Here is a 57,671-nt window from a genome sequence, read left to right as displayed (position 1 = left end):
CAGTTTTGTTGAGGCCAATTGCGTCGGCTGCTCTTTGACAGACAAAGAGGCGTAATTGCGTAGACGCCTAGAGGACTGCTTCTCTTCAGATATCGTTTCACTAACATTAGCCGCATCAGCTGACACCGCTAAATGGGCGCTTTCCACTCGACCAATGAGATTTTCTAGCTCTTGCTGGAGGGCGATCGCTTGATTGTTGTCAATCGGCTCGTTGGAGTTGGGTGCAACATCTAAACGCACCGCTTCTTCCAATTGATCAATAGCTTCCTGAGAACTTCGGGGTTTGACAATAGGTAACGCTCTAGGTATTGGAGCAGTGGCAGTTTTAGGAGGAGTCAATGAGCGAGATGAGGAAGATGAACTACCCCTCTGCCCCTCCGCTCCCCTGCCCCCCTGCCCCCCTGCCCCTCTGCCCCCCTGCGCTGAAGGCGCAGCCGCCACAGTTGTAGAGCAGTTTTGAGAACCTCCTGCTATTTTTTTCATGCGATTTGATGGGGCTGGCGCTGTCAAATAGTTATTGACAGTAGCTTTTAACCAGGCATTATCTAACTCGGCGGCTGAGGCTGTATCTGTTCCCCAGCGCCAGCCCAAAAAGGTGGAACGCTCAGTTGTCACTACTGCGGCAGGATTATCTTTGGAATTCCAAACAGCAGGTGATTCAGTGCCCATATCGTTAGGAATCACAACGCCACCGCGCACTTTGCCAAAGAGGCTAGTTTGATTTGCCCATTGTGGGATCTTGGTTTTTGCGGGTTTAATCTGTTCTGTTTCACTGAGGCTGAATCCCCAATAACCTCCCAAGAGCGATCGCAATAACTGCCGGACTCCTGGCGATGACAGACTACCTACAGGCCCACTAGCAATCAAACGCCCTCCCTTACTCATCCATTCTTCGAGGGCGATCGCTTGGGTTGGCGTTAATGTCTCGACGTTTGGCAAAAATAATACCCGGCGATCGCCCCAATCTGCCATACTCTTCACGTCAGTTAGGGGAATTACACAATATTTCACCCCTATTGCCTGTAGGCGATCGTTTATCCCTGTCCATTGATTTGCATTCTCTTGCCCATACACTACGCTCAATACAGGTTCTTCGGTTGCTGCCGTTACTGGCAAAATACTCAAACAGTTTAAAATTACAATTTCACAACTTAAAATAAATAATCTTCTAGCTTCTTTAATTTTTAAACTTATATCTTTTTCTTTTTGCTTTTCCTGATGCTTCACCAGTGACTCCTCACTTTATTATTAATTAATTTAGTTATTAGTCAGAATTCATTAGTACATAATAGAACTTTAGCTTGATTCCTGGTAAGTCTACTGAGACTATAAGCTTAATTACGTAAACCTACTATTACTCTGGCTTTTCCAAAATCAAATAAGATTCCTAGAGACTTTTTGTAGAAGTACTTAGTGAATTACCTTCATCAATCTAGCCTATCAAAATCAATAAAAAATGCCAAGATTGATACTCAAATTGTCACAGGCGATTCTACATATATTGTTGGCTCTTGCATCGTGAATTTAATTCCATTCGTGACTAGCTTTTTAGAAAATTTTTCATTTGCCAATTCCAATAGACGTTTGCGTAATTGCAGAGAGTTGTCACTGGAACCCAAAATAAAAAACGTCACTCTTGTTCGAGTTATTTGTTTTTCTGCATTGTTGTGAGTTAAAAAACTAATACTGGTGCTGCCGGGATCGATACCAAATAGCGAATTAGTACTCTCGACAATTACCTGTTGAACCAGAGCTTGTTCTCGGTCTTGCAGCAAGTCTAAAAAATCGAGGTAAAGTATAACCATAACTTTCTTGCCTCGAGTAATATTTTCAATTTCTAAGTTTGCCAATATTGAATTGGGAATAATAAATAACGTACTTTTAGCAGCAGCGCGAATTTTGGTTGAACGGATACCAATTGACTCAACTCGCCCAAATAAACCTTCAGGGATTTGTTGGGATTTCTGTAAACGAATATATTCTCCAGGAACAAAGGGGCGATCTAAATACAACACAATTGTTCCCAACAACTGCTCTAGGGTTTTTTGAGCAGCAAAAGCTACGGCTAATCCACCAATTCCTAATCCAGTTATTAACCCAACTAAATTAAATTGTTGACTTTGGGCAAAAGCCAGAACAGCAATAAATCCGATCATTACATTTGCAAATGTTTCAAATACTAAAAGTAATTCATCTACCTCTCGACCAAATTTACGTAATATTTCAATTCCATACACTCGAATAAACTGTCGGAATAAACGGGAGCATAGCCAAGAGATACTGACAATAACAGCTAAATCAACGATGGGAGAAATAAATCTATAGATAGATTCATATTCCACAATCCACGCTAAAGACAATGAAATGAGAATTAAACTACCTGTGATTCTAAATAAGTTTCTAATAGGGTCAATTAAATTGTTATAAATACTGGCTACTTGCTGTGGTGCAAAACGTCGAATAAGAATTCGCAAGAATGTAGGAGTAGATCGTCCTACCAGCAAAGACAGCAGAATAAAAACTAAAAAGACTCCAAATCTAGATAAGGCTGATATTGTGCTATCACGTTGAAGAAATTCTAGAATAATCCGTGAAATATTCGTCATTATCTCTAAATTGTAATTGGTGAATCAACATAAATTGTTGGTTCTTCTATATCAAAAGCAATACCATATTCTTTTAAACACTGAGTCATGCTTTCAGTTGCCATATTTAGCAGTTGACGACGCAATTCCATCGATACATCTCCAGAACCTAAGATAAAGAAAGTAACTTGTGCTTGAGTTTTATCTGGATCTATGGAATTATTGATACTCTTAAAATTCACTTCTGTATTCCGCGAATCAATCCCAAAAATACCATTCGTACTGTCTAGAATTACTTGGCGAATTAAGGCTCGATCTTCACTACTGAGCGCTCGATAGAAGGTCAAATAAAGAATGGACATGACTTTCTTCGCACCGGTGAAATTTTCAATATTTACTTGAGTCAGGGAACTGTTGGGAACTATCATCACAGTTCCCTTACCGGATGTTCTAATTCGGGTGGATCTCAATCCTATAGATTCAACTCGTCCAAAAGTCCCATCGGGAAGACCAATATAATCATCAATCACGAAGGGGCGATCAAGATAAAGAACAATGCCCCCTAAAATTTGTTCTAGGGTTTTTTGAGCAGCAAAGGCTACTGCTAAACCACCAATTCCTAAACTAGCTAGCAATCCCAAAAGATTAATTTGATGTGTTTGAGCATATGTAAGAATTGCTAAAAAGATAATGATGAGATTCGCAACCCATTTGAAGAGGATGAGTAGCTCACTGCTGATTTTCTGCCCGGTTTTGAAAGCAGCATTTAATAAATAGAAGTCAAAGAACTTTTGGAATAATTTAGAGGCTAACCAACTGACTGCGATCGCCAGAGTTAAACTCACAATAATTTCTAATGAGGTTGTCCACTTATTTCTAGGTAAAGAGGATGTAACAACTTCAAAAACACCAATTACAGCTACCACAATTAATAAGTCTTCATTTGGCTTAATTAACCTTTGGTAGATATCAGTAATTTGGAGAAAACTCAAACGTTTCCAGAGTAAGTTTGTCAATAAAACCATGAAACCACCAACGATGAAAATAAAAAATCCAATTACCAGCCCTACTAAGCCAATTTGTATTTCTCTGTTTGTAAAAATTTCTAACAAAAAAATAACCATTTCTGAAATTAATGTACAAGTTTCTATCAGAAGCATCCCAAATTGATAAATCTACTTTCAATCTCTCTAGCTGCAAAGGATATTTTGCGATCAGTTGCTAAGTTCACACAGATTCAGAAAGCACAATCATTAGGATTGATGACCGCTGACCGTTGAAAGTCAACAGTGAACAAGCTACCTGATTAAATATGCAATCTTTTATGGATAACAGCTTACAAGTTTGGTAACATGAGCAACCCACTGACTCTTAAAGTTTGAGACTCAGCTTTTTATGATAGACATGCTACGCAAGCTTTAAGAATAGGAGTACAGGACTGGACTCACTACACAAGTTTCTTCCTCTGCGCGAGATCAAAAATATTGATGGTGGAGATTTATTCGTGTTTTTGCAAAATTGGGATGCTCCATTGCTATCTGGCTGAACTCCTGGTATTAGTTTCCTCTGGCTACCTTTTTATGAGATATCCGCCTATTTATTGACAGATTAGGTTACAAAATGATATGATAGCTGACGGACTCAAAGACAAACCTATCATTCAAATTGTGCCAGCTACTAAAATTTTCTTTGGAGTAAGTATTTTAGCAGTTAGCTCAATCATTTGAATTCTTAGAAAAAGCTATCCAAAAATAGACGCTAGTTAGATATGCTACCGCTAGAATGCAGGTAGTTCTAATGAAGTTAAAATCAGTCATGACATTTAATTAAGCGTAAGAGTGAGCAAGAAGCTTACAAATTAAAATCTGTAAACTTTGGATGTAACATCCAAATGTCTGGATGCCAAAAAGTTTTAGCCCAAAGACTTGGACTAGGCAAAATTAATTGGGTCGCTGAATCGACGAAACTTCGTATTTAGACTATGCCCTAAAGTATGACTAGCCTTAGAAGCTGTTTATCTAAAAATTGACCACACAAACACGTGCAGTTTGTGAATTGCCCTCAATTCTATTGGGGCAAGTGGCTAAAAGTGGTAAGGATTTAAATTTACCTTATTTTTGACCAGCTTTTTACCAGAGCTATTTTTATGTCGCTAACCTTAAACTGCTGTACATACCAGTAGCAATGACCAGGTAGCTAGCGTTGGTTAGCTGATTAGCTTAATTGCCTGCACGCTATTTGCTACATTTACCTACTGATTTTCAGTCTACACTATAAGGGATCAAAAAACTAGGTTCAAAATTCGTTCTTCAAAGCAGTAAACAAGAAGGTCTTGCAGAACGTAGTTAAATTGTCTAGACTAAAGAGTTAACAAAAACAGCTTAAACAATACAGGTATTGATTAAATCTTCAACTCCTGCTACTGGTAAGATTTTTGTATCTAATTTGCAGGCTAATTCTTCAATACTCATATCATCTAAAAATACCAATTCACCATGTTTGAGCATTACATTTGGCAATAAAATTCCTTCTCCCAAATCTTGCCCTTGTAAGTTCAACAACAAATCATGACCTGTTAGTAACCCCGTGACAGTGATACTTTGTCCCCAATAATCACTGGATAAAGCACGCATATTTACTTCTAAACCTTCAACAGAATTTAACCGTTTTAAGATCGGTTGAAATGCGTTTTCTACAGCATTGCCTACTACCCAAGTAAATTTTCTCTGAGGATAAATTTTTGGCGGTAGTAACTCTGTTGCGGCATCTGTAAATTGCTTAATAAACAACTTAATTGAACCAACACCGTTATCAATTTGGGGATACTCTTCGTATTCAGATTCGCTTGGTAATTCCTCACCTGCAATTAAAAACCACTCATCAGCTAACCAAGCAACGCTGGAACCGAATTTTTGGTGAAATTGTCGCGAGAGTATTTTGACTTGAGAAATTACTTCTTTGGCTTTTTCTCTGGTTACAGGTGTGAGTTCGTCTTCTTGGGGACGAAATCGTGTCAACCCGACTGGTACAACTGCTACTGATGCCACCGCAGGCACTTCACCAGTATGAAAAGATGCTAAATCTTTTAGGGTTTGCTCCAGGTGTTCGCCATCATTTATACCAGGGCAAACAACCACTTGAGCATGAATTTGTAGTCGCCTTTCTTGAAACCACTTGAGTTGTTGCAAGATTTGTCCTGCACGCGGATTTTTCAGCAGTCTAATTCTAACTTCGGGTTCTGTGGCATGAACAGAAACATACAACGGAGACAAGCGCATTTGTTCAATCCGCTGCCATTCTCTTTCTGGCAAATTAGTCAGGGTAAGATAAGAGCCGTACAAAAAGCTTAGACGGTAATCGTCGTCTTTAAAGTACAAGCTGGTACGCTTACCTGGTGGTTGTTGGTCGATAAAGCAAAATGGGCAGCGGTTATTGCACTGAATTAAGCCATCAAATAGGGCAGTTTCAAATTCTAGCCCCAAGTCTTGGTCGTAATCTTTTTCGATTTCCAGGCTATGAGTTTTACCAGCAGCGTCTAAAACTTCTAGTTCCAAGACTTCATCAGCACACAAAAACTGATAATCAATTAAATCGCGGGGACGTGTACCATTGATTGCAACGATCGCATCCCCAGCCTCAAAGCCAATCTCCGCGGCTATTGAGTCTGGAAGAACCTTGGTAATTCGGGCAGGATGAATGTTAATCATGGGTAATGGGGCATTGGGCATGGGGTATTGGGCATTAGTCATTTGCTTTGGACTAATGACTAATGACTAATAACTAATAACTATTATCCTTTCCAACCTGCTGCGATCGCCAGTAAGATAGCACTACCGAATGCTAATCTATACCAAACAAAAACCAAAGTGTTTTTGGTTGCTAAGTATTTGATCAAAAATGCAATTGATAGGTAGGAAAAAATAAAGGTTGAAATAATTCCTACAATTAACAGTCCAACAATGTTATCTGGCAACTGGTGCGCTTGAAATAACTTGAATATTTTCAGGCTTTTATACAGAGTAGCAATGGTAAGAGTTGGAAACCCTAACAAAAATGAGAATTTCGCTGCTGTAGCGCGTTCTAATCCTAAAAATAAGGCGGTCGTCAACGTCGAGCCAGAACGAGAAACGCCAGGAATCAAAGCAAGTGTTTGTCCTAATCCAACTAAAATACCATCCCGAATCTGCAATGAATCGAAACCTCGCTTGCGAGTACCAATTTTTTCTGCCAAACCTAGTAAGAGCGCCATAATAATTGACATGATGGCAATAATTAATGCGCTCTCCGGTAAAATATCTTTCAAAAGAAAGCCGAAAATTAAAGCAGGCATTGTTCCTACTACAATACCGACAAGAATTTTCCATTCCTCACGTTGCCAGTCTTTCTCTTTTAGGGCTTCGATCCCACCTTTTACAATACTAGAAATCAGCGACCAAAAATACCCAACAATTGCTAAAACGCTGCCAAATTGAATTGCATCAACAAAATCTTTAGAACCTAGTTCTTTCCAACCAAATACCTTTGTCACAATCAGAAGATGTGCAGTGCTGCTGATTGGCAAAAACTCTGTAATACCTTGAACAATACCCAAAATAAAAGCTTGAATAAACTCCATATGCAATTAATACCTTTTTCCTGTTCTAGACATTATTATTTAACTGATGATGTTGCTTTATATACTCTCTATTGCACCCAATCTTGTAGAAAACTCAATTTTCCCGATCAATAACATCATCGAAGACGCTGACCATGTTCTTACACCCATCTCAATAAGTCAACGCAATTTCGGAAATTCATCAAACTTTAATATTTAGTGGACTGATGACAGTTCACTTTTTAACTTTCAAATTTTATCTCTCACCTCTCAGTAGTCGCTCATTTACAAGAGACCAAAAGAGGACAAGGGAATGGGGAGACAGAGGGACGTTGTATACCCATCACCAAGTGTTGCACCAGCGCCCAGAGTTTTATACCCCTACCAAATCTTATTTGTTGGCTATGTATCAGGTGGGGTCTGAATCCCCATCTAATTTCTCCCCTTGTCTCTTTCTTCAATACAGAGGAGTTGTGTACATAGTGCAACTTTAATGGATTAGTCTGGCGCAGAATGTTTTGTTTGGTTTGCACCAAGGCTCCCCGAAATTTCAGTATAATTACAATGCCCCTGGGGGGGATTTTAAAGTGTGATATCTTAAATAAGATAAAGTTTAGTAACAAATATTAAAAACTTTGATTAATAATACACTGTCCTCCTACACCGCTTCTACCCCTTCTATTGATACCGAGTTGGATTTAGCTGATACTGGGCAGAACGGTATCAAGCAATTGGAATCTACACTCTCCTTTTCTCCCTCTTTACCCTTATCTACTTCTGCCCGGCAAACTTGGTTAGTGTTTGCGGCGGCGGTTTTTTTGGTATCAGTGCCAGTATTTATAGAAGCGCCAATAGTGCGATCGCTACCAAGTCTGAGTTTAGCGCTGACAGCATTTTGGGTGTGGCTAAGTTTTACCTTGATGTCACGTCCTGCAACTTACGTCTGGGGGGATTTGCTCTTAGGGTTTAGCTGGAGTTGGTTAGCAGGAGCGATTTACTGGGGCTGGTTACGTTGGGAACCTTTATGGCATTTGCCAGTAGAGTCTATAGGCATACCATTTGCTTGCTGGTGTTTGGTGAAGAATTGGGGCAAGGTGGGTAACTGGTTTTATTTTGGCTCTTTGCTCGGTACAGCTTTAACAGATGTATATTTTTATCTAGTAGATTTGATGCCCTATTGGCGGCAAATCATGACAGTAGATGCAGATGGCGCACCGCAAATCTTACAAAATGCGCTGATGCAAGTACAAGCACCTTGGGGACAAAGTTGGGCCATAATTCTCGCCCTAATGCTATTAACAGTCGGCATTTTACCTTTAGGTCAAAAGCAAAAACACTGGTATGCCTTTGGTGGTGCAGTTTTGAGCACAATTTTGGTAGATAGTCTATTTCTGTTAGCTGCGATCGCAGCCTAAATATTAAAAAATTGTGTAATATTAAAGCCAAAACTTTCCCTAGCCCAATCTACGGCACATCAAGAATGATGCTGTAGATGATTAATTAGTTAAGAAATATTACATAACAATCCGTCAGCATCAAGTCTTCTTTGGTAGGTTTAGGGTATTAGACATCGCACGGTTTCGTGTCTGCTTGGGAGGTAGAATCAGCCACCCCGAAAAGCTTTCATCTACCTGGGAATGTTACCAGGATCATGGATACAACGCTATTGCAGCGATGTGGGCACTCTTACCACTATGAAAATTTTTGGCAAAAGTACAGTCAAACCCAGTAACGGCAAATATTGTGGATATTAATACGCTGTATATTAGTTTCTGATGACTGCTGTGTTGACTAAGCTATCAGGTTTTGTCCCTTGTCTTTTGTCTTTGGCGCTCTGACTAATGACTAATGACTGCTGACGGCTGTTAGCTTAAAACTTTTATTTCTGTTTGATGGAAAGAGGTAGAAAAATCGTGAAAGGATTGGCGCGTTTATTAACAGTGTTTAGTTTGTTACTTAGTTGCTGGGGATGGTTGGGAACAACTCAGATAGCCCAAGCTGCTAGTTTCAACAGTTTTGCTTTTCCCCAAGTCCCAGTTCTGGCAATTGAGCGGCAGAATCGGGCAGACGCTAAACTAGGAACGGAATTTGGTAAAAAAATTGATTTGAATAATACCAACGTCCGAGCTTTTCAACAGTATCCAGGGCTTTATCCCACCCTGGCTAAGAAAATCATCACGAATGCTCCCTACCAAAAGGTAGAGGATGTATTGGATCTTCCAGGATTGAGCGATCGCCAAAAACAAACCCTGCAAGCCAACCTAGATAAATTCACCGTGACAGAACTAGAGCCTGCCTTCAACGAGGGAGACGATCGCTTTAACAATGGCATCTACAGATAACTGCACGTGCAGTTTTTAATGTAGCAAATAGCACCCCACTCCTAATTCTAGGGAGTGGGATTATTCTATTAGAGATAAGGGGGAATAAGGAGAATAAGAGAGACAGGGAGGACAAGAGAGACAAAATAAAATTTTTCCTTGTCTTCCCCTGCTCCCCCTGCTTCCCCTCCCCCCTGCTTCCCCTGCTCCCCCTCCCCAATTACCTTGCCCCAGATAGATATTCCTAGTCAATTTGATGTCTTAGTAGTCGGCGCTGGTGCCGCCGGACTATACACAACGCTGTGTCTGCCAGAATCCTTGCGAGTCGGCTTGATTACCAAAGAAACCGTTGCTTTGTCCGCCAGTGATTGGGCACAAGGTGGCATTGCCGCAGCTGTAGCCCCAGAAGATTCTCCCACGCTGCACATTGAAGATACGATTCAGGCAGGTGCGGGTTTATGCGATCGCACTGCTGTAGAATTTCTCGCCCAAAATGCCCCTAGTTGCATTCAATCCCTAGTTAACTTAGGGGTAGCTTTTGACCGTCATGGTCAAGCTTTGGCTTTAACTTTGGAAGCCGCCCATTCTCGCCGCCGTGTTCTCCATGCTGCGGACACCACAGGAAGGGAAGTTACCACCACCCTCACCGCCCAAGTATTACGTCGCCAGAATATTCAAGTCATTCAGCAAGCTTTGGCTTTGAGTTTGTGGATTGAACCCGAAACTGGTCGTTGTCAGGGAATTAGCCTGTTTTATCAAGGTAAAATCACATGGGTAAGAGCTGGTGCTGTGGTATTGGCAACCGGCGGCGGCGGTCAGGTATTTGCCCAAACCACGAATCCGGCTGTGAGTACTGGTGATGGAGTAGCGATCGCAGCTCGTGCTGGCGCTATCCTCCGCGATTTAGAATTTGTCCAATTTCACCCTACTGCCCTCACTAAACCTGGTGCCGATCGCTTCCTCATCAGCGAAGCTGTACGCGGGGAGGGGGCACATCTTGTTGATAACGAAGGGCGGCGTTTTGCCTTTGACTACCATCCTGCGGGTGAACTCGCACCTAGAGATGTGGTCAGTAGAGCAATTTTCAGCCATTTACAACGTACCGCCCTTGATTTGGCGACTGCCCATGTTTGGTTGGATATGCGCCCTATCCCCGCCGACAAGATTCGTCAGCGCTTTCCCAACATCATCAAAGTTTGTCAGCATTGGGGCGTTGATGTTTTCCATGAACCAATTCCTGTAGCGCCAGCGGCCCATTACTGGATGGGTGGAATTGTCGCGGATCTGATGAATCGCACGAATATCCCCGGTTTGTACGCGGTGGGTGAAACCGCTAGTACCGGGGTGCATGGGGCAAATCGCCTTGCCAGTAATTCCCTGTTGGAATGTATTGTGTTTGGGGCCCAGATGGCTAATATTGAGTTGGAAAATATTGGGCTGCCATCAGAAACATCAGTGCTGCCATTACGGACATTTAGCCCTGATGCTAGTGAGTGGCACATCCAGCAAGCACAGCTAGAAGTACTCAGAGAGAAGTTACCACGTCTAGTGTGGGAAAATGCTGGTATTTGTCGGGAACAATCAGGGTTGGAAACTGCGATCGCTACTATTAAATCTTGGCAGAAAGATTTTGCTGCCTTGCCTTTAAGTCAATTCTTGCTTGCTTTACGTCCAGCAGAACCAGCTAGTTTTGACTTACCAGATGTTGAACGGCAACTGGCACTTTGGGCAGAAACCCGCAATTTATTAGATGTAGCTGATTTAATTCTCAAAAGTGCTGCTTTTAGAACCGAAAGCCGAGGCGGACACTACCGTTTAGATTATCCTCAACCAGACCCAAATTGGCAAGTCCACACACTTGTACAAACATATCATTGGTGGAAATCTCCACTATTATCTTGATTTAAGTTTGCAGAACATGATGGTAGTAAACCTGAGCCTTTCCCTTTGGGAAAAGGGGAGAGGCTAGTCCCAAGGGCGATAGGATATCTCCAAGTAAAGGATCTGGTGTCCAAGATAGTAGGTGCCTGATCGCACTGATTTCCCAAAATCTAAAATTGCCGTCAGCGAGTGCCGCTACCATGATAACTGTCGGGGCCACCATAATTTGGTGGAATATATGTGTCTTTTAAATTTTGAGAATTGACTTTGCGAGCGATTAAGGTGTTACTGCTAGTAGCGCCAAAAGTATTAGCACTTGCAGTACTAAACATACCCGTGCAAGTGGCAATTTTCGGTATTAATATGTAAGCACCTATGCACAATATTATAAACTTTGTGATTCTGAAGTTAGTTTTCATCGTTTTCAGTAAATTTACTAATTTTTAATTTCAAAACGTATTTTTTGCTGTCCAACGTATATTTACTGTGCTCTCTAAAAAGAGATTTTAACTTTATTAAATTATTGCTGTTACTGTACAAGTAATTGTGATGTTTGCTTGTAGATTAAGCTTAATCTGCTGCTAATAAATAGTTTTCATACTTAAGTGGTATTCTTAATAGGTCGTTTTTACATCAGTCTAAAGTTAGATATGTTGATGACTCACTGTGGGCATTTTGCTCAATTCACTATTTATTAATAATATCTTAATACTTTTAAGTATAAACACTATGTTCGTTGATTGACAGCTTTAGAAAAATATTAAATAATACTTATTTTATTGTATAGTTTTGATTTCAAAAATGTAAAGATATATAAAAACAAAACTATATAATTTCCATATTGTAAGGTTTTGCAAACTAGGGAACTATGTAATAAAAGTGAAAACCGAGACAGTATAAGTATATTTTTTTAGGTAAAAATAAATACAAAATATATTTATTTTTATAATTATCTCTGATAGATAATTCCTTTCTTACCTATGTTCTTAGGTTTAGTCTTCAGGTAAAAAAGCCTTACTAGGTCTCTATCTTGCCTAAAAAACGACTTCGCAGTATGTACACAATATTTTTTCAAGATAGTGCCTTGGACGTGTTTCCAGTCCACATTCCTAATTTGAAGGTAAAAATTATGACTTAATTTAAAAAATCTGGGCGCTTGACTATTGACTAATTAAGCAAACTCGTAGCGATTTTTACCCAAGCGCTTGGCACGGTACATTGCTGTATCAGCTTGTTTCATCAAAGTTTCACTGTCTTGACTGTTGTATGGGTAAACACTAATGCCAATACTGGCAGAAACGCGGATTGCATACCCATCTAAAACAATTGGCTTGCTAATACTACTTAAAATTTTTTCGGCGACTTTAGCAGCTATTTGGACATTAGGAATTGCCCGTAAAATCACAGTAAATTCATCGCCACCCAAACGAGAAACTGTATCACTAGCGCGTAAAGAGTTGCTGAGTCTTCCAGCAATGGTCATTAGCAAGCGATCGCCCATCTCGTGTCCCAGAGTATCATTGACTTGCTTAAAGCCATCTAGATCGATAAATAGCAGTCCCAGCAACAAGTTGTTGTGTTGCGCCCAATGTAATGACTCGTAAAGTTGTTCGGCAAAAAACTTGCGATTGGATAAACCGGTGAGGGGGTCGTGATACGCTAAATAACGCAAGTGGTCTTCTTTGAGTTTTAATTCATTGTTAGAGCGGAATAGTTCAGCAGCAGTACGCTTAAGCTTTTCTTCCATCAACTTGCGCTGAGTAATATCTCGGATGACCCCAACTAAAAAGAAATTGCCAGCTGAGTCTTTGTGGAGCGATCGCTTAGTGGCAATTTGATAAGTCTGTCCATCTGAATTTGTAAATTCTTCTTCATGTTCCTGGGGTTGCTGAGTCCGAAAAACAAGATCATCCTGTTGTCGAAACACATCAGCTTCATGTTTAGGGAAAAAGTCATAGTCTGACTTTTCAATTAACAACTTATTCGGATAACCGATAAATCGACAATACGCCTCATTTAAAACAATCCACTGGTGCTGTTCATTTTTCACAAAAATTGGATCGGGAATGGTGTTGATGACGTGATGCAAAAATTCTTTGGAACGTTTCCACTCTTCCTGCATGTGAGCAATACGACTGGTCATCCAAATAGCTGAACTGCCAAAGCTAAACAGTGAAGGAATAATTGGTATCCACCAACCGTACAAGAAAGCAAAGTATGCACTCAGGGTCAATACAAAGCAAGAAACTAGGATACCGAGGAGGCTCCTAGTTGCGTTTCGTATCCGCCATGTTGTCACGGCTCCCAAATAAGACCAGACAAAAACCCACAAGTATTCCACCAAGTCAGTCCAGACTTTGAGTAATGGTCTTCCATCAAGAGCGGCTGAAATTAACTCACTAATAAAATAAGCTTGCAGTTGAATACCAGGTACAGGCTTTGCCGTACCCATTACACTACTGGAGTAGGGAATGAACACAAAATCCTGGAGACTGGGTGCGGTGGAGCCAATGAGTATAATCCGATCTTTGATTAAGTTTTCTTTGACTTTATCTGCTAGTACATCTCTCATCGATACCTGGCGAAAACTACAAAATTCTCCAGATGAACTTTGACATTTGGGTTTAGGAAAATTGGTCAAAAGTTGGTAGCCTCTAGCATCAGCTCCCACATAAGCACCATCATTAGCCTCAAAACGAGTAAATGCTGCTTTACCCAATTGCAAATACTTAGGGTTGCTTTTTGCTTTAGTAGGAGTAATTTCCTTTGACTTTAAATACAATAAAGCCAACTTCAGGGCAAAACTTTCGTGTACTTGACTTTTAACGTGCCAATACAACAAACTGCGACGTACTTTACCATCAAGATCATAAAGCACGTTGTTAAAGCCCACTTGATCCTCATTCAGTCCCAGTGGAGGCGAAACACTAACGTTTTTGTTTTTGTCATTTGCTAGGAGTTCAATACCAATTAAGTTGGGCAATGACTTATAAGCATTACGTAACTCTTGATTACCAGGGTCTACTGGCAAATTTCTGTAGATATCTAAGCCAATAGCACGGGGTTTGTGGACATTTAATTTTTGCAACAACTGGGCAATCTTCTGATCTGGAATCGGCCACGAACCTACTTCGTCTAAATAGGCCTCATCAATCACTACGATCGTAATACGCTCTTCTGGCGGTTCATTTGGACGTAAGCGAAAAAATTGATCCAAAGCTGCCAACTCCAAAGATTGCAATAATCCGATGGAGTGCAAAAGCAGGACGCAGACTGCAACGCTGGCCGCAGCGATCAATTCTCTGTGTCCTCGACTAAGCGATTGTTTCAGTCCAAAGATTAACTTCACAAAACGCTTGCCTAGCTGCTGATTCATTCCCATTACCTAGTAGGGAGAAATATTCTCTATTTCCTATAGTTATTAACTATCGGACTAACATAGCTCAAGTGGGAGCTAAATAGAGTTTCTAAGAGTTTTTTCAACTCAGCAAGGTTCTTCAATACATCGTAGTATTTGTGATGTCATACCATATATTGAGGCCAATTATCTGACCAAACGGCAACTGAGACTCTTGTGGCTATCAGCACAAATTAATAAATATTGTTGAAAGTGAGTTCAGTGAATTTAACGCCCAAAGCCTTGTGTGGTAAAGCTTACTCAATTAAACTCGCAAATTTGGGAGCAATTAGGTATTTTACTAAGAATTATGGTAACTTCCAACAGATACACCTTTGGGTTTGGCGCTGACATGATTACATCCCAAGGTGGCTCCCAAGTGCTGTAAAAAGAAATTAAAGTATACATTATTTTAGAGCAAATGTACTTATTTAATTTCCTTTAGCTTAGAGTGTTTGCAGATAAAAGCCGCAGGGAAATTGGTAATTGGGTATTGGATAATACCTACTATCTATTACCAAAAACAAAAAAGCCAACTAGAAACAGATTTTACTGTCATCCAGTTGACTATGGGGTGTGAATTACACCGTACCGCTAGGTTGGTGTAGGCTTACCGATTCATTCAGAATCGCCTTGAGGCTTCTCAAGGCAATTACTTGAAATACTTGAAGTTACGAGCGCCCGTGTAACCAGAAACTTTCGCTAGTTCCTCTAAGTTTTGGACTCCGCTATAGCTTTTATCATTGATGATCCAAGTGGGGAAGCCTTCAATTTTTGCGGCTTTACAAAGTTCCGTTTGAGCTTTCAGTCCATCGGGAGCGCACTCTACTTTAATATCACTATTGATTATTTCCTCGGCTTCTTTACCAAAAAGCAGCTTTTGTTCATGGCAGTGAGGACACCAGTAAGCGCTGTATTCCTTCGCGCCTACCTTTGCCAGATGGCGTGCTAAGGCTATTTCTGCCTCACCAGAAGTAGTGGTAACTTCCCAACCGAACGCTGGGTTGGCGTTTTCCTTAGGAGTAAAAGTAATTTTTGTGGGTTGTCCAGGAGTTCCAGGTGTAACACTTTGTTCATTCACGCCAGCATAGACGCCTAAAGTACCAATCAGCGTTACCATCCCTACGATCAGGGCGGTAAAAAAGATTTGTCCAATATCTTCCCAAGTCCGACCGATAATCGTCAGTACCAAAAGACTGAGGGAAAACAAAGCTGAACCAATACAGTAAGGACAAATAGCTTTGATTTGAGATGTCAGCACATACATTAAGTAGCCGCTAAAGACAGACATAGCGATCGCACCCACCAGCAGCAGCCACCACGTCCAATTTTCTAATTGTTTGCGGCTATTGTTTTCTCCTGAGTTGAATACCAAGGGAGCCAAAGCCAATATCACCATACTGGTGTATGCCAAAAACCCAAACAAAGCTAATGGCTGACCAAAAACCGTTGCCCAAGGACTGGAAAGCACATCATTACAGCCCTTAGCACCAGCCTGTGCCACGCAAGCGGCACTGCCTCCTGTTAACTTTTCTATAGTGAGATAACCTGTTGTCAGGGCACCACATCCAGCGATCGCGGCAATCAATGGACGTGACCATTTATGAATCCAAGGAGTAGAACGACGGCGAATCATAAACTGCTATTGGTAATGGGCATTGGGCATTGGACATTGGGCATTGGGCATTAGTTATTTCTCCCCATTGGGGATTGGGTAGTGGTAATTGGGTATTGAGTATTATTTATTTTTCACCATGCCCTATGCTCCATGCCCAATCCCCCAGTTAAGAATGTAACTTCACTTGTTCTGCTGATTTACTTTCACCTTTGGAGTTCCAATTGCGATGTGCGACTTCCACAAATTGGCTGACACGAATTGGGTCAATTGGTTGCTCTATGCGTCCATGACGTTTCAAGGAACTGGAAACTATTACACCATCTGCTGCCTGCATCAATGTATCAATATTTTCCAAATTGGCCCCACTACCGATGAACACTGGCGTGCCAGCTGCTGCACCACAAGCTAGTTCCAAATCTTCTAAGTTAGGAGGACTACCAGTAGCCCAGCCAGATAAAATTACCCCGTCTGCTAAACCCCTTTCAATGGTGTCTTTCACGGCGACTGTGAGATTTGGAGAACTCAAAGGACGGGCGTGTTTCACCAACACATCGGCCAGGATTTTAACATCACACCCTAACTCCCGTCGATAGCGGAGTAGTTGATGGGCTTCTCCCTCAATTAATCCTTGATCGGTTGCCATCACCCCTGTGAGGACGTTGACGCGGATGAATTGTGCCTGTACACAGCTAGCGATCGCCATTGCACTTTTGGCATCGTTTCGCAAAACATTTAAGCCTATAGGCAAAGTCACCAAATTCTGTATCCGCTGCACCACAATGGTCATGGCACTCACAACCACTGGATCGACTTGGCTTTTGGTAAACGGCGCGTCGAAAAAATTCTCGACAATTAGACCATCAACCCCTCCACTTGCCAGGGCTGCGGCTTCTTGTTCGGCGCGGTCAATCACCGCTTTGAGGCTACCTCCCCAACGGGGTGAGGTAGGCAGTGGTAGCAGGTGAACCACGCCAATAATTGGTGAGCGAGTTTTAAATATCTGATATAAGTCCACGTCTTTAATCCGCCTCGCGGAGTCCAGAGTCCAGATTTTTTTGACTATTGAACGCCAGTTCAACACCACTCCCTTGAAGGTCGGGAACCTCTATATAAGGGTGGCTCTTCAACGGGGGAAACCCCGCACGTGACTGGCTCCTCTTGACCCTTGACTCTTGACTTTTCATTAACTAGTCAAATGTGTTTTATGATAGTCGGTTTACTGCCTCCTTCCTAAGATGGAAATTGGCGTCAAACCTCCCATAAGATATGTTAAGATAAAACCTGGCTACAAGAGGAGTTTGCCACTCACTAGACGCAAGGCAGCTTTCCGTGGTTTAGGCGTCTCGTCCGCGCACAGTCGTAGGACTTGCCAATCGCCAGGGTAGCATTACTGCTTTATAGGCGTAGTCGCTTTCGTCGACTTCCCTGAGGGTAGCGACTTCTCACAACAAGCCCTTTGGGCGGCTTCCCGATGGGTAGGTTAACAACGCACACGCTGTGGTAATGTAAAATACCAATAGGCGAATTGTTAAAAAAGATTACAAGTGTCAAATGTACCCAAAGACACTTCAATTTACCCTGGGGAACAGATTGATAAAAATATCATAACATGACCTCTATTTTTATTATTAATAGAGTCATAAGTCCACGGACAGTTGCTGACAGTGGGAATATGCCGCTGTACTGTTATTAGAAGGATAGTGATAGGAAAAAAGCGAAATTAGCGCCGGAATGTTTGACTACAAGAAAAAAATGAAGATATTTTCAAAATATGGGTGACAAGCCAACAATTGCCATTTCTCACCTGGGCTGCGAGAAAAACCGAATTGATACAGAGCACATGCTGGGAATGCTCGTAGAAGCAGGCTACGGTGTAGATACAAATGAAGAGTTAGCAGATTACGTTATTGTTAATACCTGTAGTTTTATTGAAGCAGCGAGACTTGAATCTGTCAGAACTTTGGTGGAACTGGCAGAGGCAAACAAAAAAATCGTAATAACTGGCTGTATGGCGCAACACTTCCAAGAACAACTTTTGGAGGAGTTACCCGAAGCAGTAGCCGTTGTGGGTACAGGCGATTATCACAAAATTGTAAATGTAATTGAGCGTGTAGAACAAGGTGAGCGGGTCAAACAGGTTAGTATTGAGCCAACCTACATTGCCGACGAGACTACACCACGCTATCGCACGACAACGGAGGGCGTAGCTTACCTCCGGGTTGCGGAAGGATGTGATTATCGTTGTGCATTTTGTATAATTCCTCATCTCCGAGGGAACCAGCGATCGCGTACTATTGAATCTATAGTCGCCGAAGCCGAGCAGTTAGTTAGTCAAGGGGTAAAGGAAATTATTCTAATTTCCCAAATCACCACTAATTACGGTTTGGATATTTACGGTCAGCCAAAATTAGCCGAATTACTTCGCGCTTTGGGGAAAGTAGATATACCGTGGATCAGAATGCATTACGCTTATCCCACGGGACTGACCCCAGATGTGATCGCGGCCATCCAAGAAACACCCAACGTCTTGCCTTACCTCGATTTGCCCTTGCAGCATTCTCATCCAGAGATTCTCCGCGCCATGAACCGTCCTTGGCAAGGGCGCGTAAATGATGGGATTATAGATCGCATCAAAGCGGCGCTACCAACAGCCGTATTGCGGACAACATTTATTGTTGGTTTCCCAGGAGAAACAAGCGAGCATTTTGAGCATCTACTAGAGTTCGTCCAGCGGCATGAATTCGACCATGTTGGTGTTTTCACCTTTTCCTCTGAGGAAGGAACCCCAGCTTACAAGCTACCAAATCAGTTGCCCCAATTGGTAATGGACGAGCGCCGATACCAACTTATGGAACTCCAGCAACCGATTTCTCAAAAGAAAAATCAACAGGAAGTAGGCAAAATCGTTGATGTCCTGATTGAGCAAGAAAATCCTGAAAGTGGTGAATTAATCGGTCGTTCAGGTAGATTTTCCCCAGAGGTTGATGGTCTGGTGTATGTCAAAGGCCAGGCAAAATTAGGAACCATCGTACCAATAGCGATTCACCACGCTGATACATACGACCTCTATGGTCAAGTAGTCAATAACTAAATTGTCATTTGTCTTTTGTTAAATAACCCTTACGGGTTCGCCCTTCTTTTGAAGTATTTTCTCATGGGGGGTTTTCCCTAAGACTCCGCTTGCTGACTAATGACTAATGACTAATCCAAAAATCCTTACATAAAATTTAGGAGAATTAATGACTCTTTCATTCCAAGAATTAGGCATTTCCCAAGAACGTGTCGAACAACTAGAAAAAATCGGTTTTACCGAACCAACTAACATTCAAGTGCAAGCAATTCCCCAATTGCTAGCCGGTCGTGATGTGGTAGGTCAATCTCAAACTGGAACAGGCAAAACGGCAGCATTTTCACTGCCAATTTTAGAGCGGCTGGATATTAATCAAAAAGCCGTGCAAGCCATAGTTTTAACACCAACTCGTGAATTAGCGATGCAAGTTCACGATGCGATCGCGCAATTCATTGGTAATGAAGGATTGCGGGTGTTAGCAATCTATGGTGGTCAATCAATTGACCGCCAAATGTTACAACTCAAACGTGGCGTTCACATGGTTGTGGGCACTCCAGGACGGGTGATCGATTTGCTAGATCGCGGCTGTTTAAAGCTCGATCAAGTGAAGTGGTTTGTGTTGGATGAAGCTGATGAAATGTTGAGCATGGGCTTTATTGATGATGTGGTGAAAATCCTCTCTCAAGCGCCCGTAGATCGCCAAACAGCTTTATTCTCGGCAACAATGCCACCATCAATTCGGATGTTGGTGAACAAGTTCTTGCGATCGCCTGCGACTGTCACTGTTGAGCAGCCAAAAGCCGCTCCTAACAAGATTAATCAGGTAGCTTACCTGATCCCCCGTCACTGGACAAAAGCCAAAGCTTTACAGCCGATTCTGGAAATGGAAGATCCAGAAACAGCTTTAATCTTTGTCCGCACCAGACGCACAGCCGCAGAACTCACCAGTCAATTACAAGGGGCTGGTCACAGTGTTGATGAATACCACGGTGACTTATCCCAACAAGCACGGGAACGGTTATTGAGCCGATTCCGTAACCGTCAAGTCCGCTGGGTGGTAGCAACTGATATTGCGGCACGAGGATTAGATGTTGATCAACTTTCACATGTGATCAACTACGACTTACCCGATAGCGTAGAAACTTACGTCCATCGCATTGGTCGTACTGGTCGTGCTGGCAAAGAAGGAACAGCAATTTCTTTAGTACAACCATTTGAGCGGCGCAAGCAGCAGACATTTGAACGTCATAACCGTCAAAGTTGGCAATTGCTGACCATTCCTACACGCGCCCAGATTGAAGCGCGACACATCCTGAAATTACAAGAACAGGTACGGGAAGCTCTGACAGGTGAGCGTTTGGCTTCATTCTTACCAATTGTCAGCGAACTAATTGAAGAATACGATGCTCAAGCGATCGCCGCAGCTGCACTACAAATCGCTTACGATCAAACTCGTCCCGCTTGGTTGAACTCAGATGTGGAAATTCCTCAAGAAGAATCCTCCACTCCCAAACCAAGACTGGGCAAACGTCGTGAATCTTCCAGCGATCGCCCCCGTTCTGCGTGGAAATCAGATAGCAGCAATGGAGATGAAGAAAGACATTCTTCTCCCAAGCCCAAACTGCGGACAAGTAGTCGTGATTCTTCCGCATCCCCTAGTAAAAAGTTAGGTTCACCTACAGCTAGGGAATCAGCTTCTTAGTCAACAGTTAGAAGTTAATCAATTTTGGATTTTAGATTTGAGATATCTTCTTCAATCCAAAATCCAAATTTAAAATTGGAGAGTTGAGAGTTAAGAGTCAAGAGTTAAGATGTTGACTTTGGACTCTTGACTTTTTGGCTTTTTTAGAAAGTTCAAAAACACTACAGCCAAGGACGACTAACTTGTTCTAATTCTCCAATTTCATCGTCGCTCAATCTCCAGCCTAAAGCACCAGCATTCTGCCGCACCTGTTCGGCCGTCTTCACTCCAGCAATGGGAATAACGTTACCCTGAGCAATTAACCAGTTGAGAGCAACTTGAGCAGGGGTGCGATCGTATTTTTCCCCAAAATTGCGTAGCAAAGATATGACTGGGGCAATTTTTTGCAGACCTTCTTTCTTAAATCGCGGGTCTATTTTCCTTGCACCAGTAGGGGTTTCAGCACTATCAATACTGTACTTGCCTGTGAGTAATCCCTGTGCTAAAGGACTATAAGCCAAGATAGTTACACCCAACTCACGGGCAGTTGCCATAATACCCTTGCTTTCAATTTGGCGACTGAGTAAAGAATAGCGCACTTGGTTCACAGCCAAAGCCACTCCCCGATCCGCTAATATTTGATGCGCGTCCCGCATTTGCTCTGCTGAGTAATTACTTACACCGACTGCGGCAATTCTGCCCCGCTTCACTTCATCCGCTAGGGCATTCATCAAAGTTTTTTGACTTAAAAAGAAGGCAAAAGGCCAATGCACTTGGTACAGGGCGATTTGCTCTAATTGCAAGCGTTTGAGGCTATCTGTTAAAGCATCAGAGACGGATTGGGCTGTAAATCGCCACGGTACGGGACCAAACTTTGTGGCAATTTGTACAGGTTGTTGTGTCTGTTGCAAAAATTGCCCCAAAAATTTCTCTGATAGTCCCATTCCGTAGATTTCGGCAGTATCAAAGAAGGTAACACCAGCCTCTAAGGCTGCTGTAAAGGCTTCTTGTAACTGTTCTGGGCCGTAGCGATCGCCATAATTCCAAAAGAGTTTATCACCCCAAGCCCAAGTGCCTATGCACAAGGGTGTAACAACTGGGCCATTTTGCCCCAATGTGATGTTTTCCACGGTTGCAAAATTTCGTTTATTTACATTTCTTTACTTTTATAGTGTATCGTTACAGACAAGATTGGGTGCGATCGTCACCACTTGGCTGCAAATCTTGTGGTGCGTAGGCGTAGCCCGTCGTAGACATCGTGGTTTGCGTAAAGATTTACAAATCACACCTGACAATATATCTATTCTCATAATTAAGGGAGGCCAATAACCTCCCTTTCATAATAGTTGAGTGTATTTACCTGTATTTAAGAATTAGATGATTTATCCTGCTTGGCTTTTTTGATTAATTCCATATAGACATTAATCTCACTAATTTCTACATCATGTTCAACTCTGGTTACTTTCCATTTCTCTTTTTTTAGGTAAACTTCTTCTCCTACTCTGGGAGTAAATTGGAGATCGTAGAACTTTTTTAGAAAATCTTTTTGATTTTCTTCCCATAATATTACTTTGACTGGTTCTTTACTCATTGCTTATGCCTTTTTATTTACTAGATGAAGGTAAGTAGTTTGATGACATACATACGGCAAGTTTATCTTACTAATTTAATGGAATAGCGTAGTTAAAACCACATTTTCACATTGATATTTTTATGTGGCTTGTTCCATATCCCTGATAACTTTAGTAAAGTTTGAGATGGTTGGATGTCAATGATACATCTATATAATGATCGCTAACTATGACACCAGCATGACCAGTAAAAGCCGAAGTCTATGCTTATACTGGTGTTGGTATAACTGGTTGCTAAATAATTGTGATCGCAACTTCAACTTTTCATTCGCTGATTTAGAGCGGGTAGGGTTTATCTTTATTTAAAGAGAGAGAGATTAAATCCTAATAAACCATACGAAAAAGTAGCTATGGCAAGCGGTGAAGTATTTGATACCAAAACAAAATCCCTATCTGTGCCAAGGGTAAATCTGCTGACCATGTTCCGGCTGGGTTTATTTCAGATGGGGTTGAGCATGATGTCCATTTTGACTCTGGGCGTACTCAACAGAGTCATGATTCAAGAAATAGCAATTCCGGCGACGCTGGTATCAGTAGTTCTAGCACTGCCTTTATTTGTTGCTCCTTCGCGTGTCTGGTTCGGACAGATTTCCGATGCCAAGCCGTTATGGGGATACCACCGCACGGCTTATGTTTGGGTGGGTGCGGCAATATTTGCGATCGCAGCATTTTTAGCTGTACAAGTAATGTGGCAGATGAATCTTGCTGGAAATAGTGCAGGTACTTGGGTATGGACAACCCAAACAATCGGCTGGACAGCACTTTTGGCTTTAGTTTTCGCTGTCTACGGTCTAGGAATTTGTGCTAGCGGTACTGCTTTTGCTGCTTTGTTGGTGGATATATCTGAAGAAGATAACCGTTCTAAAGTAGTCGGTGTGGTTTGGTCGATGCTAATGGTGGGGATTATTGTTGGCGCGATTATCAGTGCCAGCTTGCTGAAACAGTTAACGCCAGAAGCAACTGTAGAAACCTTGCAGCCAGCAATCAACCGATTGTTTACTATCGTCCCAGCAATTGTATTTGGTTTAGCGATCGCAGCGACATTCGGCGTAGAAAAAAAATACTCTCAATACTCAACCCGTTCCACACTGGTGAACCGGGAAGACAGTATTACTCTAAGCAATGCTTGGAAAATCTTGACAGCTAGTCCGCAAACAGGTGTATTTTTTACCTTTTTACTGGTGATGACTATCAGTTTGTTTATGCAAGACCCGATTTTGGAACCGTATGCGGGTCAAGTGTTTAAAATGCCTTTAGCGGAAAGTACCAAATTAAATATTTTTTATGGAACGGGTCTACTGATTGCCTACGGTGTTACTGGCTTTTACATTGTCCCGCGTTTGGGTAAGCGCAGAACTGCACGTTTCGGCTGTATGTTAGTAGCATTCTGTGCAATATTGCTAGGTATATCAGGATTCACAGCTAATGCAGCAGTTCTTAAACTAGGTTTGGTCTTGTTCGGTTTAGCCACAGGTTTCTTAACAACGGCAGCAATTAGCTTGATGTTGGATCTCACCGCAGCAGAAGCCGCAGGTACATTTATTGGGGCATGGGGATTAGCGCAGTCCCTCTCTAGAGGTGTGGCGGTAGTAATCGGAGGTACAGTTTTGGATATTGGACGCAAGCTGTTACCTAGCCCAGAGTTAGCTTATGGACTGGTATTCGTTCTAGAAGCTGTAGGAATGGTGGTGTCGATTTGGTTTCTGAATCGGGTGAACGTTACAGAATTTCAAACAAGTACCAAGCAAGCGATCGCATCTGTTTTGGAAAGCGATTTAGACTAAACTAGAAACTTAACCCAACCCGAATCTACCTAATCGCCGCTCAAAAACCCCTTTGCGCGAGAATTAACCAATGAATGATTTTTGGACAACAATTCTTGATTTTGCCCAAACTACCACTACCAGAGTGGGCAAGCAGCTAATGCAAGATTTTGGGAAAGTACAGGCTTCCCAAAAAGCTGATGGTAGTTTGGTGACGCAAGCAGATAAATGGGCAGATCGGGAAATTCGGGATGCGATCGCTTCTAATTTCTCTGGTTACGGCATTTTGAGCGAAGAGAGCGATCAGTCATTTCCCGGTACTGAATGGTGCTGGGTAATTGACCCTCTCGATGGTACAACCAACTTCACACGCGGCATTCCCATCTGGACAATATCTCTGGGTTTACTGTATCAAGGTACGCCCATTTTTGGTTATATTTACGCACCAACCTTGAATCAAGCTTTTCATGGTTTCTGGGCAGGTTCATCTGGTTTAGCAACGCCAACAGGAGCATTTCTCAACCACCACCCCATCCACACCAGTGTTGATAGTCCCAGCAACAATCACTTTTTTAACCTCTGTTCGCGTAGCACCGCAGTTATCCAAAACGGCTTTCCCTGCAAAATTCGGATGTTGGGTGTAGCTAGCTATAACTTTTTGACGGTTGCCACTGGGGCTACTCTAGGTGGTATTGAGGCGACACCAAAAGTTTGGGACTTAGCGGGAGCTTGGGTAATTGTCCAGGCTGCTGGTGGGGTCTGGTCATCGCTTAAATCAGAACCATTTCCATTATCACCGGGAGAAGATTATAGCGATCGCTCTTTTCCTACCCTTGTGGTTAGTCGTCCTGAATTAGTTTCGGTATTTCAACCTTTTCTCGAAGGCGTAAAAATTTAATCTAATTTGCCACTCTGCCGCCTGGATACAATGATTTTGTCAACCAGCCTAGTGGGCGGCGATATTCCCGACATTAAACTTAACAAAACCCTAGTCAAACAAAGAATTTAGTATAAATAAAGCTGGTGATAATCCTGATTTAAGTGCAAGACCAGTGTAGTTATTAATTTAAGTAGTGTAGTGGCTTACATTACACTGGTTAATTAAGTATAAATAATTTTATGTTGTCTGATTTAGATTTAATTCGAGAGTTTGTACAAAACTCTATCCAGAAAAAAGAAGTTTTGTTGTCAAATCCTGCTTTGACAGCGCAAACAGTCTATAAAACCAACCAACTGACAGCAAAATCTGAAGGCGTAATTGCCACCGCCCAACTATCTAATACGCTATCTGAATTCTTGATTTCTCCAAAAACATCTCAGTGGGAATTGATAAATCAGGCATTAGCAGAATATAGTTATCTCCTCAAAGGAGAAGTAGATAGTCGGGGTTTCTATCAGTATGAACACTGCGAAGTTCCCAGAGGCTATCAGATGCACTGCACTAAATCTGTGCTTCTATGGCGAGCTTGGTGGAAATATCGCAAGTATACTTTAAGACCAGGTATTCCATTAGAACTTCTGATTAGGACACGAGATTCATGGTATCCAATCCGAGATTTAATTATTAGCGACGGACTTCTTTATATCAAAACTTTAGGAAGCGAGATAGCACTTGACTCAGAAGACTTGGTTACTTGGTTAAGCAAAATTGATGTAACCAAAATTAAAGAAATACCTAGTACAGAGACGTAAGCGTGGGTATGGGTATATAGATGTATGCCCATACAGTCGATTCATTATCTTGCAAAGATTTTTGAAACTGGTATTACAACATATTAGGCAAAGGACGTGAAGAAGAATGAAAGGACTTTGGCTCGAAAACAACCAGTTGCAATTACGTACAGACATTCCCATTCCAGAACCACCACCAGGAGAAGCTTTGGTACGCGTCTTGCGTGCGGGTATCTGTAACACTGACCTGGAACTACTCAGGGGCTATTATCCCTACACGGGTATTTTGGGGCATGAATTTGTCGGCGTTGTTGAACAAGGGCCAGAACACTTAGTTAACCAACGCGTAGTTGGAGAAATCAACGCTGTGTGTGGCCATTGTCGGTTTTGTCTTTGCGGACAACCAACTCACTGCGAAAATCGCACTGTTCTGGGTATTGTCAACCGTAATGGAGCCTTTGGTGAATATCTCTGTTTGCCGATAGAGAACCTGCATCCCGTCCCTGATAATGTGCCAACAGAACTAGCAACATTTACTGAACCTTTAGCAGCAGCTTTGGAAATTCAGCAGCAAGTGCTATTGCGTCCAAATGACCGGGTGCTAGTGGTTGGAGATGGCAAACTAGGGCAGTTAGTAGCCCAGATACTAGCCCTAACTGGCTGTGAACTCTTAGCTGTGGGGCGTCATCGAGACAAATTAGCTAACTTAGAGGCACGGGGGATAAAAACGAGTCTAGCCGACGCTGTTACAGATAGATATTTCGATATCTCAGTAGAATGTACTGGTAACCCAGAAGGATTTGCGATCGCCCGCCGTGCCCTACGTCCCCGTGGTACGCTTGTACTGAAAAGTACTTATTCTGGCAACCTCAGCCTAGATGCTTCTTCTTTAGTAGTGGATGAAATCACCCTCATCGGCTCCCGTTGTGGCCCCTTTCTCCCAGCCCTCCAGCTACTAGCCACGGGAAAAGTTGACGTGCAACCTTTGATTCATGCCACCTACCCCCTCATTGAGGGACTTGCAGCTTTTGAACACGCTCAGAGTCGGGGTGTTTTGAAGATATTGTTAGAGATTGGTTAAAAAAGTTAGGAGTTGGGAGTTAAGAGTCTCCTCTTGCTCCCTTGCATCTTCTGCTCCCTCATCCCTTTAGTACAGATAAGGATTCGTCTTCGGTTGATAGTCAGAGCAATCAATCGCTTCTACTGTATTGGCAATAGATGGGCGTACAGTGCATTTAAGACGGTAATTATCGGTAAAAAATTGGCAGCCAGTACAGGGAATTTGATGCATTTGCTTGGCTGTAGTCACACTATCTCGCGCCGCCGCCCAGAGACTCAAAACAATAAGAATAGTTACAGTCCAAGCACCGATAAAACAAATTGGGATTAACAAAGGTTGAATCCCATCAATGAGAAAAGATATCAGTTTAAACACGATATGTCCTGATACAAACTAGGAGTTAGAAGTATATTAACTCCTAACTCCTAATTCCTAACTTCTCACCATAGAAGTATAAGTTAAATGCCAGCATGACCCAGCGCTAAACCAGTGACCAGCATTCCCAGAACAAGGAACGGTTGGGCGCTGGCTTGGTATTTAACATCATTCTTCACGGGGTCGCGCAGGAAATACATATCCTGTAAGGTGATTTGCGGAATGATTAACAGTATTAGTATTGCTGCATACAAATTCTCATGGATGCTAACAAGATAAGCTGCGATCAATCCTTGAAATACATCAATCGTTACTACACAAATCCATGCCGCAGTAGTGATGCCAAACATTACGGGTAGTGAATTTAATCCTAGCTGGCGATCGCCTTCTACACTCTTAAAATCATTGACAATGGCAATACCCAATCCAGCCAAGCTGTAGAACATTGTCAAAATCACAATTGTGGAATTGAGATCGCCAAACAAAGCGTGTCCTGTAGACCAAGGTAGGGTGATATAGCTTGCACCCAAGGCGTAGCTACCTAGCCAGCCGTTTTGCTTGAGTTTCAGGGGAGGTGCAGAATAAATGTAGGCGATGAAAGAACCGATAATCGCGATCGCTGTAATTGTCGGGAATTCATGACCAGACCACACATCTAGCACAAATGCCAAACCAATACCAGCAATCAGTAATACCCAAATCTGAATAATTACCTGGGGTAGGGGAATTGCTCCAGAGGGAATGGGGCGATAGGGTTCATTGATGGCATCGATTTCGCGATCGTAGTAATCATTGAGGATTTGGGTGTAACCTGTCATCAATGGCCCAGCCAGTAACATACAGGTTGCTACCTTCAATACATTTTCCAGCGTCCAAGTATAGTTACCAGAAGAAGCCGCACCACAGACTACGCCCCAAATTAGGGGAATCCAGGTAATCGGCTTCATTAGCTGCAAACGAATTTTCCAAATTGAAGTTTCCCCAGGTGCTGCACCTTTCATTCCCAGCAGCTGCCTAGTTTTCGCACTGCGATTGCCAGATGCGATTGCTTGCTCATTGGGATTATTTGCTACTGAGTCTAATACCTCAGATGGGTTAGGGTCTGGGGTAATGGGAGTTGATTCTGACATAAGGTTTATTAATGAGTTAGAAGTTAGAAGTTAGGAGTTATGAATTATTAGTTAGGAGTTAGAAGTTATAAATTATTTTTATTCCTAACTCCTTACTCTTAACTCCTAACTTTGTTCCTAACTAACTTAAAACGAAATTATCAAATAATTATTCTGAAACTTTGCTCCAGCAACAGGTCTACCACTCAAAGCAGGGGGTAGGGAAATATTCCGTCGCTGGTCTCCTGCTTCTACCGTGACTTCTGGACCATACTGAGTGAGTTTGACCTGCTTTTTGTCAAATCCTGGCAAGAATAAGCGTACTTGACGATTGTGGATGTCTATTTCAATTGGTTTGGGAGCCTGTAACGCTTGTGCTTCAAAGTTGGGTAGAGCGTCTATCAGTGGTTGCCAATCACCTGTTGGCGAGTCGGGAACGACGCTCACAGGTAGGGGAATAAATTCCTCCGATAGGTTGACATTGGTCTCAGTAGACACAAGGAGAACACCACCAACAGTTAAACCAATTTGTTGAGCACTACCCCACAAATAACGAGCATTCGCTACCTCGATAGGATCTCCTGTGGTCACCAAGAAAGCAGCGAGACGCTTAGGGTCAGCAAGAGCGGCTCTCCCCTTTTCTAAGAAATTATTAACTTGGTTAGTGGGCCCTGCAAAATTATCTGCTGTCCAGTTGACATTGAAAAAGCTGCTAATCAGCGGTTGAATCAAGGGCGATTCAGTAATTGTTTTCCCCAAATCGGAGTTGACAAACAATTGCCGAAATCGCCGGACATACCAACTGAGAGATTCTGGTAAACCCAACATCCGCAACGTTAAAGAGTCACCCGTGCCATGGTAGACGATCGCATCATATTTGCCACTGGTATCATATTCGCGGATAGCATTCAGGGCCAGGGCGTTGTCCATGCCTGGTAATACTACCAGTTCTTGACCAAAAACGTCTTTGAAGATGGGCGTGCGGAGGTATTGCGCCTCCAGTTTCTTCGCTTCATCCCAGTTGCGTTCTAGCAGTACAGATGCTTGAAACTGCACTGCTTGTAAATTGGGAGCGATTTCCTGGGGATCGGCAGCAATGGGAGTACCCAGCAGGATTGGCAATGTTGGTTCTGCTTGTCCTGCTAGGAGTACGCGCTTGCCTTGACTTGCCAATAATTTGGCGGCGGCGATCGCAATTTTGGTACGAGCGGTGCCGCCTTTGCCCAAAAATGTCAATATTAGAGCCATTACTTGATTCCTATTTTCACCGCCGGTCTTTTCAACTCCAACTTAGCACTCAACAAAGAATCTCAGCCTGTGCTTTCAACTTCAGAGTCAAAGAAAAACCCGCATCTGAGTTCTTTACTACTACACAGGTTTGATTTCATCTTCAAAAAACCAAGTGGAAGTATTGTCGTCAAACAGCACCACTACACCGATCCCAGCACCATCGGTGACTTTGTAGCCTTGGATGATACCCACTTGTCCTAGTTTTTTTACAATTGGGGGAGAAACGCGATCGCGCAAACGAAAAACTTTAACCTTTTGTCCGATTTCCATGCCTGATTACAATTCAGATAAACCAAGTCTCAGTGTAGCGGAATCCGTGACTCTGCTCTCACAAATTCAGTAGAGATGAGGAAGAAAATTCCAAGCTTCTAACTTCTGACCTAACAGCTTAAAATTAAATCAACAACCAAACAGGTACATACCCAATGTTTGTCACAGCGCAACAGCTAGAACAGCAGATGTCCGATGCAACTCGGTTGTTAAGTGATGAGCCGGAGATGGAAACTTCGTTGTATTATATACAGCTACTGCTGCTAGTAACTTCCCTTAAGTGGCTGTGGCGTGACTGTAATGATTTCTTTATAGATGCGAATCTAACAATATATTTTGGCCGTCAGCAGTTGCGAAATCGAGATTTTCGCGGCCCAGACTTTTTTTGGTCAACGACACCGAAAAGCGATCGCGCAATTGCTGGGTAGTGTCAGAGGAAGATGGTCATTATCCAGATTTGATTATTGAATAACGCCAACAGGCTGATAAATTAGCAGAGTATGATCGCAAGGAATTGATCCAGATAACTTGAGTTAAGCAAAAACTCGCATCCTTAACAAGGAAAGCAGCCTTGCAAATAGAAGTTATATTTGTAGCAAAAACACACTTGACAATAACCGATTCATAGTATGATTACGAAGATAATTTGGATACAATTTTCTAGTGATGATAGATTTTAAAAGTACTAAAAGGATTGACAACAAATAAATTACTACTACTTGTGGAGGGGCAGGATGCCCGCCTAAAGCCAAAGGCGGATGAGACGCCCACCTCACAAGAAGTTGTTGGATATTTTTTATTTGAAAGTCGCTAAACAAGGAACTTTCATAAATATAATAGGCTTCAGTAAGAGCAGTTTGGTAAGTGGGTAGTAGTGAGCGAGGAAGTAAAAATTGTTGCCGACAATGCGAGGATTTGTACGTCAGGTAGGAGGATTGAGGCGCATCTTGCCCATAGAAGAACAGTTGTGGGTGAAGTTCGACTTACTGAGAACTTTAGTACGCCGAGATTTAGAGGCACGTTACAAGGGTTCTGTTTTGGGTAACTTGTGGCCTTTGCTAAATCAGCTATCACAGTTACTAATTTATACTTATGTATTTTCCACTGTGCTGAAGGTGAAGCTGACTACTCTTAAAGGTTTACCAGCAAATGACTTCACCTTTGGTTTGTGGTTATTTGCAGGCTTACTTCCTTGGATTGCTTTTAGTGGTGGTCTAATGCAATCCTCTAATTCGGTACTAGGACAACCAAATTTAGTCAAGAAGGTGGTGTTTCCTCTAGCTTTACTACCCCTAGTGCCAATTTTGTCAACATTTATTGAGAGTTCCTTTGGTTTAATGGCATTGATTTTTTTCGTGGCGATCAATGCTCATACTTTACATACCACCTTGGCACTATTACCCTTGATCTGGCTAACGCAGTTAATGCTAACAGCGGGGTTGGGCTATTTAGCCGCAGGACTCACGGTCTTTTTGCGAGATATACCGCAGAGTTTAGGAGTGATTTTAAATATTTGGTTTTATGCGACACCGCTTGTCTATCCAGCATCAGCAATTCCAGAGCAATGGCGGAATTTGGTATTCTGGTTAAATCCAATGGCAGCGATCGCTGAAGTTTATCGCGACCTAGTGTTAGTTGGGGAGGTGAAGCATTGGGGTGAATGGGGAGTTGCTTCTGCGATGGCCGCTACTATATTTTGTTTTGGTTTCTTAGTATATAAGCATTTGCGTCCGGCATTTGCTGATGTGTTGTAGCAGAGTTCTACTTGTAAATAACTCCATCAATCAGCTTAATGGTAATGTGAGAGATGCGGTTTGAAATATAAATTATGTATGCTCCAACAAAGAATGGAATACTTGATAGCTTAAATTGATCATTTATTTGTGATTGATCAAGTTGTGCAGTCTTGAATGTTCTAGTAGTAAATATGTAGTGGTATGGGTGAGAAAATTGCAATTTCGCTGAAGAATGTCTCGAAATGCTACAAGCGGTATGCTAGTCCGGGAGATAGACTTAAAGAAATTTTGCTACCCGGCAAAAGCCATTCACAAGAATTTTGGGCATTACAAGATATTAATTTAGATGTTGCTAAAGGCGAGACTTTAGGAATTATTGGTCAAAACGGATCTGGCAAAAGTACTCTACTGCAAATTATTGCAGGCACGTTAACACCAACGACAGGTGAAATTGAAGTCAAGGGGCGGGTTTCTGCTTTGCTCGAGCTAGGTAGTGGGTTTAATCCTGAATTTACTGGCAGACAAAATGTATTTTTTAATGGGCAAATTTTAGGATTAAGCCGAGCAGAAATAGAAGCAAAGTTTGACAAAATTGCTTCCTTTGCTGAAATTGGCGATTTTATGGAAGAGCCAGTCAAAACATACTCTAGCGGTATGTTTGTTCGTTTAGCGTTTTCAGTAGCAATTAACGTTAACCCAGAAGTTTTAATTGTAGATGAATCTTTAGCAGTAGGCGATGGTATCTTTGTCCATCGTTGTATGGCCAAAATTAGAGATTTTCAAGATGCCGGTGGGACAATATTATTTGTATCTCATGATATAGGTTCTATTTCACGCCTGTGTTCAAAAGCTCTCTGGATTAATAAGGGTTTAATAGTAGATTCTGGAAAACCACCTGAAGTATGCAAACACTATCAAGCATGGGTGCATGAAGAAGTGAATAAGAGACATAAAGTCAATAATGCAGCATTACAGCAGGATACAGAGGAAATTCCTGAATCGGTAGAAATAGATGTTTGTAAAATTACTAATAAGCAATTAAATACTTATACGAATAAGCCATATATAGCTTTTTCCAGTTTTGAAAGATTTGGGACAGGTAGAGCGGAAATTAATGGTATATCAGTACTTGGTGCAGACAATAAACCTTTGAAATTAGCGTACCCAGGAGATGTAATTAAAATCAGAGTTAGCACTTTTATCCATGATAATGTTAGAAAGCCAAATGTCGGCATAGCTTTAGTTGATAGGTTGCGTACTGTTCTATCAGGGTGGAGTACTGAATTAATAGACCTAAATTTTGGTAATGACTGGTTATCCAAGTCGCAGAAGGGAACAACAATTATTGAATTTGAAATAGTTTGGCCTCACTTGACTGGTGACAGCTATGCCATAGATATAGCATTCGCTGATGGTTCAAACGATAGTAATGAAATGTTAGATTGGATTCAAAATGCAACTGTTATCCAATCAGCTACAAACGAAATTGTACATGGTTTAATTCAATTATCCAGCACAAAGGTAAGACTATGTGAGGAATTACTATGTACAAGTTAATTGAAAGATTTTTGAAGTCTAAAATAGAAATATGGATGAAATCTCATATTCAAAATTATCTTGATGAACTTATATCCCAAGGTTACTTTGATGAACGTATCAAGCAAGTAAATTTAACCCAATATATAGTTTTTGGTGATTCTCAAAGACTAACATTGTCACCTACATGTGTTGTTAATAATGCACTATTTAATGTATCATCAGGAAACATTTCAGTAAGCGATCATGTTTTTTTTGGTCATAATGTTAGTTTAATAACTGGCACTCACAACTATACAAAATTTGGATTAGAAAGAATGGAGGATTTTCCAAAAGAGGGAAACGATATTATTGTTGAGGAAGGTGCATGGATTGCTAGTAATGTAACAGTTATTGGACCTTGTAACATTGGGAAGCATTCTGTGATAGCAGTAGGTTCGGTTGTTAAAGGAAATATTCCTAGCTATCATGTTGTTGCAGGTATTCCTGCTAAAACTATAAAAGAAATAAAATATCCTCTTTAATAATAAGTAGAATAATTAAGCCAATGATATAGGATTTTATTTACTAAAAAAATAATAGATTAATAAACGTGATTAAAAAATATACTTTCTCAATTTCCAAAAACTATATATAAAAAACTCTATTTGTTTGAGGTGAATGCATGAGTTTGAGATATGTACAGGTTTTAGACGCATTGGATTTTGGTGATGCGGTATCAAATCAAGTAATCCGAATTCATCAGATGCTTATAGAAAAGGGTGAAAAAGCACAAATTTTTTCTAAATATGCAGATTCTAGAGTAGAAAAACATCGGCAAAATATTGCTGAGTTTTGTATGGATGAAGATACTGTTATCATACATCACTTCTGTGGCTATTCGGAAATTGCAGATACAATCAGTACTTTACGTGGATACAAAATTTTTGTATACCACAACATAACACCTCATACTTTTTTTGATAAAACAGCAGTATTATACAAATTTTGCCAAAAAGGTCAAGCTCAACTTCAGCAGATCATTAGCAAATATAATTTAGTTTTAGGAGATTCACCATTTAATTGTCAAGAAGCTAAAAATTTAGGAGCAAGCCAAGTTAAAGAACTTCCAATTATAGTTACTGATTTTACTCAAACATTGATATCTGAGGATTTAGTCAAAAGTTTGCAAGCCAATCTTGATAAGGTTTGGCTATTCGTTGGACGTATAGCTCCAAATAAAAGGCAAGACCTTATTATAGACATTTTTAATCATTATATAAAATTATATCCAGATGAAAAACATCACTTATATTTAGTAGGTAGGTATGATGAAAATGATTATTTTTACAAAAAGCTTTGCTTAAAAATCAATCTTTTAGCACTTAATACACAAGTTACGCTTGTAGGTAAAGTTGAGGACGAAAACCTTCCCGCTTACTATAAAGCAGCAGATTTATTTCTATGCATGAGTGAACATGAAGGTTTCTGTGTACCTATAGTAGAGGCATTTCTTAATCGAATACCAGTAATTGCTTATGCTGGAACAGCAATAGCAGATACTATGGGTGGAGGGCCTGGCGCTCTTGAAAATCTGGATGTTGAAAGTGCTGTTAAGCGCATTCATTCAGTGTTTACAAACAAGACTCTTAAAGATGAACTAATTTTTCATGGTATTAAACAAGCTCATCGTTTCAGTTCTGATGCTGTACGTAAGCGTTTGTATGCAATTATAGACAACATTACAGAAAACGATCAGAGAAAAGAGCCATTAAGGGTTTCTGTAGTTATCTGCACTTGCGATCGTAGTGACTATCTCAAGAGATGTTTAAACTATCTTAAAGATCAAAAATATACGAATTTTGAGGTAATAGTAGTTAATGGTCCATCAACTGACGATACGATGGAAGTTCTTTCAGCTAGGAAGGATATAAAAGTAGTTCAAAATCCTCTGCGTAATCTTTCAGTATCACGGAATTTAGGTATACAACAAGCTTCTGGAGATATTGTAGCTTTTATTGATGATGACGCTTTGCCTTATGACAACTGGCTTTTTGAAATTGTCAAACGTTATAAGGAATTGCCCTCAAATGTTGTAGGCGTAGGTGGTAGGACATTTTTTGCAAATAAATTTATATTTCAGTTTGAAGCAGGAATTTCAGATTTGTTTGGTGCAGCATATCACGTTTCTATTAATGATCAACGAATCAATCAACCTGATTTTTATAGATACTTAATGGGAACTAACTCAACATTCCGTAGAGATGCTTTGATTGCAGTCAATGGTTTTGATGAACAATATGATTATTACCTTGATGAAACCGATTTGGCAGTTAGATTACAAAAAGCAGGTGGTGTATTAGCAAATGCCAATCAAGCTTATGTGAGGCATGAATTTGCACAAAGTCATAACAGATTAGGGAAATATAATTTTAACTGGAGAGTAATAACTAAAAATACTGCCTATTTTGGAATTAAAAATGCCGCGCAATCGGCATCTTTATATACAAGGATATTGGTAACTAGTAAAAATATATTGAAAGAACGTTGCTTAAGTTTTATTGAGGCCTGGCGTCAAGATGATTTGGAATTAAAACTAGCTATTTACTATTCTTATTGTGCAGTTATAGGTACTTTACGTGGTTATTATGACTCTTGTTTTCCACGAAGACTCGGGCAAAATTTAGATGATGTAAATAATCCTTTCGTTTCTTATATGGGAAGCCAGGATACAAAATGGTATCTTTCTAAAGAAGTTAAGCTACATATTTTAATTATTTCTCAAGAATTTCCTCCAAACTCATTCGGAGGAATTGGAGCATATAATCAAACCCTTGCCCGAGAACTAATACAAATGGGGCATGAAGTAACTGTCATCAGTCGTGGTTCAAGAGATTGTACGGATGTGATTGGACCTCTGACTCATATCCAAGTTGCTTCTGTCGAAAATTATGATGGCATCCCACAATGTCCTATTCTTTCAAAAAATCTTGCTTGGGCAAGAAAAGTGGCACAGATAGTACAACAAATTCATCATGAGCGTCCAATCAGCGTTATTGAGTCTGCTCTTTGGGATTTTGAAGGAATTGGCATATTAATGCTTCGTCCTGAATTTAAAGTACCACTCATAGTCCGCTTAGTAACTCCACTTCTTGTCTCTATAAAGATGAATGGATGGCAGATGAGTGAGGATTTGAAGCATTGTGTGCAAATGGAACAGGAATTAATTCGCTACGCAGATAGTATTATTGCTATTAGCCACAGTATTAAAGATAGTGTTGTATCAAATTATAATTTAATTCCTGATGCTCGCTGGCTTGTCCAGCCTTTAGGGGTACAACCTTGGCCTACTTATACAAATGTCACTAATTATGGTGAACTTCCCAAAGATTTAAAACGGGGAGCTATACAAATTCTTTTTGTTGGTCGCTTAGAATCAAGAAAAGGTATTGATGTATTTCTTAATGCCTTAAAACTTATAATGCCTAAAGAGCCAAAAATATTTGTTTGGATTGCTGGTGCAGATATTGGAGGCTGGGAAGAAAAAGCGCGTCAGATACTAGGCGATCATGCATACGAGCGTGTCCAATTTTTGGGTATGGTCTCCGAGGAAAGGCGAGAGTTACTTTACGCTAACTGTGATTTTCTCGTGTTTCCCTCTCGCTATGAATCTTTTGGACTAGTGCCATTGGAAGTAATGGTTCACGGTAAACCTGTCATAGGTGCAAAAGCAGGAGCGATTCCAGAAGTAGTAGTGGAAGGCGAATGTGGTCTTCTTTTTGAACCTGATAATTATCAAGAGCTGGCACAAAAAATTCTGATTCTCGTCAAGGATAATAATCTAAGATATCAATTGGGCAAAGGTGCAAAGCAAAGAGTAGAAGTTCTTTCAGGCAGAAACATGGCAAAAGCTAGTGTAAAAATTTACTCCTCTCTAGTTAATGCCGATACTCAAATGCAGATAATCGATAGCCAAATTATTCAAAGATTTCAAAAAAATATCTTGTCGCTAGAAGCAGAAAAAGACAATATGCAATACGATTCAATCAATAATACTGAAATTACAAATCAACATTTGCAGCATTCCGTAAAACAATCTAATGAATTTCTTACGCGTTCGGACTGGAGCGTAACAAAACCTCACATTATTAGTTGGGGTTGGCTTAACTATATTATTAATCGTTTTGTAGTACCCAAAGCTGTAACTTTTATTAATTCTGTTCTTCATGAATCTATGCAACGACAGACTTCTGTTAATAATGCTCTAATCTCCAATAACAAAGTTTTAGAAGATGATTTAAATTCAATCAAGAAAAATATTGCTGATGATAAAAATACTATTGAACAGTTACTATCTGTAATTAAAGAAAGTATCAAGGAAAGTATCACTAATGGAAATAATAATGTTGAACATCAGCTAGGGGTATTTTATGAAAGGATTGCAGAGGTGAATAAAGATGTGGAACATCAGTTAGCTAAACTCGATCAAAGTATTGCAGAAGTAAATAAAAGTATTACAGAAGTGCATCAAGGTGTACAACACCAGTTAGCTTCGCTTCATGAAGGTATTGTAAAGGAAAACAAAGGTACAGAAGATAAATTAACTGGATTTTATGAAACTCTTACAGAGGTAAATAAAACTATAGAATCTCAATTAGCCGAACTTAAGGAAAACGTAGAGAATGAAAAGCAAAGTTTAACGGATACTTTGGCCGAGCTTAAAAAGTTAGTATATGAAACGCAAAGTCTCACTATCATTGAAAATGAAATGACCAGAAGTGAATTTAGTTATCGGTTAAAAGTTCAGCAAACTCAAAAACCAGTAATTATCGATAAGGAAAAATTTGCGGCTAATTTACACAATATACGCCTTAATCTTGGCTGTGGTCACATCATTATGCAAGATTATATTAATGTAGATCAAAGAGGATTAAATGGTGTTGATGTAATTGCCGATATAGGTAATTTGCCATTTGAAAAAGGGACTGTTGCAGAAATATATAATGCTCATGTTATTGAACATTTTACAGAGTATGAAATTATTAACCACATTTTAACTTATTGGTACGAATTACTAAAAAATGGGGGCAAAATAGTGATCGTTTGCCCTGATGCAAAATCGATGATCGTGGATTACGTAAATGGACAGTTCTCTTGGGATAACTTGAGAAAAGTTACTTATGGATCTCAAGATTATCAAGGAAATTACCATTACAATATGTACACTCCAGAAGCCTTATCTCAAATACTCTCAACCTGTGGATTTAAAGATATAAAAGTTGTTGATACAAAGCGAGTCAATGGTTTGTGTTATGAAATGGAAATTCATGCTGTTAAATAATTTCAAATTCCTTGAATAACCATCCATGCTAAAACAAGTAAGTTTTAGGGAGGAAAGATTGAATAAATATTTAGCAACAGTTGTCAGGCAACAATATGAAAGCAAAAATTCAAGGTAAAATTGTCTCTAAGATATCTCAAATTTTCACCAAAGAAGATTCAAATGAAGATTTTTTAAAAAGAGCATACACAATTATTTTAAATCGAGAAGTTGATTCTGAGGGATTATCTAACTGGTCAAAAATGTTAGATAAAGGTTTAGCTAGACATGATCTTGTCAGAGAACTGATTGCTTCAACGGAATTTTCTCAAAAAGTAATGAGTAGGTACTCTCCAGAATTCTGGAATTCTATTCACAAAGTAAGGTCGGAAATGGTTCAAACACTTCTTCCACAAGCTAAAACTATTTTAGATTTAGGAGGTGCTAATCCTGGCGATCCTATAGGTGCTTTACTAAGTTTTGGTTATCCATATCTGCCAGAAAAACTATTTATTGTAGACTTACCTCCGAATGAACGGATAATTCCAATATCTGAGTCTACAACTAAGCTTATGCATAAAAGCTGCGAAATTGAGTATGTTTATACAAATATGGCTGATTTAAGTCAGTTTAAAGAGGGTTATTTCGACTTAATTTGGTCAGGAGAGTCTATTGAGCATGTTTCTAGAGAAGATGCTGAACAAGTATTTTTACAGGTTTATAAGTTACTTAAACCAAATGGAGTATTTGCACTAGACACTCCAAACAGACGAGTTACCCAACTACAATGTCCCTATGGCTATATTCATCCAGAACATAAGCTTGAGTATTATTATGATGAGTTGATAGAAATATTAAATGATTATAATTTTGAAATAATCCAAACCAAAGGACTGATAGAACTTCCACAATCAATTAAAAAATCTACTTTTATAGTTGATGAGGTTTCTCAAAATTTAAGTCTAAATAATAATCCTAAAAACTCATATATGTTCTATATCGCCTGTATGCGAAGTAATATCTAAGCGTCTAATATTTGATGTTTTCATTTACTCTCGTCAACCGAGATTTCAATTAATTAATGACTAAAAAAGCTCTCATTACCGGATTAACTGGACAAGATGGTTCATATCTTGCCGAACTACTCATAGCAAAAGGCTACCAAGTCTTTGGTCTAGTCCGCCGTTCTAGCACCAGTAATCTAGAGCGTATTACCCACCTTTATGGCGACATTCAAATCGTATCCGGCGACCTCCTCGATCAATCATCCCTCATGGATGTAGTGAGCGAATGTCAACCAGACGAAATATACAATCTCGCCTCTCAAAGTTACGTTCCTCTCTCTTGGACACAACCTGCTCTCACTGCTGAATATACAGCTCTCGGCGTCTCTCGCCTCTTAGAATCTATTCGTCGCTGCAAACCTGATGCCAGATTCTATCAAGCATCCAGTAGTGAAGTTTTTGGTCAACCTGACGAATCGCCCCAAACCGAACGCACTGCCTTTCGTCCCCGGAATCCTTATGGTGTTGCCAAAGCTTATGCTCATTGGATGACTGTCAACTATCGGCAGAAATACAACCTTTACAACTGTTGTGGTATTACTTATACTCACGAATCACCTCGACGTGGGACAGAATTTGTATTTCGCAAAATCACGCACGCAGTTGCCCAAATAAAATTAGGTTTGGCAAATGAATTAAAATTAGGCAACCTAGATGCCCGTCGTGATTGGTGCTACGCCAAAGATGCTGTTTACGCTATGTGGCTGATGTTACAGCAGGAACAACCCGATGACTACCTTATTGCCAGTGGTGAAACCTACTCTGTTAAAGAACTTGTTGAGTGTGCTTTTGACTGTGTTGGGCTTAATTGGCAAGATTATGTCTCGGTTGACCCCGCTTTTTATCGCGCTGATGAATCAGTGCAGTTAGTTGGTTGCATTGATAAAATTAAAAATGGAATAGGTTGGCAGCCTCAATACTCTTTTAGTCAATTGGTCGAGTTAATGGTTGATTATGACCTTAAGAAATTAAGCAGTTAGCTCGTTTAGTTTCTTAATCATAAATAACCATTAACTTGAAACTAGAGAAAAAGTAAAATAGCTTACGTAAGAATGTAACTACTGAGTTTTTTAGTTATGGGTTTTCTTAGGTAAGTTTTTTAAACAAAAAATTCATGGCTCTTCATTACTTGTTATGCTAAATACGTCTGTAAATCAGCTTAAAACCCTTACTGGGCAATAATAACGACCGTTAATCTTAGCGTTTATGGCTTAATTCGAAAATTGAAGCTATAACTTCTTGTAAAGCTTGATTTTCAAGGCAAGTGACGGACTTTAATTAAAAGTCCAGCATAATACATACTGAAGAACCAAATTCATTAAAGATTTGCAATAAAAATAGTTTTAAATAGGTTTTAGGATGAAGATATTTATAGATTGTACTCACACTGCAAAACATACATATAAAAATACTGGAATTCATCGAGTAGTTCGAGAACTAACTTCTGAATTATTGAAAATAAGCTCGAACCGTACAGATATAGAAATCGTAGCAGTTATGTTTGATGGTAGTTTTATACGGAGGGTGACTAATCTTAATCAACAGCAAGATGAGGATTTTATCAAGGTTAATAAATATCTTGTTATAACCAAAATAAATATAAAAGTTAAAGCTATACTTTTTAGGCTGAAAAATAAATTGATAAAATTGTTACATTTATCAAATTTAATTGATTGGTTTCATTTAAATTCAGAAAATAAGAAAAAGGTTCTTCCGGAATTTGAAGGTTCTATAGTCCAGCCAGAAGATATTTATGTTATAGCTGATGCTAATTGGGATTTACCTAAAACTTACTACCGATTTTTACAACTTTTAAAAATGAATAAAGTTACTATTGTAGTTATATGCTATGACCTCATTCCAATAAAGTTTCCAGAGTTTTCTTCCAAGGGATTTACTGAAGCTTTTACAAAATTTTATAGCGATTATTCTACTTTATTCGACAAGGTATTATGTATTTCTCAAAAGAGTGCTGAAGATTATAATAAAGCGAAATATCAAGGAATATTAGATAATAATACACAAATTGTTCAAAGCTTTCGTTTAGGCTGTAACTATTATAAAGGTGATTTATTGGTAAGTGAAAGAAATAAGAATTTTGATGTAAAATTGCAAAAATTACTTAATAATAAATATATTTTAGTGGTTGGAAGTTTAGTGCCTCATAAAAATATTAAAACCATCATTTTAGCCTTTGATTTATTGATCAACTCTGGTCATGATGATGTATTTTTAGTTTTTGCAGGTAATAAAGGTTGGGACTCAGAAACTGATAATTTTATAGAATCTAATAAAATGTATGGCAAGCTCATACAAATACTAGGTTCAGTGACCGATGCTCAATTAGATTTTCTCTATCAAAATTGTTACTGTTTAGTTCAAGCCTCCTTTTATGAAGGATTTGGATTACCTGTGGTAGAAGCGCTACAACACTGTAAACCTGTAATTGCCAGCAATGGTGGCTCTTTGCCTGAAGTAGGAGGCGATTTTTGTAGATATTTCTCTCCTACTCAACCAAAAGAACTGTATGAAGCTTTAAAAGAGTTACTTGATTCAGAGGTTTACTACAATAATTTGGTAGATCGCATCAGAAATGAGTATGTACCATTTTCATGGCAAGAATCTGCTGAGGAGTTTCTCTCTTGTTTGTATAATTAAATTCAGTTTAAATAAAAGCTTAAAAATTTGTTGGTCAATCTATCTTTTTTATCTAAGAAACCCACAGGTATAACCACCTACGCTTTAAATATTCTTGCAAATCTGCAATCTCTTAAGCTGACATTATTAACTTCACAGTCAATTTCTGACTATGAATGCTATGAAATTTCATCAAAATTAACACCAGACTACGGCACTAAAGGTCATTTTAACCGTCTTCTCTGGACACAATTTCAACTACCACAAATATATAAAAACCTCAAATCAAGTTTTTTATTCTCCCCGTTACCAGAAGCACCCCTTTATAGCAACTGCCGTTTTATCGTCACATCTTTTGATATGATTCCGTTGCGCTTTGCTAAACGCTTCTCACCACTTACGCCTTACCACCGCTACTACACTCCTCAAGTCCTTAAGCAAGCACAACATATTATTTGCATCTCCCAGAGTACGGCTAAAGACATCACTGATTTTTACCAAATTCCAGCTAGCAAAATTACTCCTATTCTTCTTGCTCACGATCGCACTCACTTCCGTCCTCTCAATCTAGCTACCCGCAACTACTTTCTCTACATTGGTCGCCAAGACCCATACAAAAACATCCAGCGACTCATCAGTGCTTTTGCTGCGTTACCTAACTGCAAAGACTACGAACTATGGTTAGTAGGGCCAATTGATTCGCGTTACACCCCTACTTTAAAAGTGCAAGTTGCAGAACTAGGTATAACTAATCAAGTAAAGTTCCTAGACTACATTCCTTACAGCGAATTACCAAAAATTATCAATCAAGCGATCGCTCTGGTTTTCCCCAGTCTTTGGGAGGGTTTTGGTTTACCTGTCCTGGAAGCAATGGCTTGTGGTACTCCTGTCATTACTTCCAATCTCTCCTCTTTGCCAGAAGTGGCTGGCGATGCAGCCATTCTGATCAATCCCTACAACACAGGAGAAATTACAGAGGCAATGCAGGCGATCACAACTAATTCAGCATTGCGATCGCACCTTTCTAGCCAAGGTCTTACTCACTCTCAACAATTCAGTTGGGAAAAAACAGGAAAAGCAACTGCCGAAGTGTTATCCCGTTACTTGTAAAAGATAAACTAACACCAGAATTTAAATGCAAGGATTTGGGATTTTGTCAAGATTTCAGATTATCTTGACTAATGACTTGTAATTAATCCTAAATCCTGATGAAAGCACTATGAAAGCACTAATTCTTTCTGGCGGTAAAGGTACACGCTTACGTCCCCTTACCTACAGCGGGGCAAAACAACTTGTACCAGTTGCTAATAAACCTGTTTTATGGTATGGCATTGAAGAAATGGTCGCTGCTGGTATTACTGATATTGGCATCATTATCAGTCCAGAAACTGGGGCAGAAGTCCAAGGGAAAACCGGAAATGGAGAAAACTTTGGAGCGAACATCACCTACATCATACAAGACCAGCCACTTGGACTTGCTCACGCTGTCCAAGTCGCTCGTCCTTTTTTAGGAGATTCTCCCTTTGTCATGTACTTAGGAGATAACCTGATTCAACTAGGTGAGTTACGTTACTTTCTGCAACAATTTCGCCAACAACAGCCAGATGCTTTGATTCTCTTGCGTTCAGTTGCAAACCCTAGCGCCTTTGGTGTAGCTGAGGTCGATGAAACAGGAAGAGTATTACAGTTAATTGAAAAACCCAAAGTTCCTCCTTCAAATTTGGCACTGGTAGGAGTTTATTTCTTTTCTCATCTCATCTTTGATGCGATCGCAAATATCCAACCTTCCACCAGAGGTGAATTGGAAATTACTGATGCTATTCAATACCTAATTAATCAAAACAAGCAAGTTTTAGCCTATAATCTTCAAGGCTGGTGGCTTGATACTGGTAAAAAAGATGACTTATTAGAAGCTAACCGATTGATTCTTGACACCTATCTAACAGCATCAGTTCTTGGCGAAGTCGATGCTCAAAGTCAGATTATTGGGCGAGTCCAAATCGGTGCAAAATCTAAAGTAATTAACTGCACAATTCGGGGGCCAGTAGTCATTGGTAGCAATTGTCATTTAGAAAACTGCTTTATTGGCCCTTATAGTAGTATTGCTAATAATGTCACACTCATTGATACCGATTTAGAACACAGTGTGATTTTAGAAAGTGCTAAAATTGCCGGAATCCATCAGCGTATTATTGATAGTGTCATTGGACAAAGGGCACAATTGAGTCTTGCACCCCGTCGCCCCAAAGCCTTGCGATTTTTGATTGGCGATGACTGTCAAATTGAACTGACCTAATTCACTTGTTAAAAATAGGACAAGCCACTGTCAAAGTTGAAACACAGTGCCTGTAAAATATGAATGCGAAATTCATCTAAGAATCAGAATACTGCGGCACATCCTATAAATAATATTAATGAGCATTGTACATACCAAAATTCCCGAAGTTCTACAATTTGAACCCCAGGTATTTGCAGACGATCGCGGTTTTTTCTTTGAAGCTTACAACTATCAAAAATTTGCTCAAGAGACAGGCATTGTTACGAACTTCGTTCAAGATAACCACTCTTACTCTAAGCAAAACGTCTTGCGTGGGCTGCACTACCAAATCCAACAACCCCAAGGTAAACTCATCCGTGCTGTTGTTGGTACTATTTTTGACGTAGCCGTAGATATTAGAAAAAGCTCTCCTACATTTGGGAAATGGGTGGGTTCTGAACTCAGTGCTGAAAATAAACGCATACTGTGGATACCATTAGGCTTTGCTCACGGCTTCCTCGTACTTTCAGAAATAGCTGAAGTTCTCTACAAAACTACAGATTATTATGCGCCCCAAAGCGATCGCACAATTCTATGGAACGATCCAGATTTAGCTATAGATTGGCCACTGAGTGCGCCACCGATTTTATCAGCTAAAGACCAAGCCGGAAATCCTTTGAGAACTGCTGAAATATTTGATTAAGCTTGATGATTGCGTTAGGTACGAGAACTAATTAGGATGAGTCAATCAATTTTGCTGATTGGTAGTAACGGTCAAGTGGGTAAGGAACTGCAACAAATACTCCCATCCTATGGCAATGTTATCTCAGTAGCACGCCCAACAGTAGACCTTACCCAACCCGATACCCTCCGCAACGTTATCAGAGCCAAGCAACCGCAAATCATCATTAACGCCGCTGCTTACACTGCTGTGGACAAAGCAGAAAGCGAACCCGAACTTGCGATCGCTATTAATGCTACTGCACCCCTAATTATTGCCCAAGAAAGCCAAAAATTAGGAGCTTTTCTAATTCATATTTCGACAGATTATGTTTTTGATGGTAACGGGTATCGCCCTTACCAGGAAACTGATGCGACTAATCCCTTGAGTATTTATGGTAAAACTAAACTCGCTGGAGAAGAAGCTATTCGGGAAACTTGCGCCCATCATCTCATCCTCCGCACTGCTTGGGTTTATGGAACATTTGGCAAAAGTAATTTTGTCAAAACCATGCTGCGACTAGGTGCAGAACGTCAAGAACTCCGTGTTGTCGCCGATCAAATTGGTAGCCCGACTTGGGCGCAAGATATAGCGGCAGTTATAGCCCAGACAATTCCCCTGTTAACCCCAGAAATTAGCGGCACTTATCACTACACTAATAGCGGTGTTGCTAGCTGGTATGACTTTGCCGTTGCCATTTTTGAAGAAGCCCAACAGCTAGGCTTCCCTTTAAAAGTTGAACATATTGTCCCTATTACAACTGCCGAATATCCGACACCAGCCTGTCGCCCAGCCTATTCTGTGCTTGCTTGTGGAAAAATTGCGGCAATTCTAGGGACTTATGCTCCTCATTGGCGGCAAAGACTTCGGCAAATGCTCACAGATTTGAAAATTGGGCATGGGGTATAAGGCATTGTTGATTAACGCCGTGTGCGACTTTCTCTAAAACCTAACCCCCAACCCCTTCCCTGCAAGGGAAGGGAAGCAATAATCAAAGCCTCTCGACCTTTCGGGGAGAGGAATGGAAGCGGGGTTCCAAGAATAAGTTGCACATCGCGTTGATTAAGTTTCTCTCTATTCCCCATTCCCCACAGACGCGATGAATCGCGTCTCTACTTTTGATTTTTTAATACTCCCGTTTCATGTTGTATGGGTAAAACATCTAAAATATCAGTTTGGGAACAATATTTTAAATCTTCATGACAGTCAAGACGCAACAATCGTTGACCGTGACTAGCTTGGTGGAATAATGCCAATAAGTTATCTTGCCACTGAGAATAAAGAGCGATCGCACCAACTACTTCATCATTACCAGCTAGTTCTTCTGGTGACAACTGGGTTTGCTGCAAAATACTATGAGCGATCGCACCCGCACAAACTGTATCCTCCAAAGAAAAGCTACCTTCCCAACCGGAACCGACAATCCACACTGTCTCTGGTTGCTTTTCTAAAATAAATTGCACTACCGCCGCCCGGTTAATCAAGGCTGCTGCTAATAGATTTGGGGAGTCTTGTACCCGTTGTAAGGCACGAGTGCCATTGGTGGTGCTGATAAATAAGCGACGACCCTGCACTAATTCTGGTGTGCAGTCGAGGGGAGAGTTTCCCAACTCAAAGCCAGGTACTTTCGCGCCGCCGCGTTCTCCAGCCCGCAGCCGTTTTTCAGAGGGCCATTTTTCGCTAACTTCAATTAACTGGTCTAAATTACTGAATACTTGTACAGCTTCGCCTCCAGCTGCCAAGACAGTCGCTATTGTGCTAGTGGCTCGCAACACATCGACTGCGATCGCACATTCTGGCGCTTTATCCGTTGGAGTCAATTCAGGAGTGTGGTATACGAATAACTTCACGGGCTGGATACACCTGTTTTAATACTACTGTCGCAAATAACATTCTACCTAGTTGATGTCACTAACTATAGTTACAATTATTCGCAAAGACTTTTTTAGCATCAAAATGCACGATGTAACCCATTCAATACAAAAATACTCACAAAGTTCATTTTTATGCTTTTAGACTTTCAGATTTACTGCACTATCCTGTAATCTAAAACAAGAACAGATTTTTTAAAGCTGTATTTGGCATTCCAAGTTAGCACCACTACGCATCCTGACTAAACTTGCCAAATAAAAACTAAAATTTTTACCTCCACTCCGCTCATCCCAAATCGAAAATCGCTATGGCACCTTTACCGGACTACCGCCCCAAACAACTATCTTTAGGCCCGTTGGAAGCGGAAATTTTAAATATCATCTGGGAACTTGGTTCAGCCACAGTCAAGGATGTTCACGATCGCATCCTCGCCGATCCCAACCGCGAATTAGCGTATACTTCTGTCACCACCGTTTTACGTCGCCTCACTGATAAAGGTTGGCTAGCCTGCGACAAGAAAGAGCGAGCATTTTATTGGCGGCCAATGCTGAGTAAGCAGCAATCAGAAGTCATCAAAGCTCACGAGCAGTTACAGCGATTTCTGGCGGTGGGGAATCCCGATGTTGTTGCTGCCTTTGCTGATAGTCTGGATGAAGCAGCTAGTGAGCAAATAGCAGCGATCGCCAAACGCATTCAATCAGCACGCCAAGCCAGGGAGGAACAATGATGCATCTGATAATGATTTTGAATGCTTTGGCACTTGCCTGGTGGTTAAGATCCGCTTGGAATCAACCCCAAGGCAGTTGGAGTCTGCGGTGGCAGCGATCGCTATTTTTGTTTCTCTTCCCGCCTTTGCTAATTTTCATGACTGCGATCTCTGTGCTGTTCATGGGGCCTCAAGGACAAATGGGCGGGATGTATACAGGCTCAATTAGCTATTTACTAGCATTAATTTATTTGGCATTTTTTGCCATTTCATGCATTAAACTTGCCTTCCAAGGTTGGCAGTCTGTAGAATCTGCCCGTAACTGCCCCCTAGTGAATGTTGGCGATAGACGAGCCAGACTGCTGCAAACGGGCGCGTTGTTCGCCGGTCAAATCGGTTTTTGGCAACCAGAGCTAGTGGTTAGCCAAGGATTAGTGCAAACTCTCTCATCGGCTCATTTAGAAAGCGTCTTAGCCCATGAGCAAGGGCATCACTATTATAGGGATACGTTCTGGTTTTTCTGGCTGGGTTGGGTGCGTTCTTGCACAGCATGGTTGCCGAATACAGAGCCTTTGTGGGAAGAACTGTTAGCTTTGCGCGAACTCCGTGCTGACGGTTATGCAGCATTGCAGGTAGACCCTCTGGTGTTAGCAGAATCACTTTTATTAGTGGTTAGTAGCGGCCCCGTCTTATCGGAAATTTGCTGTGCTGCATTAGGTTCCTCTGGTGCAGATCGCCTAGAACAAAGAGTAGAAGCTCTATTAGCACCACCAGAACCAACCCCAGAAGCTCAATTGCAATCCTGGCATGGCTTTCTATTGGCGTTCCTGCCTTTACTGACTGTGATATTTCATAGTTAATTTGAATTTAGCAAGCTATTACAGCACGAAATCGTGATGTTTGTAACGAGAATTATGATGTTTGTAACAAAAACGTAGTGATTGTAACGAAAATCAGATTGTTTGTAACGAAATTATTGTGTTTGTAACAAAAATCAGATTGTTTGTAACAGAAATCGTAGTGTTGGTAACGAAAATCGTAGCGTTGGTAATGAAAACATATTGATTGTAACGAAAATCGTAGTGTTTGTAACGAAAATTGCGATATTATACCAATTTGAAAAAACTATGCGACAAATAGACCATTTGTAGAGACGCGATTCATCGCGTCTTTACTTTACCCAAGGATGTGTTGCAATCATTAATTAAATTGGTATTAAAAACAAATATCGCGATAAGAACAAATTAACAAGCGGTAATTAGGAATTATAGGCTGCGCTGTACTAGTGTAGCGATCGCTTATTCTTCTTCTAGCAACTGTTCTATATATTTTTGCACTAAAGGCACTTGAAAAGCATTGCCTTCTTGAGTCAAGATTTCTTTTCGCGTTAGTTTGCGGATAACACCTTTATCTTGCGGTGTGGGAGTCTCCCCGTGGATTATCCGGCGCAGGAGAGAGCGATCGCTATCTGTTAAACTCTTCCATAATTCCCGAAAATACTGATCGCCTCGCTCAAGCACAACAGGTATAACTTCTTTAACATCCTGTGCAGTAGCTTTTGCTGTATCTGCTTCTCGCCTGTTTCTTCTGATATCACGGTTTAGCAACTCCACCAACTCATAACACATTAACTGAACGAGATAAGGTTGACAGCGAGTAAGTCGGATAATTTCATCTACAGCAGTTGGTTCATAAATATCGCTGAAGTTCTCTACTGGCTGTTGAATCAAATCGCGGGCTTCTAACTCGTGCAGATAAGTCATTCGCAAAGCACGGGTGTTAATTAGATAGTCACTCCAGTAATCATCAAGTTCAGATAACTCCTGTGAACCACTAAAAAGTAAAATCCACTTGCGTTGATGTTGCAGCAGGTTACGAATAAAGTTGAGCGGCGCACGGCTGCTTGTTGCTTTCACCACCTCACCCAGGCGTTCATATTCATCTAAACAGAGAAGAAATTGCTTACCGGAGTTGCTGCGTTCTATTTCTGCTAACCAAGTTTGCAGCGCTGGAAATGGATCTTCTGCTAGTTTATTGGCATCTGGACGAGGCAAGTATACTTTGCGGGGTAATCGCCGTGCAGCTTCGATAATTTGTTGAGCTAAATTCTCAGCCAATCCTTTTAAGGTTGTAGCTGATGCTGCTCCTTGTAAATCTACCAGCAAAGGTACAATATTTGCTTGTATTCTATAAGGTAGATATTTCAGCGCTGAAGTTTTCCCTGTCCTCCGCCCTCCATAGAGTAACAGCACTGGCGGTTGCTCAGAAAGCGCCAAAGATTCGATTTCTCTAAATATATCAATTCGCCCTTTAAAACGATTCTTTGCTGTTTCCGGGTCTAGGGAGTTACCAGCAATATAAACTTGTCGAATTTCTGTTGAGCGCTGTGCCTGTTCCTTTAAAGTGCGCTGCGCCGTCTCTAGTATGGTCAGCCAGCCTTGTGCAGTGTTGCCAAAAGAGACAGCAACGCGAGCATTTTTTGTCAAAGCTAGACTTTGCCCCAGTTGGCGTAATGCATTGATGGGAATGTTCAGTAACTCATATTGACGATAAAGTGAAGTTGCTTCTTGTGATACCCATACATTCTGACTAATATCCAAAAATTGGGGCAGTACAATGCCAAGTTCTTTTGGTGGTGGTGAGGGAATCCACGCTAGTTGGTTGGCAATCTCCACAATATCGCTCAACCTCTGACAACGATTGACAATATCTACAGCAATACCAGAAATTGCCTGTGCAGCAACTTTTTGCTGATTGGTGGATGTAATTAGATAATTAATAGTCTCACGAGCAGCCATTGGGTTATTTCGGTAAGCCTCTACAATCATCACATCCATGAAAGGCAGAGGCAAAATAATCAATTCATCAAAGCGAGGAGGCAGATATCGCAAACAATTTACCCGCTTTTCATTGGGAAACAAGAATAGGATGAGTATCCACAGTAATTCTGGCAACCAGAAGCAAACCCTCAACACAGCCAAAATCAATACCACGCCTAGCGCTACGATGAACGCTATGACAAACGCCACGTCGAACGGCGCGCCGAACGCCATGCCGAACGCCACGCTGAACGGCACGCCTCCCCCCATACCTCTCGCCATACCGAACGCCATGCCTCCCCCCACGCTTGCCACTACGCCTAGTGCCACGACTATTACCACCTCTGCCGCTACGCCTGATAAAAATCTAGCTGCAAGATAAATGTCAACAATAGTAATAAGGGTAATAACAAGCCTATTTTTATTACCACCACGGTCAACAATTATTCCTATAAACCAGCCCACCAAAAAAACACAGCTTCTAAACCACTTAAAAGATTCACCACTAACTAGAGTGTAAAGTGGCGCCACCAGCAATACAGCTACCACTGGAACTACAACAGTTAGGCACCAAACTTGATTAGCATAGCGACGCAGGCGGGGGTTAGTACGAAACTCAGACCGTTTACTAAAAGGGTTATCTGTCGGCTTCAGTTCTGGATGGATATCGCGCAACCAACGTTCAAAAGTAAAACGTTTGAAGTAAATCCAATACAAGAGGCGCACGCATTCAGCCACATAATTCCAAAAGCCTGATGTTGGGGACTTGTTACTCATCACTATTTCACAAAGTTAAAAATTTTTGCCAACCACTCCTGTACTTGAGGCAGAGTTAGCACACGCACCAGACTCAAACCAATCACAAGCAGAATCAACATTCCGATGATCCTGTTTTGAACATCATCCCAACTCGTGCCAATGAATGTGGCTAGACGACCCAGACGCAACGGTATATCCCATAACCAACCCAGCAATGATTGCCACCATTTTCCTTTTGGTTTCGATTTAGGATCTGCAAGCTGTTGTTCAAACTGCTGTTTCGCCCACTTGATTGCCTTACCTTGTTGACGTGCTTCCCACAAATAGTAACCAGCCAATTGCAACTTGTAAGGATGACGATTACCCCACTGCTGGGCACGACTCTGTTCGTCTACACTCAAAGCTGCACCATTTGTAGACCGAGTTGGTAAGCGCGACAGTTCAATAGCCTCATCTGTAGTTAGTTCATTCAAATAAATAGTGTGACCAATATTGAAAAAACTAGAGACAAACCGATGCTCGTTAGCATAAACATCCAGTTGTTTACGCGAAGCCACCACTAGCATCAAGGCGTTGCTATCCATCAGCGATCGCAAATTGTCATAAAATCCATTATCGAATTTATCGGGATATTTCAAAAGGCTTTCAAAATCATCCAGACAGAGGACGGGTAGCTTTCCTTGCTGTTTCCATTCCTTCACCGCATCTGAAAATGCTTGACGATTAAGCGGTTTAGTCTTCCAACAATTTTGCAGACTGCGTTGTTGCCATCCCTGAACGTGACTCAGTAAACCTTCAGCCACAGCCTCATAGAAACCCGTTTCAGTTTGGCAATCTACACCCCGTAACGGTAGGTAAATTACCACATAATTACTGCTGTTGTTTAATATTCGCTGCTGCCAGGTCAGAACGAAATAATGCAGCAACGAAGATTTACCAATGTGCTTGTCACCAACTATATTTATACTTGTAGGCTGATCGCCCATCATCCGAGATGCGATCGCGTGTAATTCATCTTTACGACCGACAAACAGCCTGGGATCTTCAATCATCCCCGCAGCCACAAAAGGATTGGCAGGCAGCGCTCCAGAAGTCATGTAAAGCGTTTATCCTAGTTTCAGCAATTTAAGTGCAATCACCTAAAAGAATACCACTAGCCCGATAATGTCTTTGTGATCTGCTTCTTGGGTATGTGCTTTTGCCATATCATGAGAAGCCACAACAATTTCTAACACGAGATTTAAACCAAATCATTTCAATCTCCTATGCGGAAATCTGAATTTCGTGTGTGGGCTGCTTTGAGTAAAGACTACAGTTACAACAATGAGACTCAAAATCTTAGAGCAAACTCCAACATTATTGAAACTACAACTTAAGCCAGCAGCCATCCTCTACTGGTTATTTGGCGGACTATTTGTAGCAGGAGGCGTTTTGTTGATAACGACACTGGCAAAGACAACTATTTTTACTTGTAATCGGGTTAAATCCACTCAACAAAGTTGTCAATTAATCACCAAAAGTATTTTAAAATCTCAAGTTAAAAATTGGAATCTCAAAGAGGTGCTAGGTGCAAAACTAGATACTAGTACCACTGCTGGGAATAGTTATCCCTTAGTACTTCTAACAAGTGACGGTTCAATTCCCATAGATTTAGTAAATGCAGACAGCATTCAGAAAGAATCTAAGGCTGCACAAATCAATGCTTTTCTTAAAAACTCACGAGAACCAAAATTAACAATTCATGAAGATAGTCGTTTTTGGACTTATCCTCTAGGTTTCTTCTTAATTGCAAGTGGTGCTGTTTGCATTATTTATATGCTGATGAATAACATAATTATTTGCATTTTCGATAAAATCAGTGGCAAAGCAACTATTAAACGTGAAGGTTGGTTTGGTAAAGAAGTTGTTGAAGCTAAACTCTCAGAAATATCAGGGCTGAATATTGATGCAGTCACAATTGACACAGTAACAGTCACAAGTTCAACCAGTTACAATATCGTCTTAAACTTGGTATCTGACAAGAATATTTATTTGGCAGCTGGCCCAATGTTTACTGCTAAGAGTGCAGAACAGACCGTTGATGCGATCGCCACTTTCCTGAAACTAGATTAACCTGAGAGCAACCCCTTTAGAACCTTTGCCAAATACTCATACTGCTCTAAAGTATTGTAAATCTGCGCCGAAATCCTTACCAACAGCCGAGGTTTTTCCTGCCACGGCATCACCTGCACTTGAATACCAAACTTATCAAACAACTCATCATGTACAGTCATAAAATCGCGGTTTTCCAACATCGCAGGCAATGGTACAACCGCCATTGAACCAATCATCTCTTCTGGACAAGGCGGCTGCACTTCCAGCGCTTCACAAAGTAGCCGTCTTCCCTGCAACACTAGCTGATGATTTTGCTGTCTCAATTCTGTCCACCCACCAGGTAGCAACGAACCCATAAAAGCGATCGCTTCTGGTACACACATATAAGCTGTAGGATCGTCTGTACCTGTCCAGTCAAATTCTAACTGAAAGCGTGTTTTATCAGTGCGTGGCGAATTTGTCCCGTGGCTAATTGTCAGAGGACGAATTTCTGACTGTTTATCTCGTCGCACATACAAAAAAGCTGCCCCTTTGGGCGCACACAGCCATTTATGACAATTCCCGGTGTAATAAGTTGCGCCAATCTCTCGCAAATCGAGGGGAATCATTCCAGGCGCATGGGCACCATCTACTAATGTATCTACACCCCGTTGTTGCAACTCCTTCACCAACTCTAGAATCGGGAAGATTAACCCTGTCTGGCTGGTAACATGATCCAAAAGTGCTAATCGTGTTTTTGGTGAAACTCGCTCAATTACTGCTGCGATTACTTGCTGTGGCGAGTCAATAGGGAAAGGAACTTTTGCCACCACCACCCGCGCACCAGTGCGACTGGCAATAAAATCCAGTGCATTGCGGCAAGCATTATATTCGTGGTTGGTTGTGAGTATTTCGTCCTCTGGTGAAAACGTCAGCGACCTTAACACCGAATTAACGCCAGTCGTCGCATTAGGGACAAATACCAAATCCCGGACATCAGCACCTACAAACGCCGCCAGCTTACTTCTGGCATCATCTAGCAGGGGTTCCCACTCCCTACCAAAAAAGCGTAAGGGTTCATGTTCGAGCTGCGATCGCAGTCCTTGTTGAAACTCCAGCACTTGTTTAGGACAAGCACCAAAAGACCCATGATTCAGAAACGTCACAGCCGAGTCAAGCGACCATAAATCTCTGATAGATAATCTAGAATCCAAAATTTAAAATTCAAAATTGCTGAACTCCCCAGGCTGGATTCGAACCAGCGACCAATCGATTAACAGTCGATCGCTCTACCACTGAGCTACTGAGGACCACTCACGATTTATAATAATAGGGCTAAAAATATGATTTGGCAAGTACTTTCGCCAATATTTTTTTTAGATATTTAATTATAGAAATTTTGCAGCCAAAATTTATTCAGGAACTTAAGCAGAGACTGTTAAATACTAAATATCTACTGTAATCCCATTCGTAATTCAGCCAGACGCTGCCGCGCCTTAGCGTCAATGGCATTAGCTAAAAACCTACTCTTAGATTGTTTGCGCGTATGATACTTTTGTCGCATCCGGCAGACAGTGGCTTCCACTTCCCCACAGAGTTGTTGTGCTGACAACCATTCAGCCCCATACCCTTGTATCATCAACTGCTGTGCCCGATCTGATGTAGCAACAATCACACGAGAAATCAAAGATTGAGCTATTTGCTGACGAAAAGAAGCGCAGGATTTTTCAATATAAGTATCTGCTGTCTGACCAAAATCAGTGTAATAAACAGATAAAAGTTCAGTAATAATTTCTTTATTACTAGAGGTGTTCTGATATTGGGCATCAAAAACTATCTGAGTTGCATAACCTTGAAACGCGCTATAACCAGTCATCGCTTCCACAAGTTCGCCCCGTGCTGCCTCTAGTCCAACACTATCACGCGTTTTTTTAAGGCAAGGCCAAGCGCCTATTATATTGTAGCCGTCCACTAACAAAACGGCTTGGAGTAAGGAACGGGGCATGGTTTTTAATCACAATTTTCTAGAGTTAACAAAATTCATTCATAAGTTTTATAATAATTGATGCATTGTCTGTAACACTATGTTACATAGAATAAAAAATACGGTAGCCTCACAAAACTAAACCCTAAGACAGACGCGCCAACTTAAAACGCGCCTTTATTTAAAAGGCGCGTTGCAGTTCTTTTTTAGTAGTCTTCAGGAGTGCTAAATGCAATGAATTTTATTTATTTACTCAGCACTCAGCATTTAATTAAGAGGCTTCACTGTGTACCTCCATCAGACGTTGTTTGAGGCGTTGGGCTTCACCTCTATCTACCAGAGAGCCTTTTTCTAGCAAAAAAGCGCCGTCACAGTAATTTAACTCATCTAATCGATGTGTCACCCACAGGGCTGTAATACCTCGACTTTTGACAAGGCGGCGGACACCAGCAACTAAATCCAACTGGCTATCTGGATCTAGTAAGGCAGTGGGTTCATCTAATAATAAGACTTCACAACGACGGGCGATCGCACCTGCGATCGCTACTCGCTGTTTCTGTCCCCCAGAGAGTGCATAGATAGGGCGTCGTTGGAGGGTAAGCAAATTCACCGCTCCTAGCGCCTCTTCAACTCTTGCTCTGGTGGCAGCAGGTGGCAACTTTTCTTCCACCAATCCAAAAGCCACATCAGCACCAACCGTTGGCATAACTAGTTGATGATCCGGATTTTGGAAAACAAAGCCAACGGGGTGCAAAACCCGAATTTCCCCAGACTCAGGAGCTAATAACCCCGCAAGTAGTCTAAGTAACGTTGATTTTCCGCTGCCATTTGTACCCAAGAGCATCCAAAACTCACCCTTGGGTACTTCTAAAGAGCAAGATTTGATAACTTTCTCTCCATTCGGCCAACTGAAATTTAAATCCTTGACCTCAATGCCCACTTGAGCCATTTGTCAACCTTGGTTACTCAGCAGCTACAGCAAAAAAGCCAGGTGGTCTGCCACCACCAGGGGTTGTACCATCTTTCTGAACAATCTGCACCCCAGAAATTTCACTAGCGCGGACAGCAATTTTTTTCTCTGTCTTGCCCTCGCACTTGAGTTCCACAATGTCAGGGTTCCCAGAACGTATGGCTGCCAAAATTAGCTGATAGACAGCTTCAGCATCCTCTGCTGACTTACGTTGTACTGAGATAGGGAAAGCAGTGTTTCTGATGCTTAAATCGATGGTAAACATTTAGCAATAATCAAATCTAACTGTAGGACTCATTTTAGCGTCAGCTGACTGATTCTAGGGAAATGGGCATTGGGCATAAGAGGCAGAGGGGCTGGGCGGGGTGCGGGGGGCAGGGGGGAAAACTCTTCTCCCTTGCTCCCTGCTCCCTTGCTTCTTCCCCACTCCCCACCTCATCTAGATAAAAAATTAATTTTTATGACAAATCCCCTAGAAAAATTAGCGATTTACACCTAATATGATTAAAGGTGTGTAAAAAATTGTAAACTTGGTTAACAACCCAGTTAACTTTCTGCTTATGGAAGGCTTTCATCTAGCCCTCTATAATACAGATACAACCTGTACTTATAAACATTTGGAGATTTGCTCTAATGACCATCGCAGTTGGACGCGCCCCCGGTAGAGGGTGGTTTGACGTTCTAGACGACTGGCTCAAGCGCGATCGCTTCGTATTCGTAGGTTGGTCAGGGATACTATTGTTCCCCTGCGCCTTCCTAGCACTAGGCGGTTGGCTGACCGGTACCACCTTCGTCACCTCTTGGTACACCCACGGATTAGCCTCCTCCTACCTAGAAGGTGCTAACTTCCTGACAGTGGCAGTATCCACCCCCGCCGATAGCATGGGACATTCCCTATTGCTGTTGTGGGGACCAGAAGCCC

Annotated in this window: 46 protein-coding genes, 1 tRNA gene and 2 pseudogenes (1 of these 49 running past the window's edge); 26 read left to right on the top strand and 23 right to left on the bottom strand. The window is 41.1% G+C overall.

Annotated features, from left to right (window positions below; translation table 11 throughout):
• The 5 genes from RM347_RS09540 to RM347_RS09520 form a co-directional block, all read right to left on the bottom strand.
• Positions 1-1,227, bottom strand: partial view of a family 10 glycosylhydrolase gene (locus RM347_RS09540; protein WP_322720837.1) — the 5' portion only. Its footprint begins 1,605 nt before the window's first position; 1,227 of the gene's 2,832 nt are visible here — the first part of the coding sequence; its start codon is at positions 1,225-1,227; its stop codon lies beyond the left edge, outside the window.
• 245 nt (positions 1,228-1,472) lie between these two features.
• Positions 1,473-2,606, bottom strand: coding sequence for a mechanosensitive ion channel family protein (locus RM347_RS09535; RefSeq protein WP_322720838.1), 1,134 nt, complete (start codon positions 2,604-2,606; stop codon positions 1,473-1,475).
• A 5-nt stretch (positions 2,607-2,611) separates the two neighbouring features.
• Positions 2,612-3,709, bottom strand: coding sequence for a mechanosensitive ion channel family protein (locus tag RM347_RS09530; protein WP_322720839.1), 1,098 nt, complete (start codon positions 3,707-3,709; stop codon positions 2,612-2,614).
• Positions 3,710-4,966: 1,257 nt separating this feature from the next.
• Positions 4,967-6,292, bottom strand: a complete 1,326-nt coding sequence (locus RM347_RS09525) for a TIGR03279 family radical SAM protein (RefSeq protein WP_322720877.1) — start codon at positions 6,290-6,292, stop codon at positions 4,967-4,969.
• 83 nt (positions 6,293-6,375) lie between these two features.
• Positions 6,376-7,200, bottom strand: a complete 825-nt coding sequence (locus RM347_RS09520; protein WP_322720840.1) for an undecaprenyl-diphosphate phosphatase — start codon at positions 7,198-7,200, stop codon at positions 6,376-6,378.
• Positions 7,201-7,814: 614 nt separating this feature from the next.
• On the opposite strand from RM347_RS09520, the gene RM347_RS09515 reads away from it, so the two are divergent.
• The 3 genes from RM347_RS09515 to nadB all read left to right on the top strand — a co-directional run bounded on the left by RM347_RS09515 (position 7,815) and on the right by nadB (position 11,402).
• Positions 7,815-8,594 (top strand): DUF3120 domain-containing protein, encoded by a 780-nt coding sequence (locus RM347_RS09515; protein ID WP_322720841.1) that lies wholly within the window; start codon positions 7,815-7,817, stop codon positions 8,592-8,594.
• Positions 8,595-9,092: 498 nt separating this feature from the next.
• Positions 9,093-9,521: a photosystem II complex extrinsic protein PsbU gene (psbU, locus tag RM347_RS09510; RefSeq protein ID WP_322720842.1), complete on the top strand. Its 429-nt coding sequence runs from the start codon at positions 9,093-9,095 to the stop codon at positions 9,519-9,521.
• 204 nt (positions 9,522-9,725) lie between these two features.
• Positions 9,726-11,402 carry an L-aspartate oxidase gene (gene nadB / locus RM347_RS09505; protein WP_322720843.1) on the top strand — a complete coding sequence of 559 codons (1,677 nt, stop codon included), beginning with the start codon at positions 9,726-9,728 and terminating at the stop codon, positions 11,400-11,402.
• A 161-nt stretch (positions 11,403-11,563) separates the two neighbouring features.
• On the opposite strand, the gene RM347_RS09500 is transcribed toward nadB, so the two are convergent.
• The 4 genes from RM347_RS09500 to btpA all read right to left on the bottom strand — a co-directional run bounded on the left by RM347_RS09500 (position 11,564) and on the right by btpA (position 17,411).
• A complete protein-coding gene (locus tag RM347_RS09500) occupies positions 11,564-11,713 on the bottom strand; it encodes a hypothetical protein (RefSeq protein ID WP_322720844.1) in 150 nt (49 codons plus the stop codon).
• Between the two features lie 839 nt (positions 11,714-12,552).
• Entirely contained in the window at positions 12,553-14,757 is a 2,205-nt protein-coding gene (locus tag RM347_RS09495) for a CHASE2 domain-containing protein (RefSeq protein WP_322720845.1), read from the bottom strand.
• Positions 14,758-15,430: 673 nt separating this feature from the next.
• Positions 15,431-16,414, bottom strand: a complete 984-nt coding sequence (locus RM347_RS09490) for a vitamin K epoxide reductase family protein (RefSeq protein ID WP_322720846.1) — start codon at positions 16,412-16,414, stop codon at positions 15,431-15,433.
• 148 nt (positions 16,415-16,562) lie between these two features.
• Positions 16,563-17,411 (bottom strand): photosystem I biogenesis protein BtpA, encoded by an 849-nt coding sequence (gene btpA / locus RM347_RS09485; RefSeq protein ID WP_322720847.1) that lies wholly within the window; start codon positions 17,409-17,411, stop codon positions 16,563-16,565.
• A 756-nt stretch (positions 17,412-18,167) separates the two neighbouring features.
• Here btpA and rimO point away from each other — a divergent pair.
• Both rimO and RM347_RS09475 read left to right on the top strand, forming a co-directional pair.
• Complete coding sequence (rimO, locus tag RM347_RS09480; protein WP_322720848.1) at positions 18,168-19,487, top strand: 30S ribosomal protein S12 methylthiotransferase RimO; 1,320 nt, start codon at positions 18,168-18,170, stop codon at positions 19,485-19,487.
• A 148-nt stretch (positions 19,488-19,635) separates the two neighbouring features.
• Positions 19,636-21,168, top strand: coding sequence for a DEAD/DEAH box helicase (locus RM347_RS09475; RefSeq protein ID WP_322720849.1), 1,533 nt, complete (start codon positions 19,636-19,638; stop codon positions 21,166-21,168).
• Positions 21,169-21,329: 161 nt separating this feature from the next.
• Here RM347_RS09475 and RM347_RS09470 read toward each other — a convergent pair whose 3' ends face one another.
• Entirely contained in the window at positions 21,330-22,277 is a 948-nt protein-coding gene (locus RM347_RS09470) for an aldo/keto reductase (protein WP_322720850.1), read from the bottom strand.
• Between RM347_RS09470 and RM347_RS09465 the strand changes: the two genes are divergently transcribed.
• Positions 22,267-22,476 (top strand): hypothetical protein, encoded by a 210-nt coding sequence (locus tag RM347_RS09465; RefSeq protein ID WP_322720851.1) that lies wholly within the window; start codon positions 22,267-22,269, stop codon positions 22,474-22,476. The genes RM347_RS09470 and RM347_RS09465 overlap by 11 nt on opposite strands.
• Before the next feature lie 37 nt (positions 22,477-22,513).
• Here the strand turns inward: RM347_RS09465 and RM347_RS09460 are convergent, their stop codons facing one another.
• Positions 22,514-22,738 (bottom strand): hypothetical protein, encoded by a 225-nt coding sequence (locus RM347_RS09460; RefSeq protein WP_322720852.1) that lies wholly within the window; start codon positions 22,736-22,738, stop codon positions 22,514-22,516.
• 390 nt (positions 22,739-23,128) lie between these two features.
• Here RM347_RS09460 and RM347_RS09455 point away from each other — a divergent pair, with 390 nt between their 5' ends.
• The 4 genes from RM347_RS09455 to RM347_RS09440 all read left to right on the top strand — a co-directional run bounded on the left by RM347_RS09455 (position 23,129) and on the right by RM347_RS09440 (position 27,293).
• Positions 23,129-24,562: a BCD family MFS transporter gene (locus RM347_RS09455; RefSeq protein WP_322720853.1), complete on the top strand. Its 1,434-nt coding sequence runs from the start codon at positions 23,129-23,131 to the stop codon at positions 24,560-24,562.
• 70 nt (positions 24,563-24,632) lie between these two features.
• Positions 24,633-25,439: an inositol monophosphatase family protein gene (locus RM347_RS09450; protein ID WP_322720854.1), complete on the top strand. Its 807-nt coding sequence runs from the start codon at positions 24,633-24,635 to the stop codon at positions 25,437-25,439.
• Between the two features lie 221 nt (positions 25,440-25,660).
• Positions 25,661-26,233 carry a hypothetical protein gene (locus RM347_RS09445; protein WP_322720855.1) on the top strand — a complete coding sequence of 191 codons (573 nt, stop codon included), beginning with the start codon at positions 25,661-25,663 and terminating at the stop codon, positions 26,231-26,233.
• 106 nt (positions 26,234-26,339) lie between these two features.
• Complete coding sequence (locus tag RM347_RS09440) at positions 26,340-27,293, top strand: MDR/zinc-dependent alcohol dehydrogenase-like family protein (protein ID WP_322720856.1); 954 nt, start codon at positions 26,340-26,342, stop codon at positions 27,291-27,293.
• A 66-nt stretch (positions 27,294-27,359) separates the two neighbouring features.
• Here RM347_RS09440 and RM347_RS09435 read toward each other — a convergent pair whose 3' ends face one another.
• The 4 genes from RM347_RS09435 to petP all read right to left on the bottom strand — a co-directional run bounded on the left by RM347_RS09435 (position 27,360) and on the right by petP (position 30,316).
• Complete coding sequence (locus RM347_RS09435) at positions 27,360-27,647, bottom strand: hypothetical protein (RefSeq protein ID WP_322720857.1); 288 nt, start codon at positions 27,645-27,647, stop codon at positions 27,360-27,362.
• An 83-nt stretch (positions 27,648-27,730) separates the two neighbouring features.
• Positions 27,731-28,777, bottom strand: coding sequence for a chlorophyll synthase ChlG (gene chlG, locus RM347_RS09430; protein WP_322720858.1), 1,047 nt, complete (start codon positions 28,775-28,777; stop codon positions 27,731-27,733).
• A 126-nt stretch (positions 28,778-28,903) separates the two neighbouring features.
• Positions 28,904-30,004: a Get3/ArsA fold putative tail anchor-mediating ATPase NosAFP gene (locus tag RM347_RS09425; RefSeq protein ID WP_322720859.1), complete on the bottom strand. Its 1,101-nt coding sequence runs from the start codon at positions 30,002-30,004 to the stop codon at positions 28,904-28,906.
• A 120-nt stretch (positions 30,005-30,124) separates the two neighbouring features.
• The gene (petP, locus tag RM347_RS09420) at positions 30,125-30,316 is read right to left on the bottom strand and encodes a cytochrome b6f subunit PetP (RefSeq protein WP_190898803.1); all 192 of its coding nucleotides are present in this window, start codon (positions 30,314-30,316) and stop codon (positions 30,125-30,127) included.
• Between the two features lie 155 nt (positions 30,317-30,471).
• Between petP and RM347_RS09415 the strand changes: the two are divergent.
• From RM347_RS09415 to rfbD, 12 genes and pseudogenes are all read left to right on the top strand, one after another.
• A pseudogene (locus RM347_RS09415) lies at positions 30,472-30,785 on the top strand (Uma2 family endonuclease); the annotation flags it as partial.
• Positions 30,786-31,221: 436 nt separating this feature from the next.
• Entirely contained in the window at positions 31,222-32,070 is an 849-nt protein-coding gene (locus RM347_RS09410; RefSeq protein WP_322720878.1) for an ABC transporter permease, read from the top strand.
• A gap of 183 nt (positions 32,071-32,253) precedes the next feature.
• Positions 32,254-33,609, top strand: coding sequence for an ABC transporter ATP-binding protein (locus RM347_RS09405; protein WP_322720860.1), 1,356 nt, complete (start codon positions 32,254-32,256; stop codon positions 33,607-33,609).
• Positions 33,597-34,112 carry an acyltransferase gene (locus RM347_RS09400; RefSeq protein WP_322720861.1) on the top strand — a complete coding sequence of 172 codons (516 nt, stop codon included), beginning with the start codon at positions 33,597-33,599 and terminating at the stop codon, positions 34,110-34,112. The genes RM347_RS09405 and RM347_RS09400 overlap by 13 nt, the downstream gene beginning before the upstream one ends.
• A 140-nt stretch (positions 34,113-34,252) precedes the next feature.
• On the top strand, positions 34,253-38,908 hold the full coding sequence (locus RM347_RS09395; RefSeq protein ID WP_322720862.1) for a glycosyltransferase: 4,656 nt from the start codon (positions 34,253-34,255) through the stop codon (positions 38,906-38,908).
• A gap of 95 nt (positions 38,909-39,003) precedes the next feature.
• Complete coding sequence (locus RM347_RS09390; protein WP_322720863.1) at positions 39,004-39,912, top strand: methyltransferase domain-containing protein; 909 nt, start codon at positions 39,004-39,006, stop codon at positions 39,910-39,912.
• A gap of 56 nt (positions 39,913-39,968) precedes the next feature.
• Positions 39,969-40,931 (top strand): GDP-mannose 4,6-dehydratase, encoded by a 963-nt coding sequence (locus RM347_RS09385; protein WP_322720864.1) that lies wholly within the window; start codon positions 39,969-39,971, stop codon positions 40,929-40,931.
• A 379-nt stretch (positions 40,932-41,310) separates the two neighbouring features.
• Positions 41,311-42,609 carry a glycosyltransferase family 4 protein gene (locus tag RM347_RS09380; protein WP_322720865.1) on the top strand — a complete coding sequence of 433 codons (1,299 nt, stop codon included), beginning with the start codon at positions 41,311-41,313 and terminating at the stop codon, positions 42,607-42,609.
• 27 nt (positions 42,610-42,636) lie between these two features.
• Positions 42,637-43,698 carry a glycosyltransferase family 4 protein gene (locus tag RM347_RS09375; protein ID WP_322720866.1) on the top strand — a complete coding sequence of 354 codons (1,062 nt, stop codon included), beginning with the start codon at positions 42,637-42,639 and terminating at the stop codon, positions 43,696-43,698.
• Positions 43,699-43,807: 109 nt separating this feature from the next.
• The gene (locus RM347_RS09370) at positions 43,808-44,884 is read left to right on the top strand and encodes a glucose-1-phosphate thymidylyltransferase (RefSeq protein WP_322720867.1); all 1,077 of its coding nucleotides are present in this window, start codon (positions 43,808-43,810) and stop codon (positions 44,882-44,884) included.
• A 118-nt stretch (positions 44,885-45,002) separates the two neighbouring features.
• Entirely contained in the window at positions 45,003-45,548 is a 546-nt protein-coding gene (rfbC, locus tag RM347_RS09365) for a dTDP-4-dehydrorhamnose 3,5-epimerase (RefSeq protein WP_322720868.1), read from the top strand.
• 36 nt (positions 45,549-45,584) lie between these two features.
• Positions 45,585-46,475, top strand: a complete 891-nt coding sequence (gene rfbD / locus RM347_RS09360) for a dTDP-4-dehydrorhamnose reductase (protein WP_322720869.1) — start codon at positions 45,585-45,587, stop codon at positions 46,473-46,475.
• Between the two features lie 203 nt (positions 46,476-46,678).
• Here the strand turns inward: rfbD and RM347_RS09355 are convergent, their stop codons facing one another.
• Positions 46,679-47,416 (bottom strand): 2-phosphosulfolactate phosphatase family protein, encoded by a 738-nt coding sequence (locus tag RM347_RS09355; RefSeq protein WP_322720870.1) that lies wholly within the window; start codon positions 47,414-47,416, stop codon positions 46,679-46,681.
• A gap of 329 nt (positions 47,417-47,745) precedes the next feature.
• On the opposite strand from RM347_RS09355, the gene RM347_RS09350 reads away from it, so the two are divergent.
• Positions 47,746-48,165 carry a BlaI/MecI/CopY family transcriptional regulator gene (locus RM347_RS09350; protein ID WP_292721488.1) on the top strand — a complete coding sequence of 140 codons (420 nt, stop codon included), beginning with the start codon at positions 47,746-47,748 and terminating at the stop codon, positions 48,163-48,165.
• A complete protein-coding gene (locus tag RM347_RS09345) occupies positions 48,165-49,004 on the top strand; it encodes a M56 family metallopeptidase (RefSeq protein ID WP_322720879.1) in 840 nt (279 codons plus the stop codon). The genes RM347_RS09350 and RM347_RS09345 overlap by 1 nt, the downstream gene beginning before the upstream one ends.
• A gap of 438 nt (positions 49,005-49,442) precedes the next feature.
• Here RM347_RS09345 and RM347_RS09340 read toward each other — a convergent pair whose 3' ends face one another.
• Positions 49,443-51,740, bottom strand: a complete 2,298-nt coding sequence (locus RM347_RS09340) for an ATP-binding protein (RefSeq protein ID WP_322720871.1) — start codon at positions 51,738-51,740, stop codon at positions 49,443-49,445.
• A gap of 2 nt (positions 51,741-51,742) precedes the next feature.
• Complete coding sequence (locus tag RM347_RS09335; RefSeq protein ID WP_322720872.1) at positions 51,743-52,819, bottom strand: AAA family ATPase; 1,077 nt, start codon at positions 52,817-52,819, stop codon at positions 51,743-51,745.
• 226 nt (positions 52,820-53,045) lie between these two features.
• On the opposite strand from RM347_RS09335, the gene RM347_RS09330 reads away from it, so the two are divergent.
• Positions 53,046-53,834: a hypothetical protein gene (locus tag RM347_RS09330; protein WP_322720873.1), complete on the top strand. Its 789-nt coding sequence runs from the start codon at positions 53,046-53,048 to the stop codon at positions 53,832-53,834.
• On the opposite strand, the gene RM347_RS09325 is transcribed toward RM347_RS09330, so the two are convergent.
• From RM347_RS09325 to RM347_RS09305, 5 genes are all read right to left on the bottom strand, one after another.
• A complete protein-coding gene (locus RM347_RS09325) occupies positions 53,831-55,009 on the bottom strand; it encodes an aminotransferase class V-fold PLP-dependent enzyme (protein ID WP_322720874.1) in 1,179 nt (392 codons plus the stop codon). The two genes, RM347_RS09330 and RM347_RS09325, sit on opposite strands and share 4 nt — an antisense overlap.
• Before the next feature lie 24 nt (positions 55,010-55,033).
• Positions 55,034-55,105: transfer RNA gene (locus RM347_RS09320), tRNA-Asn, on the bottom strand.
• A gap of 143 nt (positions 55,106-55,248) precedes the next feature.
• Positions 55,249-55,800: an NYN domain-containing protein gene (locus RM347_RS09315; RefSeq protein ID WP_322720875.1), complete on the bottom strand. Its 552-nt coding sequence runs from the start codon at positions 55,798-55,800 to the stop codon at positions 55,249-55,251.
• 250 nt (positions 55,801-56,050) lie between these two features.
• Positions 56,051-56,728 (bottom strand): ABC transporter ATP-binding protein, encoded by a 678-nt coding sequence (locus RM347_RS09310; RefSeq protein ID WP_322720876.1) that lies wholly within the window; start codon positions 56,726-56,728, stop codon positions 56,051-56,053.
• Between the two features lie 13 nt (positions 56,729-56,741).
• On the bottom strand, positions 56,742-57,014 hold the full coding sequence (locus RM347_RS09305; RefSeq protein WP_012410874.1) for a hypothetical protein: 273 nt from the start codon (positions 57,012-57,014) through the stop codon (positions 56,742-56,744).
• Positions 57,015-57,382: 368 nt separating this feature from the next.
• Here RM347_RS09305 and RM347_RS09300 point away from each other — a divergent pair.
• Positions 57,383-57,671 (top strand): annotated as a pseudogene (locus RM347_RS09300) (photosystem II D2 protein (photosystem q(a) protein)); the annotation flags it as partial.

Source organism: Nostoc sp. ChiQUE02 (assembly GCF_034531305.2).
Lineage (GTDB): Bacteria > Cyanobacteriota > Cyanobacteriia > Cyanobacteriales > Nostocaceae > Nostoc.
The sequence above is the reverse complement of the archived record's forward strand: the minus strand, read 5'-3'. Positions and strand labels throughout refer to the sequence as shown.

What these genes read in the sequence shown, in the direction of transcription:
- RM347_RS09535 (WP_322720838.1), bottom strand. Translation starts at nt 2,606, where the DNA reads ATGACGAATATTTCACGGATTATTCTAGAATTTCTTCAACGTGATAGC.
- RM347_RS09530 (WP_322720839.1), bottom strand. Translation starts at nt 3,709, where the DNA reads ATGGTTATTTTTTTGTTAGAAATTTTTACAAACAGAGAAATACAAATT.
- RM347_RS09525 (WP_322720877.1), bottom strand. Translation starts at nt 6,292, where the DNA reads ATGATTAACATTCATCCTGCCCGAATTACCAAGGTTCTTCCAGACTCA.
- RM347_RS09520 (WP_322720840.1), bottom strand. Translation starts at nt 7,200, where the DNA reads ATGGAGTTTATTCAAGCTTTTATTTTGGGTATTGTTCAAGGTATTACA.
- RM347_RS09500 (WP_322720844.1), bottom strand. Translation starts at nt 11,713, where the DNA reads ATGTTTAGTACTGCAAGTGCTAATACTTTTGGCGCTACTAGCAGTAAC.
- RM347_RS09495 (WP_322720845.1), bottom strand. Translation starts at nt 14,757, where the DNA reads ATGAATCAGCAGCTAGGCAAGCGTTTTGTGAAGTTAATCTTTGGACTG.
- RM347_RS09490 (WP_322720846.1), bottom strand. Translation starts at nt 16,414, where the DNA reads ATGATTCGCCGTCGTTCTACTCCTTGGATTCATAAATGGTCACGTCCA.
- rimO (WP_322720848.1), top strand. Translation starts at nt 18,168, where the DNA reads ATGGGTGACAAGCCAACAATTGCCATTTCTCACCTGGGCTGCGAGAAA.
- RM347_RS09475 (WP_322720849.1), top strand. Translation starts at nt 19,636, where the DNA reads ATGACTCTTTCATTCCAAGAATTAGGCATTTCCCAAGAACGTGTCGAA.
- RM347_RS09465 (WP_322720851.1), top strand. Translation starts at nt 22,267, where the DNA reads ATGTTTTCCACGGTTGCAAAATTTCGTTTATTTACATTTCTTTACTTT.
- RM347_RS09460 (WP_322720852.1), bottom strand. Translation starts at nt 22,738, where the DNA reads ATGAGTAAAGAACCAGTCAAAGTAATATTATGGGAAGAAAATCAAAAA.
- RM347_RS09455 (WP_322720853.1), top strand. Translation starts at nt 23,129, where the DNA reads ATGGCAAGCGGTGAAGTATTTGATACCAAAACAAAATCCCTATCTGTG.
- RM347_RS09450 (WP_322720854.1), top strand. Translation starts at nt 24,633, where the DNA reads ATGAATGATTTTTGGACAACAATTCTTGATTTTGCCCAAACTACCACT.
- RM347_RS09445 (WP_322720855.1), top strand. Translation starts at nt 25,661, where the DNA reads ATGTTGTCTGATTTAGATTTAATTCGAGAGTTTGTACAAAACTCTATC.
- RM347_RS09440 (WP_322720856.1), top strand. Translation starts at nt 26,340, where the DNA reads ATGAAAGGACTTTGGCTCGAAAACAACCAGTTGCAATTACGTACAGAC.
- chlG (WP_322720858.1), bottom strand. Translation starts at nt 28,777, where the DNA reads ATGTCAGAATCAACTCCCATTACCCCAGACCCTAACCCATCTGAGGTA.
- RM347_RS09425 (WP_322720859.1), bottom strand. Translation starts at nt 30,004, where the DNA reads ATGGCTCTAATATTGACATTTTTGGGCAAAGGCGGCACCGCTCGTACC.
- petP (WP_190898803.1), bottom strand. Translation starts at nt 30,316, where the DNA reads ATGGAAATCGGACAAAAGGTTAAAGTTTTTCGTTTGCGCGATCGCGTT.
- RM347_RS09410 (WP_322720878.1), top strand. Translation starts at nt 31,222, where the DNA reads ATGCGAGGATTTGTACGTCAGGTAGGAGGATTGAGGCGCATCTTGCCC.
- RM347_RS09405 (WP_322720860.1), top strand. Translation starts at nt 32,254, where the DNA reads ATGGGTGAGAAAATTGCAATTTCGCTGAAGAATGTCTCGAAATGCTAC.
- RM347_RS09400 (WP_322720861.1), top strand. Translation starts at nt 33,597, where the DNA reads ATGTACAAGTTAATTGAAAGATTTTTGAAGTCTAAAATAGAAATATGG.
- RM347_RS09395 (WP_322720862.1), top strand. Translation starts at nt 34,253, where the DNA reads ATGAGTTTGAGATATGTACAGGTTTTAGACGCATTGGATTTTGGTGAT.
- RM347_RS09390 (WP_322720863.1), top strand. Translation starts at nt 39,004, where the DNA reads ATGAAAGCAAAAATTCAAGGTAAAATTGTCTCTAAGATATCTCAAATT.
- RM347_RS09385 (WP_322720864.1), top strand. Translation starts at nt 39,969, where the DNA reads ATGACTAAAAAAGCTCTCATTACCGGATTAACTGGACAAGATGGTTCA.
- RM347_RS09380 (WP_322720865.1), top strand. Translation starts at nt 41,311, where the DNA reads ATGAAGATATTTATAGATTGTACTCACACTGCAAAACATACATATAAA.
- RM347_RS09370 (WP_322720867.1), top strand. Translation starts at nt 43,808, where the DNA reads ATGAAAGCACTAATTCTTTCTGGCGGTAAAGGTACACGCTTACGTCCC.
- rfbC (WP_322720868.1), top strand. Translation starts at nt 45,003, where the DNA reads ATGAGCATTGTACATACCAAAATTCCCGAAGTTCTACAATTTGAACCC.
- rfbD (WP_322720869.1), top strand. Translation starts at nt 45,585, where the DNA reads ATGAGTCAATCAATTTTGCTGATTGGTAGTAACGGTCAAGTGGGTAAG.
- RM347_RS09350 (WP_292721488.1), top strand. Translation starts at nt 47,746, where the DNA reads ATGGCACCTTTACCGGACTACCGCCCCAAACAACTATCTTTAGGCCCG.
- RM347_RS09345 (WP_322720879.1), top strand. Translation starts at nt 48,165, where the DNA reads ATGCATCTGATAATGATTTTGAATGCTTTGGCACTTGCCTGGTGGTTA.
- RM347_RS09340 (WP_322720871.1), bottom strand. Translation starts at nt 51,740, where the DNA reads ATGAGTAACAAGTCCCCAACATCAGGCTTTTGGAATTATGTGGCTGAA.
- RM347_RS09335 (WP_322720872.1), bottom strand. Translation starts at nt 52,819, where the DNA reads ATGACTTCTGGAGCGCTGCCTGCCAATCCTTTTGTGGCTGCGGGGATG.
- RM347_RS09330 (WP_322720873.1), top strand. Translation starts at nt 53,046, where the DNA reads ATGAGACTCAAAATCTTAGAGCAAACTCCAACATTATTGAAACTACAA.
- RM347_RS09315 (WP_322720875.1), bottom strand. Translation starts at nt 55,800, where the DNA reads ATGCCCCGTTCCTTACTCCAAGCCGTTTTGTTAGTGGACGGCTACAAT.
- RM347_RS09310 (WP_322720876.1), bottom strand. Translation starts at nt 56,728, where the DNA reads ATGGCTCAAGTGGGCATTGAGGTCAAGGATTTAAATTTCAGTTGGCCG.
- RM347_RS09305 (WP_012410874.1), bottom strand. Translation starts at nt 57,014, where the DNA reads ATGTTTACCATCGATTTAAGCATCAGAAACACTGCTTTCCCTATCTCA.